Raw genomic sequence first — 56479 nt, forward strand, 5'->3', positions numbered from 1 at the left:
CTCTACCAACCCTCCGTGAAGCTCCTCCGCAAGCAGCGCGTGGGCGCCCGGATCTGCCGCCAGTATGATCGCCCGCAAACGCCCTTCGATCGGCTCCTGGCCTCAGGGGTCGGCGACCCGGCCGCCCTCCGCGCCTTGCAGGGTCTCCGCGCTCGCCTGGATCCCTTTGCCCTGGCGGCCGCCATCGACCGCAAACTCCAGCGGATCTATCGGCTCGCCAATCGTCGGCACACGACCCTGCCGCCCCCTGCCGCCCCCTGCCGTCAGCGCGCGCTTCACCCCACGCCCCCGTCACTGGAACAACGATTGGCTCTTCCCCACCCGCCCGCACCGTCGCAGCCGCGCTAGGGCCCCGGTAAGAATTTAAATGACGCGACGATCCCCCTCCCGGTTAGATTCTTAAATGAGTTGACACGGGCGAGGGACACCCTATACTGAGGCCGTCCATGCACCCGGTGCTCGTGCGACTCGGCCCGTTCCTCCTCCGCTGGTACGGCGCCATGATGGCCCTGGCGATGACCCTCGGCGTCGCGTTGACCGCCCGCTTCGGCGAGCGGTTTGGGATCGCGAGATCCCTGATCGTCGATTCGCTGGCGTTCCCCTTTCTGGCCACGCTCCTGGTCGGGGCGCGCGTCGGATACGTCGTGTCGCATCCGCAGGAGTTCCTGGGCGACCCTCTGGCGATCATTCGCCCCCCGTATGCCGGGTTGGCCTCCCACGGCGCGATTGCGTTCGGGCTCGCCTTCCTCGCGCTTTGGTGCCGTCGCCACCGGGTACCGATCTGGCGGCTCACCGATGCGATGGCGCCGGCGATCCTCGTGGCGATCATCCTCGTGCGGTGGGGGAATCTCATGAACGGGGAGCTGTACGGCGATCCCACGACGCTCCCCTGGGGGATCGTCTTTCCGGGGGTGTCGGGGGGGGCGCGCCACCCGCTCCAGCTCTACGAGATGGCGGGGACCGCGCTCATCCTCGCCTGGATCGTCCGGGCCGGGGGGCGACGTCCGTACGACGGCTGGTTGTTTTGGACGGCAATGATCGCGTCGTCGACCCTGCGGTTTCTCCTCGACCTGCTGCGCAGCGCGGACCGCACCGCGGCGTTTCTGACCTGGGGGCAGATGGCGGCCCTGGTCCTGATCATCTGGGGGATGTGGTTCCTCCGCTCGCACCACGCCGCCGACCGCGCCGGCTAGCCGTGCTGCCACTCGATGCCGAAACCTCCCCGCGGCAGCCGCCAATCGATGTTCCGGTAGGGGCAGCCGAGCACGCAGGATGTGCACTCGACGCAGTTGTCGTGGGACACCACGATCTTTTCGCTGTCCCAGACGTAGACGTTCGCCGGACAGAAGGTCGTGCAGGGTCTCTTCCACCGCGTCCCGCAGGCCTCCAGGCAGACCCGCTGGTCCGTGATGCTGATGTGCGACCGCTTGTCGTGTTTCCACCGCAGCATGTAGAGCTTCTCCTCGATTTTCATCCCATCGCCCTCCACCCTTCGTACGCATCGCGGATCAGGCGCCACCACGGCCGCCGGGCGAGCAGCCGGCGGAGGATGCGGCGCTGCTTCTCACGTTTGCCCATACCGTCCACGGTCAACATCTCGTGGATCGCCTCGCTCAGCAGCTCCGGGTAGATCGCCAGCAGCTCGGCGCGCCGCTCGACCAGGTCGGGCAGGCGCTCGTACTTCCGGAGATCCTGGAGGACGAAGGAGGCCTCCAGCAGCTCCCGGTACTGGGACAGCGTCCGGGCGGACCAGTCCCCGCTCCGCTTCGCCTGGATCGCGGTCTCCCCGGCCATGCGCCCGGCGGCCATCGCCAGGTTGCTCCCCTCGCGGTGGAGGTTATTCACCATCATCGCCGCGTCCCCCACGACCATCACGCCGTCGTCGAAGAGGCGCGGCATCGCCCGGAAGCCGCCTTCCGGGATCGCATGCGCCAGGTACTCGCGGACCGCGCCGCCCCGCAGGAGGGGGGCGACCATCGGATGCCCCTTGAACCCTTCCAGCAGATCCCAGGGGGTGATCCGGGTCTCCATGAACTGGGAGATGAGCGCGCCGATCCCGACGGACAACGACTCGCGGTTCGTGTAGATGAAGCCGTACCCCGCCATCCCGCGGGTCACCGCGCCGTAGACCTCAATCGTCGCGCCGATCCCCGGCTCGAGCGTGAACCGCTCCTCGATCGCTTCTGCCGGCAGCGCGATGATCTCCTTCACCACCAGCGCCATCTCGTTGGGCGCCAGCGGTCGGCTCAGCCCGGCCTTCTGCGCGAGGAACGAGTTCGCCCCGTCGGCGATCACCACGAGGGGGGCGCGCAGGTCCCCGTCCTCGCGGCCGGTGCGGACCCCCACGACCCGACCGCGCTCCCGGATCACATCCTCGACGGTGGTTCCGGGAATCAGCAGGACGCCCGCGGCCTCCGCCTGCTCCGCAAACCAGGCGTCAAAGGGGACCCGCAGGACGGTGAACGCGTTGGGAGGCTCGGTGGAATGGGGAAGGTGTTTGTGGCCCGCGGTCACCGCGCTGTCGGCGGTGGTGAGCCACAGCCGCTCATCGGTGACGACCCGCTCCATCGGCGCGCTCTTCCAAAACTCCGGCACGACGTCGGCCAGCATCCGCCCGTACATCACGCCGCCCATGACGTTCTTCACGCCCGGCCGCTCGCCGCGCTCGAAGAGCACGACGCTGAGGCCGGCGCGCGCCATCGTCAGCGCGGCCGACACGCCGCCGGGGCCCGCCCCTACCACGATCGCATCGAACTCCGGGTCGGAAGCCACGGCCCGAGATTCTACCTGACCGCCCGGGCCGCCTGCTCGACTGCCGCGGTGAACGCCGCGGGGAACACCCCCAGCCAGAGCACGCCCAAGGTGGCGAGCACCAGCGCCGCCCCCACGAACCCGTTGCGCACCACCTGCACCCCAGGCGGCCCTTCACCACTCCACGCGACGTAGGCGACGCGGAGGTAGTAGTACACGGAGACCACGCTCGTGAGGACGCCCACCAGCGCGAGGGCGGTCTGGTGCCCCTCTAGGGCGGCGCGGAACAGATACAGCTTGGCGATGAACCCCGCCGTCGGCGGCAGCCCCGCCAGCGACACCATGAACACGATCAAGGCGGCGGCGGCCCACGGCGCCCGGCCGGCCAGGCCGGCCAGATCCTCCACCCGGTCGGCCTCCTCCCCTCGCCGCTCGAGCAGCAGCAGCACGCCGAACGCTCCCAGGTTCATGCTCGCGTAGACCAGCAGATAGAAGAGCACGCTCGAGACCCCCGCCGCTCCCCCTGCGGCGACCCCGATCAGCAGATAGCCGGCATGCGCGATCCCCGAGTAGGCCAGGAGCCGCTTGAGGTTCGTCTGGAACAGCGCGGCCAGGTTCCCCACCACCAGCGTCACCATCGCCAGCGCCGCCAGGATCGGGGCCCACTGCGCGGTGAGCAGGGGGAGGCCCAAAGGAAACACCCGCAGCAACCCGGCGAACGCCCCGATCTTCGCCACGACCGACATGAACGCCGTGACCGGGAGCGGTGCCCCCTCATAGACGTCGGGCGCCCAGGCGTGGAAGGGGACCAACGCCGCCTCGAACGCCAGCCCGATGGTGACGAGCCCGATCCCAATGCGGAGCAGCGGGGAGGGCGACGCCAGGGCAATCCGGCGGAGGTCGATCGACCCGGCCGCGCCGTAGATCAGCGCGACGCCGTACACGAAGAAGGCGGTGGCGAAGGCGCCGAGGAGGAGATACTTCAACCCGGCTTCCTGCGACCGCTCGCTCCGCCTCGCCATCCCCGCCAGCACGTACAGGGGCAAGCTCAACAGCTCGAGGCCCAAGAACAAGGTGATCAGCGTCGCGCTGCCCGCCATCAACATCGCCCCGACCGTGCTCAGCAAGACAAGCGCGTAGTACTCGCCCGCGGGCAGCCGGACTCGGGTCAGGTAGGCCGGGGAGAGCAGAATGCCGACGCCCGCCGTGGCCAGAGCCGCGAGATCGGCGACCCGGGTCAGGGAATCGCGGATGTACGTGCCGGCAAACGCCGAGCCGTGCGTTCCGCTCCCCAGATCCCAGATCAGCGCCAGCGCGACCGCGACGAGCGCCCACCACGCCGTGCGCGTCGTGGGGACCTCGGGTTCGAGCGTCGCCCCGGTGCTCCACGCGTCCTGGAGCAGCACGAAGAACGCTGCCACCACACACACCAGCTCCGGCGCGATCAGCGCCAGGTCCCCGCCTCTCACCGCGCGCGGCTCCCACTGGCCGCCCCGCGGGCGAGGGGCGCGGCGACCTCCCCCGCCGGGAACCGCTCCAGGAGCGCCTGCACCGTCGCCTCGCTCCGCACCAGGAGCGGATGCGGGTCGAACCCGACCCATAGGATCGCCGCGATCAGCGGCACAAGGAGCGCGACCTCTCCGCGGCGGAGGTCCGGCGTCGACCCAAGGCCGTCCCGCAGCGGCCCGTGGAAGATCCGGCCGACGAAGGCGAGCAGGTACGCCGCCGCGATCACAACCCCGAACGTCGCGATCACCGCGTCGGCCGGCCGCGTCTGAAAGGTCCCCAGGAGAATCAGGAACTCACCGATGAACCCGTTCGTGCCCGGGAGCGCGAGCGACGACAGGACCACGATCATCGTCGCGCCGGCCAGCGCCGGGGTAACCGCCGCCAGGCCGCCGTACTCGGCGGCCTCGGTGCGGCCCGTCCGCCGGATGAGCATCCCGGCGATCAGGAACAGCGCCCCGGTGCTGATGCCGTGGTTGATCATCTGGATGAGGCTCCCCTGCATCGCCGTCTGGTTGAACGCAAAGATTCCCAGCAGGATGAACCCCATGTGGCTCATACTTCCGTAGGCGAGCAGACGGCGCAGATCGCCCTGCGCCCACGCGATCGCGCCGCCGTAGAGGATCCCAATGACGGCGAGCGTCGAGAGGAGGGGGCCGAACGCGCGCGCCGATGCGGGGAACAGCGGCAGGCAGAACCTCAAGAAGCCGTAGGCTCCGGCCTTCGCCATCACCGCCGCCAGCAGCACGGTCACCACCGGCGGGGCCGCCGCGTAGGCGTCGGGCAGCCACGTATGCAGCGGCCAGACCGGCATCTTGATCGCGAAGGCCACGGCGAACGCCAGGAACAGCAGGTCCGCCATCGCCCCGGGGAGCCCCAGCGGATGCGCGAGCAGCGCCGGCAGATCGAAGGTGGGCCGTCCGAGAAGGATCCCGCCCTGGAGGTACACCGCCACGAGCCCGAGCAGCATCAGCACGCTGCCCGCCATCGTGTAGAGGAAAAATTTGATCGCCGCCGGCGCCCGTCCGGGCCCGCCCCACAGCGCGATCAAGAAGTACATCGGAATCAGCATCCCCTCCCAGAACACGTAAAACAGGACGAGATCTTGGGCGAGAAACATCCCCAGCATCCCCCCCTCGAGGAGGAGGATCGTGATCGTCAACGCCTTCGTCCGCCCCTCCACCTGTGTCCCGGCGGCCACGAGCGCCAGAGGGAAGAGCAACGCGGTGAGCGCGACCAGGCTGACCGATAACCCGTCGACGCCAAGGTGATAGGTCAACCCGGCCACCGGGACCCACGGGACCTTCTCCTCGAACTGCAGCGAGGCCACGCCCGGCACGAACCGCCACCACACCAGGGCCGCGATGACAAACACGACCCCGGCGGTGGCGACCCCGATTCGTCGAATCGTGTGTTCGTCTCCCCGGTCCACCGCCGCGACCGCGGCGGCGCCGGCGAGTGGGAGGACGATCAGCCAGCTGAGCGGGCCCATCAACGCCACATCCAGTAGACGAGGATCAGGAGCGCGCCGACCAGCACAAACGCCGCGTAGTGCCGGAGGTATCCCGTCTGGCCGCTCCGGAGCGCCTCCCCGGATCGGCCGATCGTGCGGGCCACCCCGACGACCGCGCCATCGATGACGACCCGATCGCCGACCGAGAGCAGCCGGGCCAGCGAACGGGCGGGGCGGGTCACCGCCGCGGCGTAGAGGGCTTCAATATAAAACTGGTGGCTCAGAAGCTGCGCCAGGGGGAGGATGGTGCCGCGGAGCGCCCGGCGGACGTACGCCAGCCATCCCAGGGCGACGCCGAGGAACGCGACCGCCACGCTGGCGAACACGAGAACCCCCTCCGCCACCCCTGAGCCGCCGGCCCGGAGCGCGAACTCCCCGCCCACGCTCAGGACGGGATGGAGGAAACGCTCCAGCGTCCCGGGCCGGCCGAACGACCAGCCCAGCGCCCCCCCGATCGCCGCAAGCACGGTGAGCACCCACATCGGCCCGCGCATCGACGGGGGCGGGTCGTGGGCCGCGACGCGCGCGCCGTTCGTCGGCGTTCCGAGGAACGTCAGCGCGTACGCGCGGACGGTGTAGACCGCGGTGAGCCCCGCCGCCAACACCCCCACCCCCCACAGCCAGACCCGCGCGTGAAAGGCCTGCGAGAGGATCAGATCCTTGCTGAAGAATCCGCTGAGCGGGGGAATCCCGACGAGGGCCAGACCGCCAACGGCGAACGCCGCAGCCGTCTGGGGCAGCCGGCGGCCCAACCCGCCCATCCGGCGCATGTCGGTCTCCCCCCCCAGCGCATGCATCACGCTGCCCGCGGCAAGGAACAGCAGGGCCTTAAAGAAGGCATGCGAGGTCAGGTGGAAAATCCCGGCCCCGAACGCCCCCACCCCGACCGCGAGAAACATGTACCCGAGCTGGCTGATCGTGGAGTAGGCCAGCACCCGCTTCAGGTCCGGCTCCACGAGGGCCGAGGCCGCGGCGAACACCGCCGTCACCGCTCCCACCGCCGCGATCACATCCATGGCCAGCGGCGCGCGGAGAAACACGGCGTGCAGCCGCACGATCAGGTAGACTCCGGCCGTCACCATCGTCGCGGCGTGGATCAGCGCGCTCACCGGCGTGGGGCCTTCCATCGCGTCCGGAAGCCACACGTGCAGCGGGAGCTGCGCCGACTTGCCGGCCGCCCCCGCGAACAAGAGCAGCGCCAGGGCGGTGGCGGCCCCTCCCCCCAGCGCGAGCCGCCCGGCGGCCTCCCGCGTCATCACCACGAAGTCCGTCGTCCCAAAGATCCCGAACGCCAGAAAGATGCCCAGGAGAAACCCGACGTCGCCGAGGCGGGTCACGAGAAACGCCTTGACGCCGGCCGCCGCGGCCTGGGGGCGGGCATACCAGAAGGCGATCAAGAGGTAGCTGCAGAGTCCGACCCCCTCCCAGCCGATGAACATCACGACCAGATTCCCGGCAAGCACGAGGGTGAGCATCGAAGCCATGAACAGGTTCAGGTAGGCGAAATACCGCGCGAACCCCGGATCCTCGGCCATGTAGCCCACGGAGTAGACGTGGATCAACAGCCCCACGCCGCTGACGACGAGCCCCATCGTCACCGAGAGCTGGTCGACGATCAGGCGCAGCGGGACCTGGACCGGCCCGGTGGCGATCCACGAGTAGAGGTCGACGGCTCGCGGCAGGCTCCCGGGCGCCCCCCCGCCGAGCGGAAACCGCTGGATCCACCACAAGAGCCCGACGGACGCCACGAACGCCGCGGCGACCGTTCCGCAGGCGATGGCGGCGACGGCCGCGCGCCGCAGGCGCGCCCCCCACAGGCCGTTCACCGCCCATCCGGCCAGCGGCAGCGCGGGGATGAGGACCACGAGGAACGGGATCATCCCTGCCGCCGTCCGGTGCGGGCCCTACCCGCGGAGGAGGTGCACGTCATCGATGTCCACCGTCTCACGGGATCGGAAGATGTCGACGATCATCGCCAATCCGATCACGACCTCCACCGCCGCGACCACCAAGATGAAGAACACCACCACCTGGCCGTCCACCGAGCCGTGCAGGCGCGCAAACGTCACCAGGGCCAAGTTGGCCGCGTTGAGCATCAGCTCGATCGACATGAAGACCACCAGCGCGGACCGGCGGACGAGCACCCCCACCATCCCCAAGGTAAACAGGACGGCGCTGAGTGCCAGATGGTACGGGGCGGGGACGATCACCGGCCGCCCTCGCCGCTGCCGGAGGGGGGCGCTCCGGTCGCGGCCGCGGGAAGCCGCTTCCCCAGCGCAACCGCCCCGATCATCCCGATCAGCAGCACCACGGACGCCGCCTCGAACGGGAGGAGAAACCGCGAGAAGAGCGCCCGCCCCACGTCCTGAACCGTGCCGAACTCCTCCCCGGTCGCGGCGGGGGGCCGGCCGGCGCCGGCCACGACGAACAGAAGGACCAGGCCGACCGCCGTGCACAGGGGAATCCCCCAGGCGGTCGGCAGCACGGGGCGGAGCCGAGGCTCCTCTCCGCTGCGCGCGTGGAGGAGCATGATGATGAACACGAAGAGCACGACGATCGCCCCGGCATAGATAATCACCTGCAGCGCGGCGATGAACTGCGCGTCGAGGAGGAGGTACTCGACCGCCAGGCTGCCGAGGACCAGCAGCAGGGACAGCGCGCTGTGGACCGGGCGGCGCGACGCGATCACCCCGACCCCTCCGGCGAGGGCGAGACCGGCCACCACCGCGAAGAGGACCGCCATCTAGATCTCCCGGTTGGGATCCCGTCCCGATTCGCCGGGGACGCGCTCGGTCAGCCGCTCCTTCGTATAGATGAGCGAGTCGCGGGTGTAGCCGGAGAGCTCGTACTCGTGCCCGAGAACGATGGCACCGGTCGGGCACGCCTCCTCGCAGAACCCGCAGAAGATGCACCGCAGCATGTTGATCTGGAAGTCGGCGGCGTACCGCTCCCCCTTGGAGATGGGACGCAGCGGATCGTTCTCTTCCGCCCGCACGTAGATCGACTGACTGGGGCAGGTGATCACGCACAGTTCGCACCCCACGCACCGCTCCATCCCGTCGGCGAAGAGCGTGAGGTAGTGCCGGCCCTTGAACCGTCGCTGGACCGCGGGCTTCTCTTCCGGATAACGGATCGTGATCGGCCGGCGGAAGAGGTACCGGCCCACGATCCCCAGCCCTTTCACCGTCGCCCAGGTCCGGCGGAGGCGTTCCTCGAGCGCGCCCGGCCTCATCCCGCGCCCCCGCGCCAGACCAGCAGGACGGCGGTGATCGCGAGGTTGGCGAGGCCCACCGGGATCAGCACCTTCCACCCCAACGCCATCAGTTGATCGTAGCGCAGCCGGGGGAGCGTGGCCCGGATCCAGATGAAGAGGCAGACCACCGCGAAGACCTTGATCAGGAACCACAGCACGGAGGGGACCCACGGGCCCTGCCACCCGCCGAGGAAGAGGGTCGCGATCAGGGCCCCCATCGTGATCACCCCCACGTACTCGCCGAGATAGAACATCGCGAACGCGAACCCACCGTATTCGGTCTGGTAGCCGGCGGTCAGCTCCTGCTCCGCCTCGGGCAGGTCGAACGGAGCGCGGTTCGTCTCGGCGAGACCCGCCACGAGGAAGAGGAGAAATGCCACCGGCTGCGTCAGGATGTACCAGCCGCGCGTCTGCGCGCGGACGATGTCGACCAGGCTGAGGGAGTTCGCCATCATCACGACGGCCAGCACGGCGAGCCCCAGCGTCAGTTCGTAGGAGATCACCTGGGCGCTGCTGCGCAGCGCGCCGAGCAGTGAGTACTTGCTGTCCGAGGCCCAGCCTCCCAGAATGATCCCGTAGACGCCGACGCTGCTGGCGGCGAGCACCAGCAGTATACCGACGTTGACGTCGGCCACGTACAGCGCGATCTCCCGGCCGAACAGGTGGATCGGCGGCCCGATCGGGATCACGGCATACACGAAGAGGGCCGCCACCACCGTGATGATCGGCGCGAGCGTATACACGAGCCGGTCGGCCTGGGCCGGCACAAAGCTCTCCTTGAAGATCAGCTTGATCCCGTCGGCGAGCGGCTGCAGCAGGCCGAACGGTCCCACGCGGTTTGGGCCGATCCGCAGCTGGAAGCGCGCAAGCAACCGGCGCTCCAGCAGCGTGACGTACGCGAACGCCGTCAGCACCGCGCCCAGGATCACCGCGCTTCGGATCGCATCCACGAGGATCGCCGCGAGCATCTCCCCCGCCGCTCCGTTACCCGGCCGCGTCCGCCGCGACCAGCGCCTGCACGGTCACCCTCACCGGTCCTCGCTCGTCCTCCAGGCGGGTGACCGGCGCCGCATCGAATCCCCGGGGAATATAGACCCCGCCGGGGTGCACCCCCGCCCAAATCCGCGCGGGGAGCCGCAGCGTTCCCCTGAGGGAATGGACCTGGCACGGCGCGCCATCCACGAGACCGAGGCGTGAAGCGTCCTGGGGGTGAACCACCACGAACGGCTCGCCGGCCTGGTGGCGAATCCCGGGGCAGCGGAGCGCCATCGTGCCGCGATCGAAGAGGCGGCTTCCCGTGAGCAGCGCGAAGTCGCCGTCCCCCCCGGGCGGCAGCGGGCCGACCGATGCGGCCGCGGCCTCCACCGGCGGGCGCGGCGGCGCGAGTCGGGCGCCGTCCCTCCACCCGGGGACCAACGAGCCGATCTGCGCGAACACGTCCTCCCACCCCGCGGCGCCCACCTCGGTCCCGAGCCGGGAGGCGATCTGCGAGAAGATCCAGGCATCGGACCGGGCCGTGCCCGGGCCGAGCCTGGCCTGATCCTGCCGCAAGACGCGCCCCTCGATGTTGCAGACCGTCCCGGCCTTCTCGGCAAAGCTCAAGGCCGGCAGCACGACGTCGGCGGAGGCGGCGGTTCGGGTCAGGAACAGTTCGTGCACGACGAGAAACCCCAGCCGCCGGCGGGCCTCGGCCCAGGCGGTCGCGTCGGGGTAGTCCGTCGCCGGGTCAGCACCGGCCGCGCAGAGGACGGCCAGCGCACCGCCCCGGGCGGCCTCGAGCATGCCGCGGACCGTGAGGCCGAGGACGGTCGGGACGGCCCGCCCCCACGCCGCTTCCACCGCCGCCCGCGCCCCGGGGTCCCCCAGCGGCCGGTATCCGGGGAGCATGTCGGGGAGCAGTCCGAGCACCTGAGCCCCCCCGCTGTTCCCGCGGCCGCGCAACACTCCGAAGTCGGCACCCCCGTACGCGGCACGGAGCCCGTCCAGCGCGGTGAGCACCTGCGCGGTGTCCGGCCGCTCCAACGCGGCCCGCCCGACCAGGACCAATCGCCGGCCCGCGCCTTCGAGCGCGGCGGCGGCGGCGCGGATCTGGGCGGCCGGAACCTCCGCCCCCGCCGCGGCGGCCTCGGGCGGCACGCATCCCGCCAGCGCGCCGAGCAGGGCCACCTCGGCCCCCGCCCGATGCACGAGCACGTGGTGCGCCCACCGCCCGATCTCGAGATCCCACGGGGCGACGATGATCAGACGGGCGCCGCGGTCGATCGCCTTCTTGACGCGCAGCCAGATGATCGGATACTCCTCGGTCAGGTCGCACCCCGCGAGGACGATCGCGTCCGCCCGCTCGACATCCCCGATGGGGATATCGAGCCCCCACGGCGTCCTCGCCGCCGGCTGCGGATGCGCGGTCTCCGTGCGGAAGTCGATCGAGTTGGTCCCGACGATCCCCCGAAACAGCCTCAGCAGGAGGTAGTTGTCCTCGTTCGTCGTCCGCGCCCCGCCCATCACGCCGACGCGTTCCGGCGGCGCGGCCCGGAGGGCCTGCGCCACCCGGTCCAGCGCCTCGTCCCACGTCGCTTCGGCGAGCTCGCTCCCGCGGCGGACGAGGGGGACGGTCAGCCGCTCCGGGCTGTTCGCAAACTCGTACCCGAAGAACCCCTTGTCGCACAGCCAGATGTCGTTGATCTCGGGATGCTCGCGCGGCCGCGTCCGGATCAGCGCCCCGCCCCGGACGTCGAGCTGCGTCGTGCAGCCGCAGCCGCAGTGGGGACAGACGCTCCGGACGTGCTCGTTGTCCCACGGCCGGGCCCGGAACCGATAGGTCGCGCTGGTCAGCGCCCCCACCGGGCAGATCTCGATCGTGTTGCCGATGAACTTGCTGCGCACCGGCTCCGTAAACGGCGTGCCGATCTGGCTGTGGTACCCGCGCTCAAACCCCTTCAGCGCATCGTCCCCCGCCAGGATCTCGCCGAACCGGACGCATCGCCAGCAGAGGATGCACCGTTCGCGGTCGAGGACGAGGATCGGCCCCATCGGGATGTGCTTGCGGAACGTCCGCTTTGTCTCGATGAACCGGCTCTGCCCGGGCCCGAACTTGAGCGTGTTGTCCTGGAGCGGACACTCGCCGCCCTTATCGCAGATCGGGCAATCGAGCGGGTGGTTGACCAGGAGGAATTCGAGAATGCCCTGCTGGCCCAGCCGCACCCGCTCGGTTTGGGTGCGGACCACCATATCCTCGCCGGCTTCCTGCGTGCAGGAGGTGACGAGCTTGGCCATTTTCTCGATCTCCACGAAACACATCCGGCAGGCTCCGAGCGGGGGCATCCGATCGTGGTAGCAGAACACGGGGATTTCGACCCCGAGCTGACGGGCCGCCTGCCACACCGTCGTCCCTTTGGGGACGGCCACCGGCCGGCCGTCGATGGTGAGGTGGACCATCGGGATCCTCTCCTCGCTCATCGCTTCGGTTCCCCCGTTCCGATCCGCATCGGGCTTCCCCCCGCCGGGCCGCTCCCGCTCACGCCGGCACGCCGCCCGCGGCCCGGACGTCACACGTCCCGGTCTTGATGTGGTGTTCGAACTCCGGGCGGAAATACTTGAGCGATGCCCTCAGGCTCGGCGGCACGCTCTCGCCCAGCAGGCAGAAGCACGTCCCGGTCATGTTCCGAGCGATTCCGTCCAAGAGGTCGAGATCCTCCATCCGCCCCCGCCCCTCCAGGATCCGGTCGAAGATCTGGGTCAACCAGATCGTCCCCTCGCGGCACGGGGTGCACTTCCCGCACGACTCGTCACGGTAGAACTCCGCGTGCCGCCGCATCACCGTCGGGATGCAGGTCGAGTCATCCATGACGATGATCGCACTCGACCCGAGCATCGACCCGGCCTTGGCCAGCGACTCGAAGTCCGCCGGGGTATCGAGGAGGTCCGGAAGGATGATCGCCGACGACGACCCGCCGGGAAACACCGCCTTCAGCGTCCGGCCCGGCCGCAGCCCGCCGGCGTGGTCGAAGATGATCTCGCGCAGCGATGTGCCGAGCGGCAGCTCCTTCACCCCGGGGTCGACCACGTGGCCCGAGACCGAGTAGAGCACGGGCGGCCCGTACGCGCGGTAGCCCTCCGCACCCAGCGCGATGATGTGCGGGAGGTGGCAGAGCGTCTCCACGTTGTTCAGGACGGTGGGGTGGCTGTACAGCCCCTTCACCGCGGGATAGTACGGGGGTTTGGGGCGGGGAAACCCGCGGTGCCCCTCGAGGCTCTCCAGCAGGGCCGTCTCCTCGCCGCAGATATACGCGCCGGCACCGCGGTGGATCACCACCTCGAGGTCGAATCCGCTCCCCAGGATGTTCTTCCCGAAGTACCCGCGGGCGTAGGCGTCGGCGAGCGCCCGGGTGAGCCGTTCGTAGGCGGTGAAGAATTCTCCGCGCAGGTAGACGAACCCCCGGTGCACCTGGTTTGCCACGCAGGCGATCATGATCCCCTCCAGCAGTTGGTGGGGATCCTCCTCCAGCAGCGTGCGATCTTTGAAGGTTCCCGGTTCGCTCTCGTCGCCGTTCACGACGAGGTAGCGGGTCTCCCCCTCGCGCTTCGGCGTGAGCTTCCACTTGCGAGCGGTGGGGAAGCCGGCCCCCCCTCTGCCGCGAAGCCCGGCGCCCTCCACGATCTCGACGACCTTGTCGGGAGTGAGGTCGCGCAGGACGGTCGTCGCCGCCCGGTAGCCCCCGGTCTGCAGGTAGGCGTCGATCCGCTCGCGGCCGGGTTGACCGAAGTATCGGGTCAGGAGCGGGCGCGCCATCCTACTTCAGCCCGGCGAGGAGATCGTCGATCGTCCCGACGGTGACCCGCGCGTGCCGCTCCGCGTTCACCAGGAGCACGGGCGCCTCTTCGCACGCCGCCAGGCACTGCACCGCTTCCAGCGTCACCCGGCCGTCCGCCGTGGTCTGGCCGGGGCGAATCCCCAGGCGGGCGCACAGGTGGCTCACGACCCCCTCGCAGCCGTTCAGGTAGCAGGACAGGTTCGTGCAGATGCGGATGTGGTACCGTCCGGGAGGCTCGAGATGAAACATCTCGTAGAAGGTGGCGACCGACATCACCTCGGTCAGCGGAAGGCCGAGCGCCTCCCCGACGTCGGCCATCGCCCCCTCGGTGAGGTAGCCGATCTCCTCCTGCGCGGCGTACAGCGCCGGCATCACCGCCGACCGCGTCTGTGGGTAGAGCCGGGTGAGGCGGGCGATCTCCTCGAGGGCGGCCTGAGAAAGCGCCCGAGCCATCAGCGGTCCACGTCCCCGAGGACGATATCGATGCTGGCGATCGCCATCACCACATCGCCCAAGGGACGCCCCTCCACCATCGCGGGGAGCGTCTGCAGGTTGTAGAAGGACGGGGCCCGGACATGGACCCGGGCGGGCCGGTTGCTGCCGTCGCTGACGACGAAATATCCCTTCTCCCCGCGCGCCGATTCGGTGGCCACGTAGGCGTCGCCGGCCGGAGGGTGGATCCCCTCGCTCACCAGCTTGAACTGGTGGATCAGCGCCTCCATGCTCCCGATGAGTTCGCGCCGCGGGGGCAGCGCGATCTTGCGATCATCGGTGATCACCGGCCCCGCCGGGAGCCGCTCCAGGGCCGCGACCGCGATGCGGCGGCTCTGGCGCATCTCTTCCATCCGCACCTTGTACCGGGCATAGGCGTCGCCCTCGTTCCGGGTGGGGACGTCGAAGTCGAACTCGTCGTACCCGCCGTACGGCAGCAGCTTGCGGACGTCGTGCCGGATCCCGGACCCTCGAAGCACCGGCCCGGTCGCACCGAGCGCGATCGCCTCCCGGGACGACAGGACGGCGACGCCCTCGGTCCGCTCCCGCCAGATCAGGTTGTCGTCGAGCAGCGCCTCGTATTCATCGACCCGGCGGGGGATCTCCTCGAGAAACGCTCGCGCCGCCGGGAAGAACTCCTCCGGCAGGTCTTCCGCAACCCCGCCCGGCCGGAAGTACCCCGGCATCATCCGCTGCCCCGAGACCATCTCCGAGAGATCCAGGAACCGCTCCCGGTCCGCAAAGCAGTACAGAAACGCGCTGGTGACGTTCAGGTCGAGCGTGGCCGCTCCAAGGTAGACGAGGTGGCTGGCGATCCGATTGAGCTCGCACATCAGGATCCGGATGTACCGGGCACGGGGCGGCGGGGTGATCCCCAACAGGCGTTCCACCGATTGATAGAACGCCATCTCCTCCAGGTAGCTCGCCACGTACTCGATCCGGTCGACGAGCGTCACGTTCTGGAGGTAGGTGCGCGTCTCCATCTCTTTCTCGATCCCGGTGTGGAGGTACCCGAGAACCGGCGTACACGTCCGGACGACCTCCCCCTCAAGCTCCAAGATGAGCCGCAGCAACCCGTGGGTCCCGGGATGCTGGGGCCCCATGTTGATGGTGAGGGTCTCTCGGGTCAGCTCGCTCATTCGCTCCCCGGGGGCGGGTCGCCCCCCGATCCCGACGGGCTGTGCGGGCGGAAGAACGGGATGATCTCGCTGGGCACCTTGGGGGTGTGCCCTTTAAACTCCACCGCTTCCTCGGTCAACGGAAAATCGCGCCGCAGGGGATGGCCTTCCCAATCGTCCGGCATCAGGATCCGCCGGAGGTCTGGGTGCCCGTCAAACACCACCCCGAACATGTCGTAGACCTCGCGCTCCGGCCATCCCGCGCCCGGGTAGACGCCCACCGCGGTGGAGAGATGCGGCGGTTCCCCCTCCACCTGGACCTTGACCGTGAGCCGATCGGCGCCGCCCCCCTGCCCCAGGAGGTATACGATCTCAAACCGGGGCGACGCCGGCAACCGGTCCCAACAGGTCAGGTCGACGAGACAATCGAGGGCGAGATGCGTCCGGGCCGCCGTGAGGACCTCGAGCAGCACCCCCGGGGTCGCGAGTAGAACGGCGCGCCCCCCCTCATCGCGCGGAGTGGTGAGCCCCCACGGCACATGCGGACGAAGCCGGTCGAGGATCGACTGCTGATCCATGGGCGGGCCGGGGGCTCAGGGAGCCCGCCTGACGGACGATCCGTGAGCAACTTTCTCCTGGAGAAGCTGAAACCCGTGGATCAGCGCTTCGGGTCTGGGCGGGCACCCGGCCACGTACACGTCGACGGGGATGATCTTGTCCACGCCCTGCACGACGGCATAGTTATTGTAGAGCCCCCCCGTGCTGGCGCAGTCCCCCATGGCGATCACCCACTTCGGCTCGAGCATCTGATCGTAGATGTGGCGGACGACCGGGGCCATCTTCTGGCTCACCCGGCCGGCGACGATCATGAGGTCGGATTGGCGCGGGGAAGCCCGGAACAGCTCGGACCCGAACCGGGCAATGTCGAACCGCGATGCGGCGGTGCACATCATCTCGATCGCGCAGCAGGCCAGCCCGAACTGCACGGGCCACATTGAGCTCTTGCGCGCCCAGGCCACCATCCGATCCACGGTCGTCGTGAGCACGTTCCGCTCGACATCGTGCTCGGTGGTGATCACTCCCATTCCAGCGCCTTCCGCTTCAAGAGATAGACGTACCCGCATCCCAAGATGGCGAGGAAGGTGAACATCTCGAGGAGCCCCGACCTCCCCAGGGCACGCACGAGCACCGCCCACGGGTACACGAACACGATCTCGACATCGAAGAGGATGAACAGCATCGCGATGAGGTAGTAGCGGATCGGCACCCGCCCCTGCGCGCTGCCGATCGGCCAGACCCCGGATTCGTAGGGGAGCGACTTCTCCAGCGAGGGGAACCGGCCGCCCGCCAACCGGTGCAGTCCAAGCAGCGTCACCGCCAGCAGCGTCGCGAGGATGAGATGGACGAGTACAGGGACATACGCGGACATCATTACGATTATGATTGCAGACTTGGGAGACCCTGTCAACGACACCGGTGCGGCGCCACCGGCGGGCGCGCGACTCTGGAAGGCCCCGCGCACGCGAGGTATGATGGCGTGTGGAAAGGAGGCGACAACGATGGCAACTTGCTTGAAGTGCGGGAAAGAGTTCAGGTTGGGGAGCGCGGGCTGGATGGCCAGACTGGAAGGACCCGCGGCGGGGATTCTTCCCGAGTCGCGCCTCAAAAAGATCCTCATCTGCCCGGACGATTTCGGCAAACTGGGACCGGTACAAAAGGGATCTTGGCACGAGCACATCGATCCCCCGAAGGGTGGGCCGACGCGCGAGAAGCGCATCGGTCGTCTGGGCGACGCGCAGGTGCCCGACGAGGAGTAACGACCTTTACCCGCACGCTCTGTCGGTCATCGATGCGGTCCCGGGGGGGAGTCGAGGCGCATCGCCGTGCCGTCGGCATGCCCGTCGACCTGCGGATCGCAGGCCGGTGCGCCCGCGGGGGATCCGAAGCATGCCCGGAAGAGGACCTTGTGTGCACCCAGACAGCTCCATCCGGAGGTGAGGGGTATGGCGTTTATCGAGACGATTCCGCCGGAAGAAGCCACCGGCGCGCTTGCGCAAGTCTACGAGGGCGATCTCAAGAGCACAGGCGCGGTGGCCAACCACACCCGGGCGCTCAGCCTCCGGCCGGACGTCACGACGGCATGGCGCGCCCTCAGCATGGCCGTCCGCGCCCACATCGATCCCCGCCGGTATGAACTGATCACCACCGTCGTTGCCGCCCGTTTGCGGTGCAGTTACTGAACGCTCGCTCACGGAGCGGTGCTCCGTGGACAGTTCTTCCAGCAGGGAGAGGTGGAAGCCATCGTTCGGGATTACCGGCACGCCGGGCTGGCCGCCGCGGACGTCGCCATGCTCGCGTTCGCGGAAAAGGTCACGCTGCACGCTTACAGGGTGACGCAAGCGGATGTGGATGAACTGCGGGGCCACGGCTTCGCCGACGCCGAGATCCTCGACATTATCCTGGCGGCTGCGGCCCGGAACTTCTACAGCCGGGTGGTCGATGCGGTGGGCGCCGTGCCCGATCCGGAATACCTCGACCTCGAGGCGGGCCTGCGGCTGGCGCTGGCGGTCGGGCGCCCATTTGGGGAGCCGGCCGTATAGCACAGCGCCGCTCGGCCGCCGGGGGCCGAGACGTGGAAGCGGGGACCTTCGATGGTTGGGGGGGGAGGCGGCTCTACGCCGCCTGCCGGAGCCGGGTCACCACTTTGCCCAGGACATCGAGCGCGTAGGTCACGTCCGCGTCGGTCGTCCCGCGGCCCAGGGTGATCCGGACGGCCCCGGCGACCAGGCGCGGGGGCAGGCCGAGCGCCTGAATCACGTGGGACGGCTCGATGCTGCCGGACGTGCAGGCCGAGCCCGAACTGACCGCCACTCCTTGCAGATCGAGCCCCATCACCAGCGACTGGCTGTCGGCGCCATCGAACGATAGGTTGATGTTGTTGGGGAGGCGCCGGACCGGATCACCGTTCAGATGCGCCCCGGGTAGTGCCATCGCTTCGCCAATGAACCGATCGCGGAGGGCGGTGAGGCGCGCACGCTCCGAGTCCATTTCCTGCGCGGCGACCCGAAGAGCCGTCCCAAACCCGACGATCCCGGGGACGTTTTCGGTCCCGCCCCGCCGCCCGCGCTCATGGCTTCCCCCGTGCTGCGTGGGGAGGAGCGGAGTGCCGCCGCGGACGTAGAGCCCCCCTACTCCCTTCGGCCCGTACCGCTTGTGGGCGGACATCGAGAGGAGATCGACGTGAAGGGCGCCGACATCGATCGGGGCGGCGCCCACCAACTGGGTCGCGTCCGAGTGATACGGGATGCCCCGGTCGCGGCAGATCGCGCCGATCTCCGCCACCGGCTGGAAGGTCCCGATCTCGTTGTTGGCCGCCATCACCGAGACGAGCACGGTGTCCGGGCGGAGACTCCGGCGCACCTCTTCGGGATCGACAATGCCCCGCCCGTCCACGGGGACATAGGTGATCGCATACCCCCGGTGCTCGAGAAAGCGGCAGGCCTCCAGGACCGCGTGGTGCTCGATCGCGGTCGTCACAATGTGCCGGCCGCGGCCCTCCGTGGCGAGCGCCACGCCGAGGACGGCCAGGTTGTCGGACTCGGTGGCGCCGCTCGTCAGGACGATCTCGCTCGCGCGCCCGCCGATGGTCTCCGCCACCTGCGCCCGCGCGTGATCCACCGCGCCCCTCGCCTCTTGCCCGAACGCGTGCATGCTGCTGGCGTTGCCCGCCCGTTCGACGAAGAACGGCAGCATCGCCTGGAGGACGCGCGGGTCGACCGGAGTGGTCGCCGCGTGGTCCAGGTAGACCTTCACCGCACCCGCCTCACCGCATCCGTCGAGCGGGCGAACTTCGGGCGTCGGCGGCGCCGCCCAGCGGCCGGCGCCGGGAGTGGGGCTTCGGCCGGGCGATCACCCAGTCGCGGTCGATCGAAGCGGCAGCGCTCTGTTCGAGGAACTGCTTAACCTCGGGGAGCGGCAGACGCTTGGCTTTGAGCAAGTACGTCGCCCGCTGGAGGTGCTCGACATCCTGCCAGGAATACAGCGGGCCCGCGCGGGGCGCGCGCGCGCGCCGCGACCGGGTTGCGGGCGGGATGCCGTGCGTCCGGAGGCGCCGAAGCGTCCTCGGGGTCAACCCGGTTAACCCCGCGACGATTTGAGGGGAGAGAAACGGAAACGTAAGATCCTGCATGCCGGGGACCTCCAGGGAAGAGTGCGGACGCATCAAATTATAGCATCCGGGAGCGCCCCGAGGGAACCTCGCGCCCCCCGTCTCTCGGTGGGTGGCTGACGTCGCTTCTCACCGGGTCGGGCGGCGCTGAAGGGGAGTCGGCCGTGGATGTAGAGGAGGGTCAGGTCGAGGGGTTGGGCTCGCCGGACCTTCGAGACCACGCCCTCGGCGCCCCTCCCGCGTCTCGAACCACGGCCGGTCGCGACGGGCCGGGATTGGAGTGGGCCGTACCGACGTGACTGGCACGCGAGTCCTGGTGACCGGCGCAACCGGCATGATCGGGGCCGCCATCGTCCGCGCCCTGCGGGCCCGGGGGCGATCCGTTCGCGTCCTTGCCCGGGCTCCCGATCGAGCCCGCGCCCTCTTCGGGTCCACGGTGGAGATCGCTGCGGGGGACCTCGGCGAACCCGAGAGCCTCGAGCGGGCATGCGACGGCATCGGGGAGATCCATCACGCTGCGGCCCTGCTCGGCCTGCAGTCTCCGGACGACAAAATCCTGGAGACGAACGTAGGGGGCACCCGGCGGCTGCTGGCGGCGGCCCGAAGCCGCGGGGTGAGGCGAATCGCATTCACGAGCTCGGTCGCCGTCTACGGGGACCGTTCCGGGTACGACATCCCCGAAGACGCGCCTCCGTACCCCGGAGGCGCCTACGGGATCTCGAAGGTCCGAGCGGAAGAGCTGCTGCGGGAGGCGGAGCCGTCGGTCGACTGCGTGATGGTGCGCCCGTGCATCGTGTACGGGGCGGGCGATCGGTACTTCCTCCCGCAGCTCAGGCGCATCGCGGCGCTGCCCCTCCTCCCCCTCCCCGATGGCGGGCGTCACGTGCTGGACCTCGTCCACGCGGAAGACGTCGCAGCCGCGCACCTCATCGTCATGGAGCGCGGCCGGCCCGGCGACGCCTACAACGTGACCGACGGTGCCTCCTACCCGGTGAGGCAGGTGATTCGCTGGATCGCCGGCGCCCTGGGGCGATCGCCGCACCTGCTGCCCCTCCCGCGATGGGTGGCCTCAGCGCTGGTCCGCCCGGCCCGGATCGCCGGGCGGCTCGGGAGGATCCCGGCGCTCGCCGGCCTCTCGCGGCATGACGTCGGGGTCTTCTACACGGACCGCCACTTCGACATCAGCAAGATCCGCTCGCTCGGGTACGCACCGCATCATCAGGCCGGCGAGGGAGTGCGGGCGGTCCTCCTCGGTTCCCCGTAATCGCATTGCGCCGCCGGTTCGTCATCGGGCGCGCGGCGCCGGTCCGCCCCGCCGCACTCGATCACGGCTTCGACGCGACGAGGGTCAGCCAGTGATGGCGGAAGCGCCACTCCCCGCCGACGAGGGCGGGCTGCATGCCGGCCCGATCGCCCTCCGCGGACCGGCGCAGCATCTCCTTGAGCCGTGGGACGACCTCGTCCGGGGTTGCGGCCAGCCGGCACCACTCGCCGAGTTCGCGAACCTGCACGCCGGACGCCCGTCCGGTGATCGTCAGGCCGCACGCGGTCACGAGCGCTTCGAGGCCGGCCGGGCTGCGCACCTCGACGTGCGACGGATCGCGGAGGCGTTCGATCTCGTTCTGCCGGGCCCGCGCCGCGTCGTCCGCGGAACCGACCAGGTCGCCCACCGCGATCCTCCCCGCCCCCCGGCAGACCCGCACCATTTCGTCAAGAACTCGCCGGGGATCCGCAAAGTGGTGGATGGCCATCGTGGTCGAGACGATCGTGAACGCCCGATCGCGAAACGGCAACCGCTCGCCCTCTCCGCGGACGACCTGCAGGGCCGCGGGGGGGCGCGCGCCGGGCTCCCGCCGGACGATCCCGAGCATCTTCATCGTCAGGTCGAGTCCCACGGCCATCCGGACGTGCGGGACGAAGGCCCGCAGCAGCCGGCCCGGCCCGCAGGCCACGTCCAGGAGGAGGTCGGCGGAAGTCGGCGCCGTCAGGCGAAGCAGGGTGTCGATCTCCGACAACCTCCCGATCACCCCGCTGGCGGCAAACACCTCGGCGGTACGGCTGAACCGCTCCTCGTTCAGGCGCCGGATCCGCGGATCCATCACAGCGGCACCATCGTCCTGACACGGCCGGCGAAAGTGGCCACCTCCGTGTACCCGGCCTCCCTCGCCGCGGCCGCGGCCCGGTCGAAATCCCTGCCCACGTCCTCGGGCAGGTGGGCATCTGAGTTGATCAGCGTGGGGACCCCCGCCCGACGGCAGGCGCGCAGGAACGCCGGCGCCGGGTAGATCTCCCCCACCGGTTTGCGCCACCCCGCGGTGTTGATCTCGGCACAGACCCCGGCGCGGGCAAACGCCAGCGCGGCGGCCTCATAGAGTTCCGAGATGTCCACCTTCGGCCGGTAGCCGAACACCTTGATCACGTCCGCGTGCCCAATGACGTCGAAGCAACCGGTCTCGGCCGCCCGCGCGATGATGCGAAAGTACTGCCGATAGGCGTCGTGGACGTCCCGGCGCTCCCACTCGCCGACCAGGTCCGGATTGTCGAACCCCCACCACTCGCCGCCCCGATCCTGCGGGGGCAGCCAGTGCACGGAGCCGATCGTGTAATCCCACGGGTAGGCGCGGATCGCGCGCTCGAGCGCGGCCTCGAACCCCGGAATGTAGTCCCACTCCAGCGCCACCCGGACCGGCAGCCCGGCGCCGCGCGCCTGCTCGATCAGCCGGAGGTACGTGTCCAGGGACTCGGTGTTGCGCTCGTCCACCCAGGAAAGGGAGGCGGGGTAAATGGCGCGGCACTCGCGGAACCGGTGCGGGTGCTCGCTGAAGCCGATCTCGCGGAGCCCCCGCTCCTGTGCGATCGTTACGAACCGCTCCAGCCACTCCAGGGTCCACGGCCCCCGCTCCAGGTGCATGTGGTAATCGGTGCTCATCGTCTCACCCTTCGCCCGATCCGCGCTATCGCAGCACCGTCCCGCCGTCGACGACGAGCGTATGCCCGGTGATCGACGCGGCGTCGTCCGAGACGAGAAACACCACGGCGTTGGCGATCGCCTCGGGCGCCCCGACGCGCTTGAGCAACGACACCGCGCCCAGCCGTACGCGGACGTCGGCGTTCCACCCCGGCCGGGATTCGACGATCCCCGGGGCGACGGCGTTCACCCGGATGTGGGGCGCGAGCTCCAGGGCCAGGCGCCGAGTGAGCATGATCACTCCCGCCTTGCTCGCCGCGTAGGGCGCGGAGGTCTCGTAGCCCGGTCGCGGCGAGAGCCCGCCGCCGCTGGCCAGGTTGACGATGACGCCGGACTGCTGGGCCTGCATGATCCGCGCCGCCGCTTGGGTGCAGAGAAACGTCCCTTTGAGGTTGACGCCGACCACCCGGTCCCAGTCCGCCTCGGTCACCTCGAGCAGGGGGGCGCGGCTAAACACCCCGGCGTTGTTCACGAGAATGTCCACCCGGCCGAACGCCCCGTGGACCTCGCCGATCATGCGGCGCACCTCCGCGGCGTCGGAGACATCGGCCCGAACCCGCAGGGTGCGTGCGCCGAGCCGCGTGGCGTCTTCCGCCGCCGCGGCCGCCCCCTCGGCACTCTCGTGGTAGTGCAGCGCGAGCGCGGCGCCCTCTTGGGCCAGCGCCTTCGCGATCGCCCGGCCGAGCCCCCGGCCGGCGCCGGTGACGAGGGCAACCTTCCCGGTGAAACGGCGCACGGCCCGGTCCAGCCCTAGCCGGAGACGCGGGCGATCCGGAGGCGCCGGGCGAACGTCGCCCCGTCCGGATGGGTGTTCGTGAGCAGTTCCTGGGCGACGGGTTCGACGTCATAGGACACGCGGACGATTTCAGCGCGCCACCGCCCCCCGCTCAGCTCACAGATCGCAAACGACGGCTGGGGGATCCCGTCGAAGGGGAATCCGACGCTGCCCGTGTTGACGACCAGCCCGCCCGCGACCTCCCGAGCGTAGGGCCGGTGGATGTGCCCGTAGACCAGCGTCCGGGTACGCGCCTGCTCGAACAGGCGCGCGATCTCGTGGGGGGAGGCATCGGGCTCCAGAACATCGCTCAGGCTGGTGGGGGTGGCGTGGACGACCACCAGCGGCGGTTCTCCCGGAGGCTCGACGCGGTGGGAGCTCGGAAGCGCCCGCAGGAACGCCTCGTGACGCGGGAGGAGCCGCTGCCGCGCCCAAGCCACCACGCTGCCCCCACCCTCCTCGATCCCCGCGATCCACACGTCGGTGTTGCCCAGGACGGTCGGGTACCGGCCCTGCATGAGGCGATCCATCGCCTCGCGCGGCCGGGGTCCGCCGAAGGCCAGATCTCCCCCGTTGATCACCTGATCGAACGGGCCCCGGGCCGCCAGCTCGGCCAGCACCGCCTCGAGGGCCCGGAGGTTACCGTGAACGTCCGAGAAGATCGCTACGCGCATCGCCGGCTCCTCGCCGAGCGCGGGGGACCTACCCCCGGCCCGCGCTGTGGGGGATCGAGACGTCGAACACCACCTGGAGAAACTGGGTGATCACCCGGGCGGTGGCCCCCCAGACCAGGTCCGATCCGATCGAATAGAAATAGATCAGCCGGGGGTCGCCCCCTCGATCCCACGTCTCCGTCCGGACGTTCCGGGGATCGAGCAGCACGCGAATGGGCACCTCGAGCACCGCCTGCACCTCGCCCGGGCTCAGCCGAAACGGGTAAGGGTACGGGATGCTGCCGACGAACGGGGCGAGGACGAACCCGGAGACCACGGTCTCCTCCTCCGTCAGGGACCCCAGGATGGTGATGTCCTCAACCCGCACCCCGATTTCCTCGCTGGTCTCCCGGACCGCGGCCGCCTGTGGCGACTCGTCCGGTTCGATCACCCCCCCCGGTAGCGAGATCTGCCCCTTGTGGCGCTCGACCGTATCGGTCCGCTTCGTGAGCAGCAGCGCCGCCTCCCCCCCGCTGTGCACGATGGGGAGCAGCACGGCCGCGCGTCTCAGCCCGGGGGCCAGCGGCCTGGGCGCCCCACCCCGCGCGGCAAGAGCATCGCGGATACGCGTTCGAAGTGCCTCAGGGTCCGTCAGCAGTCCTTGGATTGCCGCCACCCGCCTCTCTCCAAAACGTTGTAATCATATCACAGAAGGCGCACCGCGCCGGACCCGCCGCCGGCATGGGAGGGAGGGTGCCGCGGGCAGCGAATCTGTGATGTCCGAGGTATCGTGGATGTCCAAGGAATCCCCGAACGGCCCGAGAATCGAACCCTTCGCCGCGAGAGATGTTCGACGGGGGATCGGCGATGCCTAACCGCCTCACCGACCCCAGCACGATGCGCGGCCGGGCGGTCGACTCCGTGACGCGCCCCGACGGGCGCGAGATCACGATCTACGCCGTCCGGCCGGTGGTGATGTTGCTGGCGGCGACGCCCGACTCCGATCGGCTCGCCGCCATGGCGGCGCGGCAATGCTACACCGCGGGGAGCGTCCTCGATCTCCCGCAGCCCCTCTCCGCCAAGCAGACCACCCATCTGGTCAATCGAGTCGTATCGGCCGGGCACACCAGCTGCATCGAGCACAACCAATTCGTTTTCGGCATCCGGGGGATCTCGCGGAGCTGCTCCCACCAATTGGTGCGCCATCGGGTGGGGTGGTCCTTCGAACAGCAGAGCCAGCGGTACGTCGACTTCTCCACGCAGGAGGCGGTGGAGGTCGTCATCCCGCCGACGATCCTTCGGATTCCCGAGATGCTGAAGTCGTTTCTCGAGCCGATCAAGGCGGCCGTGCAGGCGTACTTCACGCTGCGGGACGAGCGGGTGCACCAGGAGGACGCCCGCTATCTGTTCAACAACGCGTTCGAGACGAAACTCATCGTCTCGGCGAACGGCCGCGCGCTCCTGCATTTCTTTGAGCTCCGGACGTGCAACCTCGCCCAGTGGGAGATCCGCTGGCTGGCGCACCTGATGCGCGCCGAGCTCCAGGATGTCGCGCCGGAGATCTTCAAGTTCGCCGGACCCACCTGCATGACGCAGAGGATTTGTTGGGAGGGGCCACGTGGGGCCAAGTGCCCCCGGCTGACCTCGACCGGCGCCGAACTGCGGGACCGGACCCCCGCGGCGGTGGGGGAGAGGACAACGCCCGTCTTGTAAGGTATTAAGGGGGGTAGAGTATAATGGACCCGAAGCCCGCGAGAGGAGGCACCGAAGAATGACCTATACCATCACCGAGCCGTGTATCAACGTCAAAGATCGATCGTGTGTGGAAGTCTGCCCGGTCGATTGCATCCATCCGAAGACGGACGAGGATAACGGCGAGGTCATGCTGTACATCCACCCGGACGAGTGCATCGACTGCGGTGCGTGCGAGTCGGTCTGCCCGGTCACGGCGATCTTCGCCGAGGCGGACGTCCCCGACAAGTGGAAGGGGTTCACCGAAATGAATGCGGACTACTTCAAAATGAGCAAGGAAGAGTTCGAGGCCAAGCACGGCCGCGCCCCTTAGGGATCGCGCCGGTTGAATCCTGGAACCCCCGGCGCCGACTAGCCGCCGGGGGTTCCCGCTTTCGCCTTTCCCAACACCGTCTGCGCGACGTCCACCGCCCGCTCGATGTCGGATTGCGTGACGTCGAGGTGGGTGACCGCGCGGATCCGCGTGCGCCCCGTCGCGCCCACCCGCACCCCGCCGGCAAGGAGTCGGGTCGCCGCCTCCTGCGCGGTGATCCCGAGCCCGGCCACATCGAAGAACACGATATTGGTCTCGACGTGCGCGACGTCGATGCCGATCCCCGGAATCTCCGCCAGCCCGCGGGCCAGGATCTTTGCGTTGGTGTGGTCCACGGCGAGCCGTTCGACGTGGTGGTCGAGCGCGTACACCCCGGCCGCGGCGATGATGCCGGCCTGCCGCATGGCGCCGCCGAAGAGGTGCTTGAACCGCCGCGCCTCCTTGATGAAGGCGCGATCCCCAGCCACCAGCGCACCGACGGGACAACCCAACCCTTTCGTCAGACAGAGCATCACCGAGTCGTAACCGCGGGTGTGTTCGGAGGCCGGGACGCCCGAGGCGGCGGCGGCGTTCAAGAGCCGCGCCCCGTCCATGTGCGTATGCAATCCGTGGCGGTGCGCGGTCTCGGCGACGGCCCGCAGCCGGTCGACCGGCCACACCGTCCCCCCGCCGTAGTTGCAGGTTTGCTCGACGCAGACCAGCCGGGTGCGCGCGTAGTGGGGGTTGTCGGCCTTGATCTGCTGCTCGACCTGGTCGGCGGTGAAGACCCCCCGCGCCCCGGCCACCGTGTGCAGCATCACCCCGGAGAGGAGCGCGGGCCCTCCCGCCTCGCTGGTGACGATGTGGGCGTGCTCTTCGAGGATCACCGCATCCCCAGGCTGGGTGTGCACCTTGACGGCGATCTCGTTGGCCATCGTCGCCGAAGGCAGGTAGAGTGCGCCCTCTTTGCCGAGGAGCGCGGCCGCGCGCTCCTGGAGCGCGTTGACGCTGGGATCTTCCTGGCGCTGTTCGTCCCCAACCGGGGCCTGGGCCATGAACGCCCGCATTCCGGCGGAGGGCCGTGTCGCGGTATCGCTGATCAGATCGATGATCGTGCTCACCATGTCCCCCTTTGCGGAATTGTGCCGTCTCACCCAACGGGTCGGGGTTGAGGGACGGTCAGGCTACGCCGGCGCGGACGTCATCGGCACCGCGGGCCACAGCATCGCCAGCAGCGCGGCCACGGCCTCGAGGAACTCCTGGTCCGCGGGCCCGAACGCGTCCAGCGTCCTGCCGTCGATGTCGATCTCCCCGATCACCCGCCCACCGGCGCGGATCGGCACAACGATCTCGGACCGCGTGGAGGCGAAGCAGGCGAGGTACCGGGCGTCCGCGCGCACGTCCGGCACGATCTCCGTCCGGCCGGAGGCGGCGGCGGCCCCGCATACCCCGGTGCCGATCGGAATGCGGGTATGCTCGGTCGCCTCCGGCCCCTTCCAGGGCCCCAGGACCAAATCCCGCCCTTCCACCCAGTAGATGCCCACCCAATCGTAATGCGAGAACCGGTCGCTTAGGTATTCGACCACCCGGGCGGGGGCCTCTCGAGGCGTCTCCGCGATGATCTTCCCGATTTCGCACACAGCGTCGTAGTCCACGGCCTGAAGGACCACGGGCATCCCTCGCACGGCAAATTGCGGTCGCTTTGATGTTTCTGCATGGGTGGCCGCCCCCCCCTCTTCTGCGAACATATGTTCGTTCGATTCTATCGCGACCCGCCCCACCACCGGCCCGAGCAGCGGGTCCCGGGGCGGCACGGGCTCTGATAAAATAATGGGCGAGGGCGACCCGATGACAACCACCCGTCAGGAAATCCTCTCGCTGATCAAACACAAGGGGCCGATGACGGTCCACGAACTCAGCCTCAACCTGCGGATCACCCCGATGGGGGTGCGCCAGCACCTCGCGATCCTGGAGCGCGACGGGTTCGTCCGGTCGAACGGGATCCGCCGGGGCCAGGGCCGTCCCAGCCGCCTCTACGCGATCAGCCCCCAGGGCGACAATCTGTTTCCGCGGACCTACGAGCAGCTCGCCCAGATGCTGCTCGACGACCTGCGCACGGTCAAAGGGGAAACGACGATCGACGAAGTGTTCGAGCACCGGCGAAAGCGGCTCGTCGAGCAGTATCGTGCCAGGATGGCGGGGCGGGAGTTTCGGGACAAGGTCGCGCTCCTGGCCAAGGCGCGGGACGAGGACGGGTATCTGGCCGAACACGCACAGCTCGACCGCGATCGATTCATCCTCATCGAGCACAACTGCCCGATCCGGGCGGTGGCGGAGGCCCACCAGCAAACCTGCCGCTGCGAGATGGCGCTGTTTCAAGAAGTCCTCGGCGCCGACGTGGTCCGCACCGACCACATCCTCGGCGGCGCCCCGCACTGCCGGTACGTCATCACCCGCCCCCCCGACGCCGGCTCGAAACCGTAGCCGCGCGGGGCCACCGCGCAGGATTTCCCGCATCCGGCAGCGGATCATTTTCCCATCCCCACCACCACTGAGGAGGGCAACCAATGGCGACGCTCACCTACTATGGGCATTCCACCTGGGGGCTCGAGACGCGGGGGGTCGCCATCCTGATCGACCCCTTCTTTACGGGCAACCCCCTGACCACGGTCAAGCCCGCGGACCTGCCGGCCAACTTCATCATCCTCACCCACGCCCACGGGGACCACTATGGGGATACGGTGGAGATCGCCAAGCGCACGGGCGCCACGCTGATCTCGAACTTCGAGATCGTCAACTACTGCCAGAAGCAGGGGGTGGCGAACGCGCACCCGCTCCACCTGGGAGGTGGCCACACCTTCCCGTTCGGCCGGGTGAAACTCACCGTCGCGCACCACGGGTCGTCGTTCCCGGACGGGAGCTATGGGGGCAATCCGGCCGGGGTCGTGCTCGAACTCGAGGGAAAGCGCCTCTATAACGCGGGGGACACCGCGCTCTTCTCCGACATGTCGCTGATCGCGCAAGGGGGCCTCGACTTGGCAATCCTGCCGATCGGAGACAATTTCACGATGGGGCCGGAGGATGGGGCGGCCGCGGCGAAGCTGCTGCGCGCCCGCACGGTCATCCCGGAGCACTACAACACCTGGCCGGTGATCGAGCAGGACCCGGAAGCCTTCAAGCGGCGGGTCGAGGACGCGACCGATTCCAAGGTCGTGGTGCTGAAGTCCGGGGAAACGTTCAAGATCGCGTAGGCCCCGGCGTGCCGACCGATGTGACCACCCTCGACGAGATCCAAAGCGCCGGTCGGGTCATCGCCGGCCGCCTCCATCGCACGCCGCTCGTTCGCTCCACCGCCCTGGGGCGGCAGACCGACACCCGGCTGTTCCTGAAGGCGGAGGTGTTCCAGAAGACCGGGTCGTTCAAACCGAGGGGCGTCCTCAACAAACTCGCCACCCTTACCCCCGGCGAGAAACGGCAGGGACTGATCACCATCTCCGCCGGCAACCACGGCCAGGCGGTGGCCTACGCCGCCGCGCTGGAAGGCCTCACCTGCGTCGTCGTCATGCCGGCCTACGCCAGCCCGGCGAAGGTTGCGGCCTGCCGCGGGTACGGGGCGGAGGTGATCGTCGGCGGGGACGTCCATCAGGCGTTCGCCAAGGTCGGTGAGCTGCAGAAAGCGCGCGGGCTGACCCTGGTGCATCCGTACGACGATCGGCACGTGATCGCCGGGCAGGGCACGATGGGGTTGGAGATCCTCGAGGACCTGCCGGAGGCGGAGGTCGTGGTCGTCCCGATCGGCGGCGGGGGGCTCATCTCGGGAATCGCCGCGGCGGTCAAGCTGACCCGCCCGACCATCCGGGTCATCGGCGTGGAGCCGCAGGGCGCGCCGACCCTCCGCCGGGCCCTGGACCACGGCGCTCCGGTCCGACTGGACTCCGTCGACACGATCGCCGACGGGTTGACCGGTCCAATCGCCGGCGAGCTTACGCTTGAGGCGGTTCAGCGGTTCGTCGACGACGTGCTCCTGGTATCGGACGAGGAGATCGCCGCGGCGATGTGGCTGATCCTTGAGCGCACCAAGCTCCTCGCCGAGCCGGCCGGCGCCGCCGCCACTGCCGCGCTCCTCTCCGGCCGGCTGTCCCTCCCCTCCCGGGCTACGGTCGTCGCGGTGCTCAGCGGCGGGAACGTGGACCGCGCCCGATTGAAAGCGCTGCTCTAAGGGGCCTCCCCCGCGGCCGCCGGGACGGGGCGGCGATCACCGAAACGGCAGGACGAGGAACACCAGAAGATCCCATACAACGTGGGAGACCACCAGCGGCGCGATGCGGCCGATGCGAAGGTAGAGGAACCCCCAAAATCCGCCGGCGACCAGCGCCGCCACGATCAGCATTGGGTTTGCGGCGGCGAGGTGAACCCCCCCGTAGATGGCCGTCGCCGCCGCCCACCCCAGCCGGGGCCCAAACCGCGCCACCAGTCCCCACTGCACCACGCCCCGCCAGAAGAGCTCCTCTCCCGGTCCGATCACGAGGAGCAGCAGGACCGCGATCACCCAGGCGGGCGCCTGCGATCGCAGCAGGTAGACGCTGGTGATCTCCTGAGGGGCGAGCGGCAGAACGCGGCCCACAACGGCGCGCCCAAGCGCAAAGATCCCGTAGAGCACCGCCGCCGACGCCGCCCCCGTGGCGAGATCACTGATCCGGATCCCCTCTTCGATGGGAAACGCGCCCCGGATGCGGAGCGCGAGGAGCCCGAGTCCGCCCACCCCGGCGGCCATCAGCGCCCAGAAGTTGCCCGGCCGCCACGCGAAGATCACGATCCAGACGAGCGCAGCCGCCGGGATCGCCCACGCGATCGCCCCGGACGTGTCAGGGCGACGAGCCGTGGCCACGAAGGTGCCTCCGCGTCCGCGCACCGGCAGAGACCGCCGGGTGCGCGGGGTGTCGATCCAGCGACCCGAGAGATGATACAATGGTGTCATGAAGGGCGGGCACGGGAGCGCCACGCAGGATTTTGTGCACTACGCCTTCTACAAGTGCCGGCCGGAGTGGCGGCTGCTGCCGGATGGCCAGAAAGAAGCCGGCGCCGCGGAGTTCCTCGGCGCCGTCGACCGCTTCAGGGACACGATGATGATGGAGACCTACTCCACGCTCGGGCTCAGGACCGATGCCGACTTTCTCATCTGGAAGGTGTGTGAGGAACTCCCGCCGCTGCTCGACATGGCCGACGCCCTCAACCGGACCGGCCTCGGCCGATTCCTCGACCTGCGGCACTCGCTCCTCGCCCTGACCAGGCGATCGGTGTATACGCGGGAGGAACCCCTCGAGGGGTCCTTCAAGGTGGACCCGGGCGAGGGCACCTACTTGTTCGTCTACCCTTTCGTGAAGACCCGCGAGTGGTTCGCGCTGCCCCTCGACACCCGCCGGCGAATGATGGGGGAACACATTCGGATCGGTCACGAGTACCCGGACGTACAGCTGCACACCGCGTACTCCTTCGGCCTTGATGATCAAGAGTTCGTTGTCTCGTTCCTCACGGACCATCCGAAGCGCTTTCAGGAGCTGGTGATGAAGCTGCGGGAGACCGAGGCCAGCCGGTACACGCTGCGGGACACTCCGATCTTCACGTGCGTCAAACGCCCGCTCCCGGAGATCATCCGGTCGCTCGGATAACCGGGGCGCGGCGGAGGGCCGCGGACGGGTCAGCGCTCGTACCAGAGCGTCTGGGGACGGAGGTTCCTGGAGATCCCGAGCTGAGCGGCCATCATCGTCGTCCACGCCAGAAACCCATCGACCATCGTCAGCGCTTCGTCTTCGACCTCGTCGGGATCGAGATCGGACTGCTGGGCGTGCCCCAACAGGTCGCCGATCCCGTTGCAGAAGGTGCCGATGTCTTCGAGGAGTTCCGAGGCGACCCGCCGGGCCGACGTGCCGATCACCGGGGACTGCGCCCGAGAGGAGCGGGAGCGGAGGCGCGCACTTTGTGCGGCGGACCACTCCACAAGATCCTCCAACGCGTAGACCGCCTCGCCGGGACCGCGCTCCATCACCAGCGTGACGAACCCCTGACACCCCCGCCAGACCTGGCGGATAAGGCCGGCCAAGAACCGTTTCTCGTACGTCGTCAATCCTTTGGTCTGCTTCACGTCGATCGCTCCACAGGCACTCCTCGCCTCGTGCCGGTCTGGTTCGACGGGGACGGAACGCCCTCCTCTGGAATGTGAGCGCGATGCGACCGAAATCGACGCTGGCAGACCTGCTCCGCGGCGTGGGCGAGGCCCCCGCCGGTCCGTTCGCCCCCGCAGCGTTTCAGCTGGCCGCCCTGGCCGCGCTGGCGCGCGGAGATGTTCTGGTCTCCGCGCCCACGGGCAGCGGCAAGACCTGGATCGCTGAGCAGGAGATCGCTCGGTTCCTCGCGCGGGGGCGAGAGGCCGCCGACGGCGCGGTGCGCCCGGCCGGACGGATCTGGTACACGGCGCCGCTCAAGGCGCTCTCCAATCAGAAGTTTCGCCGACTCCAGGGGTTGTACGGGGCGGAGGCCGTCGGACTGCTCACGGGCGAACGTCGGGTCAACCCGCGCGCCCCGGTCCTCGTGGCGACCACCGAAATCCTCCGCAATGCCTGCTACGACCCCGCCGGAACCGCCCCGCCCCCCGAGGTGATCGTGCTCGATGAAGCGCATTACCTGGCCGATCTCGAGCGCGGCACGGCCTGGGAAGAGATCCTCCTCCTCGCCCCGCCACAGACGCGCCTGCTCCTCCTCTCCGCGACGATTCCGAATGCGCAGCAGCTCGCGGCATGGCTTGGGGAGGTTCGCGGGCACGTCCCGGAGGTGGTGACACTCGATGCCCGTCCGGTGCCGCTCCAGTTCCTCCTCGCCGACGGCGCCGGCCACCTGCTCCCCCCCGATTCGCACGCCGTGACCTCGCGCGGCCGCCACGGCCGATGGCTGCGGACGGCCGCGGAGGCACTCGATCACCGCCACCTCACCCCGGCGATCCTCTTCTTTCCCAGCCGCCGCGAATGCGACGAGGCGGCGCGTCTGCTGGGCGGTCAGCCGGCGCCGGACGAAGCGCGGCGCGTCCAGCGCCTGCAGCCCTGGCTCGATCAGGTGCCTCAGCTGGCCCAGCACCCGCTGCTTCCCGCACTCCGGCGCGGCGGGGTGGCCCCCCATCATGCTGGCCACCTCACGGGGTGGCGGATGTGCGTTGAAGACCTGCTCGAAGCCGGGCTGATCCGCTTCGTCTGCGCCACCACGACCCTGGCCGCCGGCATGGACGTACCGGCCCGGACGGTGCTGCTGTCCACCCTGTACCGAAACGGGCCGGCGGGGCCGGAATCGCTCACCCCAACGGAGTTCCATCAGATGACCGGACGGGCGGGACGGCGGGGGCGCGACGCTCTGGGTGTCGCGGTGATCGCGGTGGAAACCCCGTCCGAGGCGGACGACGGCCTCGCGCTGGCCGCCGCCGCCCCGGATCCCGTCGCCTCTGCGTTCACCCCTTCCGACGCCCAAGTGCTGAACCTGCTGATGCGAACCACGATGCGGGAGGCCGAAGCGCTGCTGCGGCGGTCGTTTGCCGCCTACGAGCGGCGGCCGCGGATCGAGGAACTGCGTCGGCGCCTCGCGGCGCTCCCCCCCGACCCGCTGACGGACCGACCCTGCGCGGACCGGCTCGCCACGCGCGGACGGTTCGAACACCTGCTGCGGCGGCTGCGCCGGGCGCGCCGCAAGCGATCCGAAGCCGCCCCGGAGGTCGCGGAATTGGCGCGCGCGGTCGTGGCGATGCCCTGCACCGGCTGCCCGGTCGTGGAGCGGTGTCTCGCCACCCGGCGAGATCTGCACACCGTCGAGCGCAGGAGGCGCCGGCTTCAGGACGAGATAGCAGACCTCGAAGATCAGGAAGTTCGACTGTTCCAGCTGCGCGCCGGCGTCCTGCGCGACCTCGGCTACCTCGACGCCGAACGACGCCTCACGGCGCAGGGGCGGGTGGCCGCGCGGATTCGCCACCCGCGGATGCTCGTGCTCGCCGAAGCGGTCCGCATGCGGATCCTCCCGGCCGACCCGGCGGCGCTGGCGGCGGTCACCGGCGCGCTGGGCACCGAGCGTATCGGGCGGCCGCCGCTGAGACGCGGGATGCGCTTCGGGGATCGCCGCGAGCCGCGCCACCGCGGAATGTACGCGCCGCGCGCCGCCGACCTTCGCGGCCCCGACTCCTCCTCGGGAGGTATCCCCCAGCAGGCCCGCCGCGCGATCATCGGCCTGCGGGGGATCATCGCGGCCCTCAATCAACGGCGGCGGGCCGTCGGCCTTCCCGAGGATGCGGTGGAACGAGAGTTTGCGCCGATCGGCGACGGCCCGGCCCCGGCGTTCCAGCGTGCCGCCGCCGTCGGGGCGTGGGCCGCGGGCCGCCCGTGGGAGGAGGTCATCTCCCGGCACGGTCCGTCGGAGGGCGACCTCCAGCGCCTGATCTGGCAGGCCGCGGAGATCCTCGCCCAACTCGAGGACCTCCCCCCCGGCCCGCTCCAGGACGCGGCGCGGGCGGCGCGGCAGAACATGCTGAGACCCCCGATCCTCTGAGCCACCCGGCGGGCAGGGAGCGCCCGGCGGACGAGGAAGTTCCCAGGCAGGCCCGGAAGGCCCACGCTCCCATGGCCATCCCAACCGGCCCGCTCACGGGCCTCACCGTCCTGGATCTCTCCACGATCGTCTCGGGGGGAACCGCCACCTCCATGCTTGCCGACTTGGGGGCGCAGGTCGTCAAGATCGAGCACCCCAAGGGAGGCGATCCCCTGCGGTCGTGGGGGCCGTTTCTCTCCGGTCAGTCCGTCTGGTGGAAGGTCGTCTCCAGGAACAAGAAGTCGATCACGCTGAACCTCGGCGAACCCCGCGGTCAGCAGGTGCTCGCCGATCTCGTGGCCCGCGCCGACGTGCTGGTTGAGAATTTCCGGCCGGGAACGCTGGAACGGTGGGGGCTGGCCCCGGACGTCCTCCTCGGACGGAATCCCCGGTTGGTGGTACTGCGCATCTCGGGGTTCGGGCAGACCGGGCCGTACCGGCACCGTCCCGGGTTCGGCACGGTCGCAGAGGCGATGAGCGGTCTGGTGGCCATCACCGGGTTTGCGGACTCTCCGCCGCTGGTGCCGGCGATTCCCCTGGCCGACGAGGTCGCGGGCCTTACCGGAGCATTCGCGGTGGTGTCGGCGATCCACCACCGCGCCGAATCGGGCCGCGGACAAGTCATCGACGTCAGCCTCTACGAACCCCTCTTCCGGCTGCTCATCCCGCACGTCACCCAGTACGCGGGCCTGGGGGTTCTGGCGGGGCGGGTCGGGAACGAGTTCCCCGACGCCGCGCCGCGCAATCTCTACCGGGCCGGGGACGGAACCTGGATTGCCTTGTCCGCTACCAGCCAGCGAGTCTTCCAGCGGCTGGCAGCCGCGATCGGGCGCGCGGATTTGGTGGACGACCCCAAGTTCCGGGACAACGCGGCGAGGGTCGCACACCGCGTGGAGCTCGACACCATCATCGGCGCCTGGATGGCCGCCCGGACCCAGGAGGCGATCCTCCAGCACCTCGAGGAGTGTGGGGCGGTCGCCGGTCCCGTCTACGACGTGCCGCGGATCCTCGAGGATCCCCACTACGCCGCGCGCGAAGACGTGATCAGGGTCAGCGACCCCGACCTCGGCGATCTGCAGATGGTGGGAATCGTTCCCAAGTTCTCCGAAACCCCCGGGGCGGTGACCCACCCCGGCCCGACGCTGGGGCAGCACAACCGGGAAATCTACGGCGGCTGGCTCGGGCTCGACGACGCCGCGCTTGCCCGCCTCTCCGAGGAAGGAGTGGTGTAGCATGGCCTCCGTCCACGCACCGGCGTCGCACGCGACCAGGGCGCTCGCGGAGTGGGTGGCATCGCCCCACTCGCTCCCCGAACTCACGACAACGATGGCCAAGCGATGCGTCCTCGACTGGCTGGGGGCGGGCTACGCCGGATGCGACACCCCGGCGGGAAGGATCGCCACCCGGCTCGCCGCCGCCCTCGGTGGGCCGGAAGAATCCACGTTGCTCGGCGGTCGCCGCGCGGGCTGCACCGCCGCGGCGATGGCCAACGGCATCACCTCCCACGCCGTCGAGATGGACGACCTGCACCGGCCGTCGGTGATGCACCTCGGCACCGTCACGATCCCGGCGGCGCTCGCGCTGGGGGAGCGCGAACACTGCACCGGCCGGCGGCTCCTCGAGGCGATCGCGTGCGGGTACGAAGTAGGGGCTCGGGTCGCCGAGGCCTGCGGGGTTGCCCACTACCGATTCTGGCACGTCACCGGCACCGCGGGCACCTTTGCCGCCGCCGGTGCGGGGGCGGTCATCCTGGGCCTCTCCCCGCAGCAAACCCGCGATGCCCTGGGGAGCGCCGGGACGATGGCGGCGGGATTGTGGGAGTTTCTTGCGGACGGCACGATGAGCAAGACGCTGCACGCGGGCCGGGCGGCCGAGACCGGAGTCCTCTCCGCGCTGCTCGCGCGCGACGGGTTCACCGGCTCCGGTACCATCCTCGAGGGGGAAAAGGGCATCCTCCGCGCGATGGCCGGGGGCGGGACACCGGCCCGGCTCACGGACGGTCTCGGCGAGGGGTACCGCATCGACGAGAACTCGTTTAAGCTCCACGCGGCCTGCGGGCACATCCACCCGGCGATCGACGCCGCGCTGGAGTTGCGGCGGCGGGGCCTGCGGACGGACGAGATCGCCCGCGTCCACGTCCGGACCTTCCGCGTGGCGATCGAGGTGACGGGCATCCCGAATCCCCAAAACCCCTACCAGGCGAAGTTCAGCCTCCCCTTCTGCGTGGCGCTCGCGTTGGCGCGGGGACGTGTCGGGCTCGGAGAGTTTACGACCGACACCCTCGCCGATCCGGCGCTGCGGGCGCTGGCCGACCGCGTGACGTACGCCGAGGACGGGGGGCGTACGGCCGCGTATCCCGACCGATGGGGGGCGATCGTGGAAGTCCAGGGTAAGCGCGGGGACCGGCACGAGGTGCGGGTCGACACACCGAGGGGAAGCCCGGACAATCCCGCGACCGACGAAGAGTTGCTGGACAAATTCACCGCCCTCTCCGCGTCGAGACTGTCCGCGGAGCGGCGCGCCCGGGTGGCCGAAGCCATCGGCGCCATTGATCAAGCCTCGGACGTCACCGCGATCTCGTGGGGGAGCGATGCGGACGATCGACGCTGAGGCGATCACCCAGTCGGTCCGGAACCTCTGCATCACGGTCAACCACCAGATGGGGGCGGACATGCTGGCCGCCTTGGAGCGCGCGCGGGCGATCGAGGAATCGGAGATCGGCCGTTCGGTTCTCGATCGTCTGCTCGAAAACGCCCGTGTCGCCCGGGAGCAGTGGTTCCCGATCTGTCAGGACACCGGAACCGCCGTGGTGTTCGCCGACGTCGGCCAGGACCTCCACATCACCGGCGGGCCGGTGGAAGAAGCGATCAACGAAGGCGTGCGTCGGGGGTATCGGGACGGGTACCTGCGTGCGTCGATCGTGCGCGGACCCCTCGATCGCGTCAACACCCAAGACAACACGCCGGCGATCGTCTACTACCGGGTCGTCGGGGGAGACCGGCTGACCCTGTCGATGCTCGCGAAGGGCGCCGGGTGCGACAACATGAGCCGGCTGGCGATGCTGACCCCTTCGGAGGGTTACGAGGGCGCGGCTGAGTTCGTCACCCGCTGCGTCTCCGAGGCCGGCCCGAACCCCAGCCCGCCGCTCATCGTTGGGGTGGGGATGGGCGGGACGTTCGAGCGAGCGGCGCTCCTGAGCAAGCGCGCGCTCCTCCGGCCGGTGGGCGACCCCAACCCCGATCGGCGCCTGGCGGAACTGGAAGCGGATCTCCTGCGCCGCATCAACGATCTCGGCATCGGCCCGGCCGGGTTCGGGGGGCGTATCACCGCCCTCGCCGTTCACGTCGACAGCCACCCCACTCACATCGCCAGCCTGCCCGTCGCGGTCAACCTCGACTGCCACTCCCACCGGGCGGGGCACGTCGTCCTATGACGCGGGCGCGCATCCCCCTCCGCGCGCCGTTCGCCCCGGATGAGGGGGAGCGTCTCCGCGCCGGCGATCAGGTGCTGATCTCCGGGGTCATCTACACCGCTCGGGATGCCGCCCACGAGCGTTTGATCCGCCTGCTCGGGGCCGGGGAGCCGCTGCCGGTCGACCTCCGAGGACAGGTGATCTATTACTGCGGCCCGACCCCGGCCCGCCCGGGTCGGCCGATCGGGGCCGCCGGTCCCACCACCGCATCGCGGATGGATAGCTACACCCCCGCCCTGCTCGCCTACGGAATCCGTGGAATGATCGGTAAGGGACGCCGATCCCCGGAGGTACGGGCGGCGATCCGACGATGTCGGGCCGTCTACTTTGGGGCCGTGGAGGGGACGGCGGCGCTCTTGGGAGAACGGATCCGCACCGCCGAGGTGATCGCGTTTCCCGACCTGGGGGCGGAGGCGATCTTCCGGCTCCAGGTCGATGACTTCCCCGTGGTCGTCGTCAATGACGTCGCCGGGGGTGACCTCTACGAAGAGGGACGGGCGACGTACCAGAAGGGCGGGGGCGATCACTAGTTCGATATCCATCGGGCGGAGCAGGGAATCTACGTTCGCATGGGAATAGTCCTGATAAGCTGGCGCCGCGAAGCGACGAAGCGGGCCTCAACGGGAAGCATCCCAGCGCAGCGATATGGGTCGGATACACGGTCGTGGGATGCTCGAGTCCACATAAGGAGGCACCACTCTAACCAGTTACATGAGTGCCGGATTCCGGGCGATCAAGAGTCGCTGCGGCATCTCACGCCGCAAAATCCTCCCAAAAATATCGGCGATGCGCCGATCGAGGAGGATAGTGTCTCTGGCACCCGGCAGCTTGCAGTGAATATCCGGGGCAGCACATCGGGGCAGGGTGCGGCCAATGGCAACCCGGTTGGCGTTACCCGCATTTGGTATGGCAGGCGACAACGGCGGATAGGCCCGAACAACCCCAGCCCGGAATCCGGCTAAGCTCTTCGGCGTGCATGCGTATCCGCCTCAGTGATATCCCGACCACAGTACGAGGCCATGTCTTCGGACTGATTCTGGTTTACGTCCCCCTCGCGGTCTGGGCGTTCCCGCAGAGCCGCCCGGTCGTGGTGACCGGAATCGCCACGATTTTTGCGCTGACGTACCTCGTCAAGCCGATCCCGAACCCCTCGGGCGGGAGCACCTTTCCAAACAACAGCGTCAAGATCGTCGCCGCCCTGGTCTGGATGCCGCAAGAGGTCCTGATCGGAGTAGCCTTAGGCTCCTGTCTCGGCCTCCTCCTGTTTCGCAAGTACACCTGGTGGCTCGCCGTCATGAACGGCGCAACGTGGGGGCTGGCCGCCGGAGCCGCGACCCTGGCGGCCCACCTGGTGATCCCAACTGCACCCACCATTGCCGACCTGGCCGTCGCCGCCCTCATTGCGGTCGTCACGAACCGCGTCGTGAACGAAAGCACGTTCTCGGTCTACCAGTCCCGACGGTTCGGCCATCCGTATCTTCCCACTTGGCTCCACAATATCTTCGATCAATGGCCCAGCCAGATCTTCGCCGCCCCCATGGGGATCGTCCTGGCGACCCTGGCCGTGCGCACGGGGTCGCCTTTGTGGGCGCTCGCCCTGACCGGGGTGTCGGCGATCGCGCTCCCGATCCCACGCCAAGAGCTCGCCTACTACCACAGGGCCCGAGAAATGCTGGGCGAAATCGTGGAGGCCGTGGTGCGGGCCATGGAAGGCATCGATCCGCGCACGCGCGCCCACGGAGACCGCGTCGGCACCTTGGCCGCGGATGTCGGACGGCGGTTGGGGATGCCGGAAGAGTTTCTTCGAGCCGTCCAACTCGCGGCGCGGCTGCACGATGTCGGCATCCTGGCCGGCCCCGCGGGGTCGCCGACACCCGAAGACCGGGCGCCGATCGGCGGTCGGATTCTCGCACGGTTCCCGGATCCGATGGTCGCTCAAATCGTCCGCGGCCACCACGAACGGTGGGACGGCCAGGGGGTGCCCGACCACACACGCGGGAATGCGATCCCTTTGGGCGCCCGCATCGTCGCGGCGGCGGAGATCTACGACTGCGCCGTGGAGGGGCTTCCCCCTTACGAGAACCCGCTGTCGCCGCAGGAGGCGGCGAGCCATCTGCTGTCATTGGCGGGCACGGTCCTCGACCCAAAGATCGTCATCACCCTGCTCCGCGCCGCGGCGGAGCAGAGAACAGAACTCGATGCGGCCGGATGACATCCCCTCCCCCGCACGGAAGGCCGTCGCTGCGGATCGTGTTCGTCACGATCCTCCTCGCCGTAGAGGTTCTCGCAGCCCTCCTCATCGCGATCAAGAACTGGACGAGCGCAGGCGGCACGGCCGTCCTCATCACGGCGCTCACCATTATCGTGCTCGACTTCTTTCCCATCCACCTGGATCCCGCCGGCGAGCTCCGGCTGACAAGCGTCATCACCATCCCCACACTGGTGCTGTTCGGTTGGCCGACGGCCCTGCTCGGAGCGGCGATCGGCTCGATCGCCAGTATCTTCCACCAACCGCGGGGAGACACGCTAATCCGGTGCACCGAGCGGCTGGCGTGCCTCGTCGCCGCTGCGGCCGTCGTCGCGGCGTTTGGGATATCACGGCCGGGCGACGACGTCGGTGCGGTGGTCTACGCCGCCTTGGGGTACACGTTGATCCGCACCCTCGTCATTTCCACGCGCATGCACACGCAGGAGGCGATCGCCTGGTCGAGGGCGTTCCGGTTCCTGATGAACGCGACCTTCTTTCATTTGGGGGTGTTCACCGCCGTCGCGGTCATCACGGTGTGGCTCGTCAACAGCGACCCGTCGGCGGCCAGCCGCCTGCTCGGCCCGATGCTCGCCGCGGGTGTGACGCTGCAACTCTACCTCCCGCGCATCCTCCGCGGCCAGGAGCAGCGCCGGGTGCTCGCCGCCGTCTCGGTCCTGGCCGCCGCCGTCGACGCGAAAGATCCCTACACCGCCGGCCACTCGGCGGACGTCGCCGAGTTGAGCCGCCGCGTCGCCCGCATCTTGAATCTCGACGAACCGGAAGTCCATCGCGCGTACCTCGCCGGACTGCTGCACGACGTCGGCAAGATGGTCGTCCCCTCCGGCGTCTTGCTGAAACCGGGCAAGCTCACCCCTGAGGAATGGGAAGTCATGCGCTCGCACGTCGAGGCCGGTGTGCACATCGTCGAAACGATCGGAGGGCTGGCGGGGGTCGCCCCTATCGTGGCGGCCAGCCACGAGCAGCTTGACGGTCGCGGGTATCCCGCGGGGCTGCAGGGCGACGCGGTCCCTCTCGGCTCACGCATCAACCTGGTGGTCGACGCCTATAACGCGCTGACCACAAATCGACCCTATCGAGCCGCCCGCTCTCCGGAAGCGGCGATTCAGGAACTCCAGAAGCACGCCGGGACGCAGTTCGATCCTCGGGTGATCGCCGCCCTCTGCACCGCCCTGGGGTCCCCGCAGCCCACGGGAGCACCCGGCCCGACAACAAGTCGCGGCACGGGCTGGCTCCGGCCCCTGACGCTCCTCCGCCGTCCCGCCTACGGCCTGCTCTGGGTCGGGCAGTTGGTGAGTTTTCTCGGAGATGAGATCTTCACCATTGCGCTCACGGCCTGGGTGCTGGCGCTGACCCACTCTGCGACCCTCGTGGCGCTGACGTTCATCATGGCCACGATCGGCCAGGGGCTGCTCGGATTCTTCGCCGGGGCGCTGGCGGACCGGATGGACCGCCGCGGGTTGATGATCGTCGCGGACCTGTCCCGGGCCGCGTTCGTCGCGGTCCTCCCCCTGATCATCCTCCACTCGCTTCCCGCCGGATTCGGCCTCCTGATCCTGATCAACGTCGGGACGGTGTTCTTCAGGGCGGCGGTCTACGCGCTGATGCCGTCGGTCGTGCCCACCGACGACCTGCCGACGGGGAACGCGTTGTTCGTCTCGACCGAACGGATCGCGGAGATCGTCGGCGGGCCGTTGGGGGGGGTCCTCGTTGTCGCCCTGGGCTACCAAACGGCGTTCTATATCGACGCCGGGACGTTTCTGTTCAGCGGAGTGTGCGTGGGCCTGATGCCGGTCGCGTGGCGCATCGGGCTGGGCGGCGGGCAGCCAAAGAGGATCTTCACCGAGATCGGCGACGGCCTCCGCTACATCTGGCAGACCCCGCTGCACCGCCTCTTGGCGTTGCTGATCTTCCCCGGGTACCTGACCCTGGCCTTCGCGGCGCTCCGCGCGCCGATGATCATCCAAACGGCGGGGCTGCCGGTCCTCGCCTACGGCATCATCACCGGCGCGGTCGGCGTGGGGAAACTCGTCACCGTCATCGCCCTCACCTTCTCGGGAAAACGGTGGGCCAACGTGCCGTTCACCGTCATCATGTTCTTGCTCACGTCACTGGCGATCGCCTGGTTCGGCTCGGGCTTGGGGTACGAGACCCTGCTTGCGGCGGCGTTCCTGTTCGGCGTCGGCAACATCGCGACCAAGATCGCCAACGAGACGATCTCGATGGGCAATACGCCCTCCGCCATCCTCGGGCGGTTGATGGCCAGCCGCCAGGTCTTCATTGCCGCGACGACGCTGGTCGGGACGTTGGCCTTCGGCCGGCTGGCCGATCTCGCCGGCCCGCCGGACGCCATCGTCCTGCTGGGGGCCGTCTCAGGGGTCGGGACCTTCGCGGTATGGATCCTGGGGGGCCAGCGGGCGGCCCACGACCGTCCGGAGCGGCACGTTCCCGATAGCGCGGCCGAATAGCGGCGGACCTGGACGGGCGATCCCGCGCCGGTTCGGCCCCCACCTACCGGGGGCTCCAGCTACGACACCCGGACCGCGGTGTTCCTCAGGACACCGATCTCTTCGGCTCCGATCTCAATCACATCCCCCTCCTCGCACGCGAACTCATCAGGGGGGACGATCCCCGTCCCCGTGAGGAGCACGGTCATGGGGGGAATGTCATTGGCGCGACGCAGATAGGTGACAAGTTCCGCGATGGGCCGCCGGATCCGGGCGGTGCTGATCTCACCCCGAAACGCGGTCCGGCCCCGCCGCTCGATGCGGCACCACAGGGTCAGCCGCCCGGCCGCCGACGCGTCGGCGAGAAAAATCGTCGGGCCGATGCTGCAGCAGGCGCGGTAGATCTTCGTCTGGGGAAGGTACAACGGGTTCTCCCCCTCGATGTCCCGGGCGCTCATGTCGTTGCCGAGTGTGTACCCCAGTACCTCCCCGCCGCCGCCGAGCACGACTGCGAGTTCCGGCTCCGGGACGGTCCAGCGCGAGTCGGCGCGGATCCCGACCGGGGCGTTCGGCCCGACGCAGCGGGACGCCGTAGCTTTGAAGAAGACCTCGGGCCGTACGGCGTCGTAGATTTTGTCGTAGATCCCCACGGTCGTGGTTTCCGCGAGGCGCGCCTCCCGGCTGCGCTCGTAGGTTACCCCCGCCGCCCAGACCTCGGGTGGGGTTACCGGAAGGAGCAGATGCGGAGCGTCGGGATCGGGAGAGCGATCGAGGTCGCGGTAGGAGTACGACGGTGCCGGCCCCCGCAGATTCCCCACGAAATCGCGGAGGCTCCCGCCGGACGGGGTGCGGCGGGCCAGGTCGACCAGTGCATCGAAGGACTCCAACGCGGGCGCATCTGGAGGGACCAGCTCTCTGATCGTCTCGCCTTCGCACACGCCGAGCCTGGCCCCCTGCCCGGGGATCCAGTACCGGACGATCCGCATGCGCGCTGCTCCTCGGGCGACGGTGTGGGGACGCGGGGCCTAGCGCAACCCCTCAAGCATGGGGGTGAGATCGATTCCCTCCAGCTCTTTCGCCCACATCGGCAGGCGCTTCGCCGGCACCCGCTGCCGGGGGTGACGGTAGATCACCCCTAGGGGCAATTTTCCTCGGCGCTCGAAGTCGCGCAGAAGATCCCAAGCGGCATCCTCGCGGCTCGCATCATGGCTCGCCGGCACCGACTCGCAGTGCGCGCGGAACCAGTCGTAGGTGTTGAACTTGTTATACGTGACGCACGGAGAGAAATCGTTCACCACGGCGAATCCCTTGTGGCGTACCGCCTCGACAAACATCTCGGTGGCATGTTTGGGGTCCCCGGAAAACGACTGGGCGACAAACGACACGCCGCACGTCAGTGCCAGCTTGACCGGATCGATGAACGGGGGGTGCTCCTCTACCGACGTCAGGTACGGCTGGCCGAGCCCGGCGGAAGGAGAGTCCTGCCCTTTGGTCAAGCCGTAGACTCCATTGTCCATGATGACGAGGGTGATGTCTGGATCCCGGCGGCAGGTGTGGACGAAATTCTCCACCCCGATCGCCAGCGTGTCGCCATCACCGGCCAGCGCGAGCACGGTCAGTTCGGGATTTGCCATCTTGGCGCCGAGCGCATAGGCGAGCGCGCCGCCGTGCGTGCCGTAGAACGAGTTCCCGTTCAGGTAGTTTCGGATCTGGCCCGAGCAGCCGATGCCGCCGACGAGGAAGAGTTCCGACGGGGTGAGTTCGAGCGCGGTCAGCGCGGCTTTGATGGAGTTGAGCACCGCATAGTCGCCGCATCCGGGGCACCATTGGATCCGATGCCGTGGGGTGGCGTTCTGCTCCCAGATCGACTTCGTCGCCTCAGCCATCGGTACCCGCCTCGACCATAATGGGCTCTTTGCCTCCCAACCGCACCGCCTTGGCCCCGTTGTGCGCCACCTCGTGAACCGCCCTGACCACCTCGGACGGGTAGAACGGGCGGCCGTTGTACTTGAGCACCCGCCGGACGGGGATGACGCAGTGGGCCTGGATCAACTCGGCCAACTGGCCGGTGTAGTTGTGCTCGCAAACGATCACGCGCTCTGCGGCTTCCAGGATGGGCTTCGCGAGGTGGGTGGGGAACGGCCAGAGGTGGGTGAAGTGCACGACCACGGCCGGCGTCCCCTCGGCCTCGAGGCGCTGCTGCGCCTCCAGCAGCGCGGGCTTGGTCGACCCCCACCCCACGATGGCGAGGCCCCCGGCGGCCGAGCCGTAGACTTGTGGCGGACGCGCGTCGTGTTGAAGGTAGCTGACCATCTTCCGCATCCGCTTGTCCATCATCGCCACGCGTTTTGCGGGTTCGGTGGTGACGAATCCAAACTCGTCGTGCTCGGTGCTGTTGATCTTGCTCACGCCGCCCCGCGTGCCGGGGATCAACCGAGGAGAGACCCCCGACTCGGTGATCCGATAGCGGAAGTATCGCTCCTCTCGCACCTGCGCCTCCGCGGCGACCTGTCGTTTGATGGCCGTCCGCCCCGAGTGGAAGACCGACTCCGGCACCGTCACGCGCCCCTCGCTCAGGTTGAGGTCCGTCATGAAGTACACGGGGCACTGGTAGACCTCAGCGAGCCGCACCGCCTCATGGATCAGCGTGTAGCACTCCTCGATCGTCGACGGCGCCAGCACAATCCGCGGGATCTCGCCGTGGCCGCCGGTCGTCACCAGGTAGAGATCGCCCTGCTCGGCCTTGGTGGGCATCCCGGTGGAGGGGCCGGCCCGCATCGCATCGACGATCACCAAGGGGGTCTCGGTCACGCCCGAGACCCCGAACTCCTCTACCTTCAGCGACAGGCCGGGGCCGCTCGTCCCGATCATGCTCACCGCTCCCACGGCGCTCGCGCCGAGCGCCGCGCGAATCGACTCGCGCTCGTTGGCGCCCTGGAGCGCGCGCCCCCCGTACTGAGGAAGGTACCGTTCCATGAATTCGAGGATCGACGACGCGGGAGTGATCGGATACCCCGCGTAGAACCGGACGCCGGCCTCGATCGCGCCGATGACCAAGGCTTCGTTTCCGGCGATGTAGACCGCCGGGCTGGGGTGTTGAAGCGGCTCCAGGCGGTAGCCAACGTTCGGCCACCGGCGCTCCGACAGAATGGCTTCAACCGCCGCGCGCCCGCGGCGGGCCGCCTCCATGTTGAGATTGACCAGATCGGGGCCCTTCCGGCCGAACCGCTCTTCCAGAAGACGGCGCAACCACCGCTCATCTTGATCGAACTCCAGGAGGCGGAAGAGCGCCCCGGTCATCACGACGTTCTTCACAACCTCTTTCTTCAGGTCACGCAACGCGATTTGGCGAGCGGGGATCGGGAAAACGTGAACCCCCCGGGCCTCCAACCGATCCGCCGGCACGGCCCCGGTGGAGCTGTCGTAGAGGAGCACCCCCCCGTCAACCAGGTGTCGGCCGTGCCGCAGCAGCGTGTCCCGGTTGGGCTGCTCGGGGACGTCGATGTCGACGTCATACTCCAGCCCGACGAGAATGTCGATGGCCTCGTCTCCCCAAGAGAGGGACGGGCCATCGGAGATCATCAGAGGGTCATACTGGTGCGCCCCGTAAATCGTCGAGGCGAACCCCCGTTCCAACGCCATCACGTGTAGCCCGGTCCGGCTGAGGATCCGGCCAAGGAGATCGGTGATCGTCGATACGCCGTCCCGCAGCTGCATACCACCAATGAGCAGCTTCATCCGGTTCACTTTCATAGTCGACTGCTGCCTCCTGGAGCCGCAGGGGGGGGAGCGTGGCGGGGCGCACTAACCCTATTCACGCCCGAGCGTCGCGGCTCAAGCCTTCCGACAGAGTATATTAGCACTTCTTCCCCGGTTTCTCTACCTTAAGACCCGAAGCGCGCCTCAGCCACCCTCCCCCTGCGCAGGCCATGGGTCGGTCCGACGGGACGTCGATGCGCAGCCTCGTCGCCGCCGACATGCTGATCCCCCGAACCACGCACTGCCCCAGGCCAGACGGAACGGACAGCGACGTGTACCGGATCCGGGCTGTAAGCCGTCCACCAGGAACGTTGCGATCGAGCCAACCAAGGCCAGCGTAACTCTATCCGCAAACCGCCGAGCACCGTCCAGTCAGGATATAGCCTCCCGCCTACCGCTGCGGCGGGTTTTCATTCTCCACCTTTAGATGTTCTCCTGGGGCCGGGACGATTGACCCGTCCCCTTTTAGAAAAGCGAAGCAACCCCGAGGCTATAGGTTTCCCCCGTTCGCTCCTCATGCGATCTGGGGCCCCTCCCGCACATCCGTTGCTCGTTGAACGCATCCGGGGGACTCCGCGACCAGAGATGTGGCATTCGCTTACTCGGATCGACCTCAGGCGAAAGCGCACACCGACAGCCGCCAGGGGGACCGACACCTTCAACCGCACCCACGCAACCTCCAAGGACATATGGGGGCGGTTCAACGGCCTCACGAAAGCCACCCCGGCCATCAGCCACACGTTTTTGATAACGAACATACATGCGCTTATCATCGCCGCAGGAGGAGCCACGTGGGCCATCGCGAAGGGGAGCCACACTCGGGGGGGGGGTTGCCTGGGCGCGCTTATTGGTCGCGTTTTGGCCAGTGCGGCCCGCCTCACAAAAGGGAGGGATCCCGCATGGCGGTAGAAGGGAAACCGGCTCTTGCCGTAGCTGATCCTGCTCCGCTCGGGCTCGGTGGTTTCGCCCTTACCACGTTCGTTCTCAGCGCTCACAACGCTGGCTGGGCCCCCGATATCATCTGGATCGGTCTCGCTCTCTTCTATGGGGGGGCCGCTCAGTTCTTGGCGGGGATGTGGGAGTTCAAGAACAAGAACACTTTCGGCGCCACCGCGTTTTCGACGTACGGCGCGTTTTGGTTCAGCCTCGCCACGTTCGTCCTGCTCCAGATCTTCGGCAAGGGCGTCTCGCAAGCCGATTTGCTGCCGGCGCTGGGATGGTTCGTGCTCGCCTTCGCCATCTTCAATACCTACATGATGTTCTGGAGTACCCGGACCAACACCGCAGTGTTCCTCGTGTTTCTGACCCTGGAGATCACCGAGATCCTGCTCTTCATCGGATTCTTTTCAGGGTCGGCGATGTTCATCCACTGGGGCGGATATATCGGCGTCATCACCGCCCTCGTTGCGTGGTATACGTCGGCGGCGGGGGTCATCAATAGCATGTCACCAAAGCCGGTGCTACCGGTCGGCGGTCCGATGTGGTGACCGCCGCGGATCATCGCGCGGGTGGCGTCGGCTGGGCCCGAGGCCACCGGTCGTCTTCGAGGAAGTAGGACGGCGCGCCATTGCGCCTAATCTATGGGAAGGTCGTACATAAGGAGGTTCGATGCTAATGGCTGATGTTCCTGAGAACCCTGCCGTGATCGAGGTCAGCGAAGCGGAGATCGCCGTCCACTGGAAGGAAGAAGAACTCTACTATCCGCCCGCCAAGTTCATCGCCCAGGCCAACCTCGCCGATCCATCGGTTACCGAGAGATTCAGTCTCGACCGGTACCCGGAATGTTTTCGGGAGTACGCCGACCTGCTGACCTGGGATAAGTACTGGCACACTACGCTCGACACGAGCGATGCGCCGTTCTGGAAGTGGTTTGTCGGCGGCAAGCTCAACGTCTGCTACAACTGCGTTGACCGGCACCTCGGCCAGTACAAGAACAAAGCGGCGTTCATCTGGGTCCCGGAGGCGGTGGATGAACCGCACGTGGTCATCACCTACCAGGAACTGTACTCCCGGGTCAACGAGGTGGCCGCCCTGTTGCGCGACTTCGCGGGCCTAAAGGCCGGTGACCGCGTCACGCTCCACCTCCCGATGACCCCGGAACTCCCCGTCACGATGCTGGCGTGCGCCCGGTTAGGCGTCATTCACTCCGTGGTCTTCGGCGGGTACAGCGGAGAGGCGTGCGGGATCAGGATCGCGGACTCCGGGAGCCGCGTCCTTATCACCATGGACGGTTACTATCGGAACGGCAAGGTGATTGACCATAAGGTGAACGCGGACATCGCCTTCAAAACGGCCGAGAAGGAAGGCCAGAAGGTCGACAAGATCCTGATCTGGAGTCGGTTCCGCGATAAGTCCGCCTCCAGCACCCCTATGGTCAAGGGCCGGGACTACCTGATGAACGAAGTCCTGAAGGACTATGCCGGCCGGAGGGTGGAGCCCGTGTCGATGGACGCGGAAGCCCCCCTCTTTCTCATGTACACGAGCGGGACGACCGGACGGCCGAAGGGCTGCCAGCATCGGACCGGAGGGTACCTGGCATACGTGGCCGGGACCTCGAAGTACATCCAGGACATCCACCCGACGGATGTCTACTGGTGCTTCGCCGATATCGGGTGGATCACAGGACATTCCTATATCGTCTACGGCCCCCTCGCGCTGGCCGCGACCAGCGTCATGTACGAAGGTGTTCCCACCTATCCTGACGCGGGGCGCCCGTGGCGCATCGCCGAGCGCCTCGACGTCAATATCTTCCACACCTCACCGACGACGGTCCGAATGCTCCGCAAGGTCGGCGCGGACGAGCCCAAGAAATACAAGTATCACTTCAAGTGTATGACGACCGTCGGGGAGCCGATCGAGCCGGAGGCGTGGCGGTGGTACTACGACGTCGTCGGCAGGCGGGAGGCCGTCATCACGGACACATGGTGGCAGACAGAGAACGGCGGATTTCTCTGCAGCACGAAGCCGGCCTTGGATCCCATGAAACCCGGAAGCGCCGGCCCCGGCATGCCCGGGATCTTCCCCGTCATCTACGATGAGGAGGGGAAGGAAGTCCCTCGGGGTTCGCAAAAAGCCGGAAACATCTGCATCCGCGCCCCCTGGCCCGGGATTATGCAGACGATCTGGGGCGACCGCGACCGCTATATCAAGACGTACTTCGCGAAGTACTGCAAGAACCCGAAGAGCAAGGACTGGCGGGACTGGCCATACTTTGCCGGCGACGGCGCGCTGTATGCGGCCGATGGGTACTTTCGGATCCTCGGCCGGGTCGACGATGTGATCAATGTGGCGGGCCACCGCCTCGGCACCAAGGAGTTGGAGTCGGCGTGCCTCACCGTCCCCGAGGTTGCGGAAGCCGCGGTGGTTCCCGTGGTGGATGAGCTGAAGGGGCGGGTGCCGGAGGTGTACGTTTCGCTCAGACCGGGTGTATCCTCCAGCAAGCAACTCCAGGAAAAGATCGTTCGCGCGATCGAAACGACGATCGGCAAAATCGCCCGGCCGAAAGAAGTGCGCATCGTCCCCGACATGCCGAAGACCCGCTCGGGCAAGATCATGCGCCGAGTTCTCGCAGCGATCTCGAACACGATGGACACCGGAGACATAACGACGTTGGCGAACCCCGATGTCGTCGAACAGATCCGCGAGGCGGTCCAGGGCAAAGGGCGGGTCGCGACCAAGGCGGGACCCGAGGACATCAAGCGCTTCGGGGATGTCTCGTGATCACCCCCGCGCCGGTCGAAGGAGGAGGGGAGATTCCCCTCTAGCGGGGTGTGGGTAACCGGGGCGCACCGGTACCCCTGCCGATGCGAGAGGCCCTGGTGCCCTCAGTGTTGCGCGACCGATCGGTGCCGGAACGCGATCGATGGGTAGCCCCCGGAGCAAACTCCGGGGGCTACCCGGTAAGGGATGGCGAACCAACGTAGCATAGGATCACGCCCGCGGAAACGGACGTGGACTCCGTCACGGGTCGCGGACTACGGTCCGTCCTAACGCGGGGAAGACGTCCGGCAGCCGTTGCGTTTGGTGCGGGCGGGGTAGAGCGAGATAGTTTGACGCCAACCTGGCAGGACCATGGTACAACCCGTACCCGCACCTCGTGCCTTTTCCCCAGTGCTCCAGACGGGGCGCCGTCGTTTGGATGCATCTAAAAGTCTGTGATGGAGGGAACGAACAGGGCCCACCGTAGGGGGTAAGGTGACCAGACCAAACCCAGGAGGTGAGCCCTGTGAAGGAGATGACTCTCCCCTTCCGTCTGAGCATAGTCCTGACACAGACCGATGTCCACTGGGTGGAAGCGCAGTTGCTGGAGCAGCGGACGAAGCTCTTTCTGGAGGCGCTACACCAGGTGCTCGCGCACATCGAGGGGGAGGTCGTGCCGCGGGCGACGGCCTGTGAGCGCTGCGGCGGGCGGCTGGTGCGCAATGGGCAGGTCCCCCTGGTGCTGGAGACGCTGTTGGGGCGCGTGGACTATGCGCGGAGCGACTGCGGTGCCGGGGGTGCGGCGCGGACGTGTACCCGTTGGATGCGGCGCTGGGGCTGCTGCCGGGGAGTGGGAGTACGCTGGGAGTGCGGGAGCGGGCGCTGTGGGCGGCGGTGGAAGTGAGCTATGCGAAGGCCGGGGCGTTTCTGACGAAGTTCGCCGGGCTGGAGGTCAGTCACGGCAGTATCCACCGGTGGGCCGAGGCGGAGGGGCGGCTGGTGGAGGTGGAGGAGCGCGGGGCCCAGGAGGCGACGTTTGGGGGGCACCCGAGCGGGCGTGGGGAGCGACCGCCGGGGCCGGCGCGGCTGTACGTGCAGATCGACGGGACGCTGGTGCACGCGCGGCGGGCGGGGGAGATGGAGTGCAAGGTGGGAATCGTGTATAGCCAGCGGGCGGCGGTGTCGCGGGGACGGATCGCGCTGCTAGATAAGCGGACGTACGCGTCGTTTGACGATGCGGCCACGTTTGGGGAGCGGTTCTGGGTGCGGTGTGCGGCGGCAGGGGCGGCGGGAGCCGAGCAGATCGTGTTTGTGAGTGATGGGGCGCCGTGGATACACACCTTACAGCGGGGGTACTTTCCTGGGGCGCTGGTGGTGCTGGACCCGTGGCATCTGGCGCGGCAGATCCAGATGGCGTGGGGGGCGGACAGCGGGGGGCTGGTGGCGCGCAGTCTGGCCGACGCGTGGCGGGGAGACGTCCAGCGTCTGATGCGGCGGCTGCGGGCCTGCTTGGCGCAGGAGCGGGATCGGGAACGGCGGGCGAAGGGGCGAGATCTGCTGGGGTATGTCGAGATGAACCGCGAAGGGATTGCCAACTTGGCCCGATTCGAGGCGACCGGGTCCGGCGCGATGGAGAAGACGGTCGACGTCCTGGTGGCTCACCGCTACAAGAAGCGCGGCATGAGCTGGAGTCGGGGGGGATCGGGCGCTCTGATGCGGCTCCGGCTGCTCAAGGCGAATGGCGAATGGGATCGCTACTGGACCCGCCGCCGTGGGGCCTTTGCGCGCCGCGCGGCCTGATCACAGACTTTGGGATGCAACCCCGTCGTTCCGGACGGTTGACCGTGACGGACGTCACCTCTGACAGTTCCGCCATAGGCGGGTCCGATGCCGCAGTCGGGAAGAAATCGGTCCGCGGCACGCGGTGCCGCGGACCCGACCAACCTGTACCACGAACGGACTACTTCACTGCGGCCTTAAGCTCCTTCGCAGCCGTGAACCTGGGAACCGTGCGTGCGGGGACGCGTACCGGCTCACCCGTCTGCGGGTTGCGGGCAATGCGCGCCTTGCGCTTGGAGACCTTGAACGAACCGAACCCGGGGAACCGAACGCGATCGCCCTTCTTAAGGGCAGCGGTGAGGAGGTCGGTCACCTCGTCGACAACCCGCCCCCCTTCTGCCTTGCTCACCTTGAGCTTCTCGGCCAGCTTCGCCGCAAATTGTGCCTTCGTCATACGTCCCTCCTGCTCCGTCATCGATTAGTGCTCGGGAGTAGGGTGTTCGGGGGACAGAAGCCGTTTCCTTCTGCGAGCCGTGTCATATTTGGTCCCGGCGAGAACCCCCACCGCCGGGGCGGCGGGTAGCGCACGCCCGGTCGTATGTTCACGACGGCCGGGCGCCCATGTTCCAGCCGACATGCCGTCCCTCCCCTGGGGCGGCGAAATCCGCCGCGAACTCCGGCGTCAGGATTCATACCCGGTCGTCCTCTTGCGCCTGGAAGGCCGGCGTTCTCCGGGGCCCGGAAACCAAGCCGTGACGGGAAATCGGGTGGAGGAAGCCGAATCCTCTCCGGGGTGCATCAGTCGACCGGGCCAACACCCCAGACTGGGCGTTGAGGGAGGGGAAAGTCACATGCGAACCGTGCTCGCGCTCTTCATGGCCATCGCCGTCTCAACCGTCGCCGTCCCGGCTCAGGCAGGGGAAATCCAGGTCCCAGCCGGCACCTCGGTGTTGCTCAAGTTCCTCGACCCGGTGGACTCCGCCACGATCACCGAAGGCGCCACGGTGAAGTTCGAGGTGGCCGCGAACGTCATCGTCCAGCGGGCGGAAATCTTCCGCCAGGGCACCCCGGCGCAAGGGGTGGTGACCGACGTCTCACAACCGGGGATCTTCGGGAAGAACGCGCGGGTCCACGTCGCCTACTTGGAGGTGACGGCGACCGATGGGCGCCCGGTGCGCCTCTCGCCGCTTGATATCTCCGCCGACATGATCCGGCAGGCCAAGGACGCCGGCGCGGCGGGAGGAGCGAGCCTGGCCGGGATCATCATCCTCGGACCGGTCGGGCTGGCGGCGGGGGCCTTCATTCGCGGCGGCCACGTCAGCGTTCCGGCAGGAGCCGTCGGGACCACCAAGGTGGTGGAACCGTTCAAGCTCGAGACTCCTTAAAACCCCACGACGGCCCCCTGCGCCGACGTGGACACCAGCGCGGCGTACTTGGCAAGCGCTCCCGTTCGGTAGCGAGGTTGTGGCGCACGCCACGCCTTCAGCCGGGTCTGGAGCTCCTCGGGCGCGATCTGCAGATCGAGCCGCCGGTTAGGAACATCGATGTCGATCATGTCGCCATCGCGGACGACGGCGATCGGGCCGCCGTTCGCCGCCTCGGGGGCGACGTGGCCAATGACCAGGCCGTGCGAGGCGCCGGAGAACCGCCCGTCCGTGATCAGGGCGATCTCCTCGCCGAGACCCTGGCCGTAGATGGCGCCGGTGACGGAAAGCATCTCCCGCATTCCCGGCCCCCCCTTCGGTCCCTCGTTGCGGATGACGACGACATCTCCCTTCGACAACGTGCCGCGGACGACGGCGGCCATGGCGTCCTCTTCGCGTTCAAACACCCGGGCCGGCCCGCGAAGCGCGAGGCGTCTCACGCCGGCGGTCTTGATCACCGCTCCGTCAGGCGCCAGCGATCCGCTGAGCACGGCCAGGGTCCCGCTCGACGAGATCGGGGTGCGAAACGGCCGGACGACATCCTGTTTCTCGGCCCGCCGGACGTCCTTGAGGTTCTCGGCCATGGTGCGTCCGGTGACCGTCAGAACCCCGCCATGGAGACACCCCCCCTCCAGCAGTTCCCGAAGGATCACGGGCACTCCACCGACCTTGTCCAGGTCCGCCATCGTGTACCGACCGCCCGGGCGCAGGTCGGCGATGTGCGGGGTCCGGCGGCTAATCCGGTCGAAGTCCGCCAGTTCGAGCGGGACGCCCGCCTCGCGGGCGATCGCCAGCAAGTGTAACACTCCGTTGGTCGACCCGCCCATGGCCACGAGGGTGGTGATAGCGTTCTCGAAGGCCTCCCGCGTCAGGATGTCCCGCGGCCTCACGCCGTCAACGAGGAGCCGCATGACGGCCTCGCCCACCTGGTGGCAGAGCTGCGGCCGGCGCGGGTCGACCGCGGGGATGGAGGCGCTCCCGGGCAGCGACATCCCCAGCGCCTCCACGCACGAGGACATTGTGTTGGCCGTGAAGAGCCCGCCGCACGAGCCTGCGCCGGGGCAGGCGACGCACTCGAGACGGTAGAGATCCGCGTCGCTCATCTTCCCCTCGGCATGGGCGCCGACCGCCTCGTAGACATCCCCGATCGTCACATCCCGACCATCAAAATGACCGGGCATGATGGTTCCGCCGTAGAGGAAGATCGCCGGCACGTTGAGGCGCGCGATCGCCAGCATCATCCCTGGGAGACTCTTGTCGCACCCGGCGATCGCCACCAGCCCGTCAAACGCCTCCGCCACGACCATCAGCTCAACGGAATCGGCGATGATCTCGCGGCTGACAAGCGATGCTTTCATCCCTTCGTGGCCCATGGCAATCGCATCGCTGACCGCGATGGTCGTAAACTGGATGGGAGTGCCGCTCGCCGACCGAACCCCTTGTTTGACATCCTTGGCGTCGACATCGAGGTGGAGGTTACAGGGGGTCACTTCGTTCCACGACGACGCGACGCCCACCAGCGGCTTCTTCAGATCGCCGTCCTTGAGCCCGGTTGCCCGGAGCATCGCCCGATGCGGCGCGCGCTCGGGGCCTTCCGTGACCTGCTTCGAGCGGGATCGCGGGTCGGTTGCCGTCCTGGCCATCAGTTGGGAGCCTCCTGCCGAAGCCTGTAAACGCCGCAACGGTCGGCACACACAGGGAATGCTCGCCCCTTCTGCAGATGCACGTGCGAGTCCTGCCCGCGGCCCCAGGACTGGGCGGGTCCGTCGACGAACACCTGCGCCCGATGATCAGGCTGAGCTGTCCGCACTGCCACACGTCCTTCCTTCGCCTGACTGCGGCCGATGACGATGAAGAAGTGGTATGCCCTCACTGCCTGCGGCCGTTCGTCCCTGAGGAAGAGGAATGGGTTGATCCGGAAGACGAGTGACTGGACTTCGGCGTGATCCGCACAAACTTTCGGAAGCTGCGGGCCTCCCGCGGCGGATCGAGCTGGCGTCCGTACATCGTCCAGGAGACTTCTCCCACGTAGAGATCCCCGTGCGAATCGACGGCGATGGCGTGGGGCGCCAGAAACTGTCCCGCTCCCTCCCCCGGCAACCCATCGCCCAATCGGGCGAGCAGCTGGTCGCGGAGCGTGTAGATGCCCACCCGGGCTCCGAGGTTCGCCACCCCGGTGCTGACCGGAAGGCTCGGGCCAAGCTCCCCCACATACACCCGCTCGCCATCCGGATCCCGCTGATCGATAAACAACCCGCAGGGGCGGTACAGATTGTTCCACTGGGTTTCAAACTTACCCTGCGGGTCGAAGACCTGAATCCGGTGGTTCTCCCGATCGGCGACGTAAACGAACCCCTCGCGATCGACGCAAAGGTTGTGGGGGAGGTTGAACTGCCCGGGATCGGTGCCGGGCTCGCCCCACGAGAACAACAACGTGCCGTCGGGCGCATACTTGTGGACGCGAGAGTTCCCGTAGCCGTCGGAGATGTACAGCGAACCGTCCTGTGCCAGGGCCACATGGGTGCACCGGTTAAACGGCCGACCGCTCCGGATCGGCGCCGGCTTGCCGGGGGCCCCAATCGTCAGAAGAACCTTTCCGTCCAGCGTGCACTTCCTCACGGTGTGGTCCCCGTCGTCGGTCAGGTAGATCGTGTCGTCTGCACCCATCGTCACGGCGTGCGGCCGGGCGAAGACGCCCTCCCCCCACGACGCGAGGAACGCCCCGTCCCGGTCAAAAATCGTCACCGGGTGCTCGCCCCGACTGAACACATGCACGCGATCCTGGCGATCGACCCCCACGCCGGAGACCTCCTTAAAGGTCCACCCCGCGGGAAGCTTTGCCCAGTCCTCCACGACCTCAAAGACGTACTCGCCGTTCCCTACCCTCGCCACAGAGCCACCTCGCGCACCGAGATCAATTCACCGGGATCGATTTCCAGCGCATCGCGGAGGTCCCCTGCTCCTC

Annotated in this window: 57 protein-coding genes; 24 read left to right on the forward strand and 33 right to left on the reverse strand. The window is 68.5% G+C overall.

Annotated elements, in window-relative coordinates; translation table 11 throughout:
- Together VKV57_00520 and VKV57_00525 are read left to right on the forward strand one after the other, a co-directional pair.
- A partial coding sequence (locus VKV57_00520; GenBank protein HLW58387.1) for a hypothetical protein occupies positions 1-348 on the forward strand: 348 nt, incomplete at its 5' end.
- Positions 349-446: 98 nt separating this feature from the next.
- Complete coding sequence (locus VKV57_00525; GenBank protein HLW58388.1) at positions 447-1193, forward strand: prolipoprotein diacylglyceryl transferase; 747 nt, start codon at positions 447-449, stop codon at positions 1191-1193.
- Here VKV57_00525 and VKV57_00530 read toward each other — a convergent pair.
- Genes VKV57_00530 through VKV57_00605 form a run of 16 tightly spaced genes read right to left on the reverse strand, consistent with a single transcriptional unit; the run spans position 1190 to position 16876 of the window.
- Entirely contained in the window at positions 1190-1474 is a 285-nt protein-coding gene (locus VKV57_00530; protein HLW58389.1) for a 4Fe-4S dicluster domain-containing protein, read from the reverse strand. The genes VKV57_00525 and VKV57_00530 overlap by 4 nt on opposite strands.
- On the reverse strand, positions 1471-2772 hold the full coding sequence (locus VKV57_00535; protein HLW58390.1) for an FAD-dependent oxidoreductase: 1302 nt from the start codon (positions 2770-2772) through the stop codon (positions 1471-1473). The genes VKV57_00530 and VKV57_00535 overlap by 4 nt, the downstream gene beginning before the upstream one ends.
- 11 nt (positions 2773-2783) lie before the next feature.
- Positions 2784-4220 (reverse strand): NADH-quinone oxidoreductase subunit N, encoded by a 1437-nt coding sequence (locus VKV57_00540; GenBank protein ID HLW58391.1) that lies wholly within the window; start codon positions 4218-4220, stop codon positions 2784-2786.
- Positions 4217-5749: an NADH-quinone oxidoreductase subunit M gene (locus VKV57_00545; protein ID HLW58392.1), complete on the reverse strand. Its 1533-nt coding sequence runs from the start codon at positions 5747-5749 to the stop codon at positions 4217-4219. Before VKV57_00545 ends, VKV57_00540 begins: the two co-directional genes overlap by 4 nt.
- Complete coding sequence (gene nuoL, locus VKV57_00550) at positions 5749-7650, reverse strand: NADH-quinone oxidoreductase subunit L (GenBank protein HLW58393.1); 1902 nt, start codon at positions 7648-7650, stop codon at positions 5749-5751. The genes VKV57_00545 and nuoL overlap by 1 nt, the downstream gene beginning before the upstream one ends.
- Positions 7651-7674: 24 nt before the next feature.
- Positions 7675-7977: an NADH-quinone oxidoreductase subunit NuoK gene (gene nuoK, locus VKV57_00555; GenBank protein HLW58394.1), complete on the reverse strand. Its 303-nt coding sequence runs from the start codon at positions 7975-7977 to the stop codon at positions 7675-7677.
- The gene (locus tag VKV57_00560; GenBank protein HLW58395.1) at positions 7977-8513 is read right to left on the reverse strand and encodes an NADH-quinone oxidoreductase subunit J; all 537 of its coding nucleotides are present in this window, start codon (positions 8511-8513) and stop codon (positions 7977-7979) included. The genes nuoK and VKV57_00560 overlap by 1 nt, the downstream gene beginning before the upstream one ends.
- A complete protein-coding gene (gene nuoI, locus VKV57_00565; GenBank protein ID HLW58396.1) occupies positions 8514-9002 on the reverse strand; it encodes an NADH-quinone oxidoreductase subunit NuoI in 489 nt (162 codons plus the stop codon).
- Positions 8999-9991, reverse strand: coding sequence for an NADH-quinone oxidoreductase subunit NuoH (gene nuoH, locus VKV57_00570; GenBank protein HLW58397.1), 993 nt, complete (start codon positions 9989-9991; stop codon positions 8999-9001). The genes nuoI and nuoH overlap by 4 nt, the downstream gene beginning before the upstream one ends.
- Before the next feature lie 16 nt (positions 9992-10007).
- Entirely contained in the window at positions 10008-12479 is a 2472-nt protein-coding gene (gene nuoG / locus VKV57_00575; protein ID HLW58398.1) for an NADH-quinone oxidoreductase subunit NuoG, read from the reverse strand.
- A gap of 58 nt (positions 12480-12537) precedes the next feature.
- The gene (nuoF, locus tag VKV57_00580) at positions 12538-13812 is read right to left on the reverse strand and encodes an NADH-quinone oxidoreductase subunit NuoF (protein ID HLW58399.1); all 1275 of its coding nucleotides are present in this window, start codon (positions 13810-13812) and stop codon (positions 12538-12540) included.
- A gap of 1 nt (position 13813) precedes the next feature.
- The gene (gene nuoE / locus VKV57_00585) at positions 13814-14287 is read right to left on the reverse strand and encodes an NADH-quinone oxidoreductase subunit NuoE (protein HLW58400.1); all 474 of its coding nucleotides are present in this window, start codon (positions 14285-14287) and stop codon (positions 13814-13816) included.
- Positions 14287-15465 (reverse strand): NADH dehydrogenase (quinone) subunit D, encoded by a 1179-nt coding sequence (gene nuoD / locus VKV57_00590; protein HLW58401.1) that lies wholly within the window; start codon positions 15463-15465, stop codon positions 14287-14289. The genes nuoE and nuoD overlap by 1 nt, the downstream gene beginning before the upstream one ends.
- Positions 15462-16022: an NADH-quinone oxidoreductase subunit C gene (locus tag VKV57_00595; GenBank protein HLW58402.1), complete on the reverse strand. Its 561-nt coding sequence runs from the start codon at positions 16020-16022 to the stop codon at positions 15462-15464. The genes nuoD and VKV57_00595 overlap by 4 nt, the downstream gene beginning before the upstream one ends.
- Positions 16023-16037: 15 nt before the next feature.
- Positions 16038-16529: an NADH-quinone oxidoreductase subunit B family protein gene (locus tag VKV57_00600; GenBank protein ID HLW58403.1), complete on the reverse strand. Its 492-nt coding sequence runs from the start codon at positions 16527-16529 to the stop codon at positions 16038-16040.
- Positions 16520-16876: an NADH-quinone oxidoreductase subunit A gene (locus tag VKV57_00605; GenBank protein ID HLW58404.1), complete on the reverse strand. Its 357-nt coding sequence runs from the start codon at positions 16874-16876 to the stop codon at positions 16520-16522. The genes VKV57_00600 and VKV57_00605 overlap by 10 nt, the downstream gene beginning before the upstream one ends.
- Positions 16877-17057: 181 nt before the next feature.
- Between VKV57_00605 and VKV57_00610 the strand changes: the two genes are divergently transcribed.
- The 3 genes from VKV57_00610 (at position 17058) to VKV57_00620 (ending at position 18044) form a co-directional block, all read left to right on the forward strand.
- Positions 17058-17261: a hypothetical protein gene (locus VKV57_00610; GenBank protein ID HLW58405.1), complete on the forward strand. Its 204-nt coding sequence runs from the start codon at positions 17058-17060 to the stop codon at positions 17259-17261.
- Positions 17262-17447: 186 nt separating this feature from the next.
- A complete protein-coding gene (locus VKV57_00615; protein HLW58406.1) occupies positions 17448-17684 on the forward strand; it encodes a hypothetical protein in 237 nt (78 codons plus the stop codon).
- A gap of 18 nt (positions 17685-17702) precedes the next feature.
- Complete coding sequence (locus tag VKV57_00620; GenBank protein ID HLW58407.1) at positions 17703-18044, forward strand: hypothetical protein; 342 nt, start codon at positions 17703-17705, stop codon at positions 18042-18044.
- A gap of 73 nt (positions 18045-18117) precedes the next feature.
- On the opposite strand, the gene VKV57_00625 is transcribed toward VKV57_00620, so the two are convergent.
- The gene (locus tag VKV57_00625; GenBank protein HLW58408.1) at positions 18118-19257 is read right to left on the reverse strand and encodes a cysteine desulfurase family protein; all 1140 of its coding nucleotides are present in this window, start codon (positions 19255-19257) and stop codon (positions 18118-18120) included.
- A 10-nt stretch (positions 19258-19267) separates the two neighbouring features.
- Positions 19268-19633: a MerR family transcriptional regulator gene (locus tag VKV57_00630; GenBank protein HLW58409.1), complete on the reverse strand. Its 366-nt coding sequence runs from the start codon at positions 19631-19633 to the stop codon at positions 19268-19270.
- A 274-nt stretch (positions 19634-19907) separates the two neighbouring features.
- Here VKV57_00630 and VKV57_00635 point away from each other — a divergent pair, with 274 nt between their 5' ends.
- Complete coding sequence (locus VKV57_00635; protein HLW58410.1) at positions 19908-20876, forward strand: NAD-dependent epimerase/dehydratase family protein; 969 nt, start codon at positions 19908-19910, stop codon at positions 20874-20876.
- Between the two features lie 61 nt (positions 20877-20937).
- Here VKV57_00635 and VKV57_00640 read toward each other — a convergent pair whose 3' ends face one another.
- Genes VKV57_00640 through VKV57_00660 form a run of 5 tightly spaced genes read right to left on the reverse strand, consistent with a single transcriptional unit; the run spans position 20938 to position 24684 of the window.
- Entirely contained in the window at positions 20938-21711 is a 774-nt protein-coding gene (locus tag VKV57_00640) for a class I SAM-dependent methyltransferase (GenBank protein ID HLW58411.1), read from the reverse strand.
- Entirely contained in the window at positions 21711-22541 is an 831-nt protein-coding gene (locus VKV57_00645) for a histidinol-phosphatase HisJ family protein (protein ID HLW58412.1), read from the reverse strand. Before VKV57_00645 ends, VKV57_00640 begins: the two co-directional genes overlap by 1 nt.
- A gap of 25 nt (positions 22542-22566) precedes the next feature.
- Positions 22567-23316: a glucose 1-dehydrogenase gene (locus VKV57_00650; protein HLW58413.1), complete on the reverse strand. Its 750-nt coding sequence runs from the start codon at positions 23314-23316 to the stop codon at positions 22567-22569.
- Between the two features lie 14 nt (positions 23317-23330).
- Entirely contained in the window at positions 23331-24029 is a 699-nt protein-coding gene (locus tag VKV57_00655; GenBank protein HLW58414.1) for a metallophosphoesterase family protein, read from the reverse strand.
- Positions 24030-24057: 28 nt separating this feature from the next.
- Positions 24058-24684: a CoA pyrophosphatase gene (locus VKV57_00660; GenBank protein ID HLW58415.1), complete on the reverse strand. Its 627-nt coding sequence runs from the start codon at positions 24682-24684 to the stop codon at positions 24058-24060.
- 191 nt (positions 24685-24875) lie between these two features.
- On the opposite strand from VKV57_00660, the gene thyX reads away from it, so the two are divergent.
- Together thyX and VKV57_00670 are read left to right on the forward strand one after the other, a co-directional pair.
- Positions 24876-25721: an FAD-dependent thymidylate synthase gene (gene thyX, locus VKV57_00665; GenBank protein HLW58416.1), complete on the forward strand. Its 846-nt coding sequence runs from the start codon at positions 24876-24878 to the stop codon at positions 25719-25721.
- Between the two features lie 58 nt (positions 25722-25779).
- Positions 25780-26073, forward strand: a complete 294-nt coding sequence (locus VKV57_00670) for a ferredoxin family protein (protein ID HLW58417.1) — start codon at positions 25780-25782, stop codon at positions 26071-26073.
- Positions 26074-26111: 38 nt separating this feature from the next.
- Here the strand turns inward: VKV57_00670 and VKV57_00675 are convergent, their stop codons facing one another.
- Positions 26112-27173, reverse strand: a complete 1062-nt coding sequence (locus VKV57_00675; GenBank protein HLW58418.1) for a GntG family PLP-dependent aldolase — start codon at positions 27171-27173, stop codon at positions 26112-26114.
- A gap of 63 nt (positions 27174-27236) precedes the next feature.
- Complete coding sequence (locus VKV57_00680) at positions 27237-27728, reverse strand: GAF domain-containing protein (protein ID HLW58419.1); 492 nt, start codon at positions 27726-27728, stop codon at positions 27237-27239.
- Positions 27729-27900: 172 nt separating this feature from the next.
- On the opposite strand from VKV57_00680, the gene VKV57_00685 reads away from it, so the two are divergent.
- From VKV57_00685 to VKV57_00695, 3 genes are all read left to right on the forward strand, one after another.
- A complete protein-coding gene (locus VKV57_00685; GenBank protein HLW58420.1) occupies positions 27901-28536 on the forward strand; it encodes a metalloregulator ArsR/SmtB family transcription factor in 636 nt (211 codons plus the stop codon).
- Positions 28537-28619: 83 nt separating this feature from the next.
- A complete protein-coding gene (locus tag VKV57_00690) occupies positions 28620-29303 on the forward strand; it encodes a metal-dependent hydrolase (protein HLW58421.1) in 684 nt (227 codons plus the stop codon).
- Between the two features lie 8 nt (positions 29304-29311).
- The gene (locus tag VKV57_00695; GenBank protein HLW58422.1) at positions 29312-30271 is read left to right on the forward strand and encodes a threonine/serine dehydratase; all 960 of its coding nucleotides are present in this window, start codon (positions 29312-29314) and stop codon (positions 30269-30271) included.
- 36 nt (positions 30272-30307) lie between these two features.
- Here VKV57_00695 and VKV57_00700 read toward each other — a convergent pair whose 3' ends face one another.
- Positions 30308-30940 carry a CPBP family intramembrane glutamic endopeptidase gene (locus VKV57_00700; protein ID HLW58423.1) on the reverse strand — a complete coding sequence of 211 codons (633 nt, stop codon included), beginning with the start codon at positions 30938-30940 and terminating at the stop codon, positions 30308-30310.
- Between the two features lie 88 nt (positions 30941-31028).
- On the opposite strand from VKV57_00700, the gene VKV57_00705 reads away from it, so the two are divergent.
- Entirely contained in the window at positions 31029-31721 is a 693-nt protein-coding gene (locus VKV57_00705) for a chlorite dismutase family protein (GenBank protein ID HLW58424.1), read from the forward strand.
- A gap of 29 nt (positions 31722-31750) precedes the next feature.
- On the opposite strand, the gene VKV57_00710 is transcribed toward VKV57_00705, so the two are convergent.
- Positions 31751-32194, reverse strand: coding sequence for a hypothetical protein (locus VKV57_00710; GenBank protein ID HLW58425.1), 444 nt, complete (start codon positions 32192-32194; stop codon positions 31751-31753).
- A gap of 83 nt (positions 32195-32277) precedes the next feature.
- Between VKV57_00710 and VKV57_00715 the strand changes: the two genes are divergently transcribed.
- The 7 genes from VKV57_00715 (at position 32278) to VKV57_00745 (ending at position 42874) form a co-directional block, all read left to right on the forward strand.
- A complete protein-coding gene (locus tag VKV57_00715; GenBank protein ID HLW58426.1) occupies positions 32278-34629 on the forward strand; it encodes a DEAD/DEAH box helicase in 2352 nt (783 codons plus the stop codon).
- Between the two features lie 71 nt (positions 34630-34700).
- Positions 34701-35900, forward strand: coding sequence for a CoA transferase (locus VKV57_00720; protein HLW58427.1), 1200 nt, complete (start codon positions 34701-34703; stop codon positions 35898-35900).
- Between the two features lies 1 nt (position 35901).
- Entirely contained in the window at positions 35902-37278 is a 1377-nt protein-coding gene (locus VKV57_00725; GenBank protein ID HLW58428.1) for an MmgE/PrpD family protein, read from the forward strand.
- Complete coding sequence (locus tag VKV57_00730; GenBank protein ID HLW58429.1) at positions 37259-38101, forward strand: fumarate hydratase; 843 nt, start codon at positions 37259-37261, stop codon at positions 38099-38101. Before VKV57_00725 ends, VKV57_00730 begins: the two co-directional genes overlap by 20 nt.
- Positions 38098-38670: a Fe-S-containing hydro-lyase gene (locus tag VKV57_00735; GenBank protein ID HLW58430.1), complete on the forward strand. Its 573-nt coding sequence runs from the start codon at positions 38098-38100 to the stop codon at positions 38668-38670. Before VKV57_00730 ends, VKV57_00735 begins: the two co-directional genes overlap by 4 nt.
- A 446-nt stretch (positions 38671-39116) precedes the next feature.
- A complete protein-coding gene (locus VKV57_00740) occupies positions 39117-40352 on the forward strand; it encodes an HD domain-containing phosphohydrolase (GenBank protein ID HLW58431.1) in 1236 nt (411 codons plus the stop codon).
- Positions 40349-42874 carry an MFS transporter gene (locus VKV57_00745; protein ID HLW58432.1) on the forward strand — a complete coding sequence of 842 codons (2526 nt, stop codon included), beginning with the start codon at positions 40349-40351 and terminating at the stop codon, positions 42872-42874. The genes VKV57_00740 and VKV57_00745 overlap by 4 nt, the downstream gene beginning before the upstream one ends.
- Before the next feature lie 59 nt (positions 42875-42933).
- Here VKV57_00745 and VKV57_00750 read toward each other — a convergent pair whose 3' ends face one another.
- The 3 genes from VKV57_00750 to VKV57_00760 are packed head-to-tail and all read right to left on the reverse strand — an operon-like array spanning position 42934 to position 46591.
- On the reverse strand, positions 42934-43839 hold the full coding sequence (locus VKV57_00750) for a fumarylacetoacetate hydrolase family protein (protein HLW58433.1): 906 nt from the start codon (positions 43837-43839) through the stop codon (positions 42934-42936).
- A 39-nt stretch (positions 43840-43878) separates the two neighbouring features.
- Positions 43879-44739 (reverse strand): thiamine pyrophosphate-dependent enzyme, encoded by an 861-nt coding sequence (locus VKV57_00755; protein ID HLW58434.1) that lies wholly within the window; start codon positions 44737-44739, stop codon positions 43879-43881.
- A complete protein-coding gene (locus VKV57_00760) occupies positions 44732-46591 on the reverse strand; it encodes a 2-oxoacid:acceptor oxidoreductase subunit alpha (protein HLW58435.1) in 1860 nt (619 codons plus the stop codon). The genes VKV57_00755 and VKV57_00760 overlap by 8 nt, the downstream gene beginning before the upstream one ends.
- Positions 46592-47511: 920 nt before the next feature.
- Between VKV57_00760 and VKV57_00765 the strand changes: the two genes are divergently transcribed.
- From VKV57_00765 to VKV57_00780, 4 genes are all read left to right on the forward strand, one after another.
- Positions 47512-48099, forward strand: coding sequence for an acetate uptake transporter (locus VKV57_00765; GenBank protein ID HLW58436.1), 588 nt, complete (start codon positions 47512-47514; stop codon positions 48097-48099).
- A 127-nt stretch (positions 48100-48226) separates the two neighbouring features.
- Positions 48227-50332, forward strand: a complete 2106-nt coding sequence (gene acs / locus VKV57_00770; GenBank protein HLW58437.1) for an acetate--CoA ligase — start codon at positions 48227-48229, stop codon at positions 50330-50332.
- Between the two features lie 514 nt (positions 50333-50846).
- Entirely contained in the window at positions 50847-51215 is a 369-nt protein-coding gene (locus VKV57_00775; GenBank protein ID HLW58438.1) for a hypothetical protein, read from the forward strand.
- On the forward strand, positions 51122-52111 hold the full coding sequence (locus tag VKV57_00780) for a UPF0236 family protein (GenBank protein ID HLW58439.1): 990 nt from the start codon (positions 51122-51124) through the stop codon (positions 52109-52111). Before VKV57_00775 ends, VKV57_00780 begins: the two co-directional genes overlap by 94 nt.
- A 160-nt stretch (positions 52112-52271) precedes the next feature.
- Here the strand turns inward: VKV57_00780 and VKV57_00785 are convergent, their stop codons facing one another.
- On the reverse strand, positions 52272-52544 hold the full coding sequence (locus tag VKV57_00785; protein HLW58440.1) for an HU family DNA-binding protein: 273 nt from the start codon (positions 52542-52544) through the stop codon (positions 52272-52274).
- A gap of 397 nt (positions 52545-52941) precedes the next feature.
- Here VKV57_00785 and VKV57_00790 point away from each other — a divergent pair, with 397 nt between their 5' ends.
- A complete protein-coding gene (locus VKV57_00790; GenBank protein ID HLW58441.1) occupies positions 52942-53475 on the forward strand; it encodes a hypothetical protein in 534 nt (177 codons plus the stop codon).
- On the opposite strand, the gene ilvD is transcribed toward VKV57_00790, so the two are convergent.
- A complete protein-coding gene (ilvD, locus tag VKV57_00795; GenBank protein HLW58442.1) occupies positions 53472-55157 on the reverse strand; it encodes a dihydroxy-acid dehydratase in 1686 nt (561 codons plus the stop codon). The genes VKV57_00790 and ilvD overlap by 4 nt on opposite strands.
- A gap of 226 nt (positions 55158-55383) precedes the next feature.
- The gene (locus VKV57_00800; GenBank protein HLW58443.1) at positions 55384-56406 is read right to left on the reverse strand and encodes a peptidyl-alpha-hydroxyglycine alpha-amidating lyase family protein; all 1023 of its coding nucleotides are present in this window, start codon (positions 56404-56406) and stop codon (positions 55384-55386) included.
- Between the last annotated feature and the right edge of the window lie 73 nt (positions 56407-56479).

This window comes from bacterium (genome assembly GCA_035307765.1).
Taxonomy (GTDB): Bacteria; Sysuimicrobiota; Sysuimicrobiia; order Sysuimicrobiales; family Segetimicrobiaceae; genus Segetimicrobium.

Bases quoted from the DNA above. Each gene is read 5' to 3' on its own strand.
- VKV57_00530 (HLW58389.1), bottom strand. From the start codon at position 1,474: ATGAAAATCGAGGAGAAGCTCTACATGCTGCGGTGGAAACACGACAAG.
- VKV57_00735 (HLW58430.1), top strand. From the start codon at position 38,098: ATGACGCGGGCGCGCATCCCCCTCCGCGCGCCGTTCGCCCCGGATGAG.
- VKV57_00680 (HLW58419.1), bottom strand. From the start codon at position 27,728: ATGCCCGTGGTCCTTCAGGCCGTGGACTACGACGCTGTGTGCGAAATC.
- acs (HLW58437.1), top strand. From the start codon at position 48,227: ATGGCTGATGTTCCTGAGAACCCTGCCGTGATCGAGGTCAGCGAAGCG.
- VKV57_00685 (HLW58420.1), top strand. From the start codon at position 27,901: ATGACAACCACCCGTCAGGAAATCCTCTCGCTGATCAAACACAAGGGG.
- nuoE (HLW58400.1), bottom strand. From the start codon at position 14,287: ATGGCTCGGGCGCTTTCTCAGGCCGCCCTCGAGGAGATCGCCCGCCTC.
- thyX (HLW58416.1), top strand. From the start codon at position 24,876: ATGCCTAACCGCCTCACCGACCCCAGCACGATGCGCGGCCGGGCGGTC.
- VKV57_00725 (HLW58428.1), top strand. From the start codon at position 35,902: ATGGCCTCCGTCCACGCACCGGCGTCGCACGCGACCAGGGCGCTCGCG.
- VKV57_00595 (HLW58402.1), bottom strand. From the start codon at position 16,022: ATGGATCAGCAGTCGATCCTCGACCGGCTTCGTCCGCATGTGCCGTGG.
- VKV57_00730 (HLW58429.1), top strand. From the start codon at position 37,259: ATGCGGACGATCGACGCTGAGGCGATCACCCAGTCGGTCCGGAACCTC.
- VKV57_00750 (HLW58433.1), bottom strand. From the start codon at position 43,839: ATGCGGATCGTCCGGTACTGGATCCCCGGGCAGGGGGCCAGGCTCGGC.
- VKV57_00600 (HLW58403.1), bottom strand. From the start codon at position 16,529: ATGGGAGTGATCACCACCGAGCACGATGTCGAGCGGAACGTGCTCACG.
- VKV57_00775 (HLW58438.1), top strand. From the start codon at position 50,847: ATGACTCTCCCCTTCCGTCTGAGCATAGTCCTGACACAGACCGATGTC.
- VKV57_00720 (HLW58427.1), top strand. From the start codon at position 34,701: ATGGCCATCCCAACCGGCCCGCTCACGGGCCTCACCGTCCTGGATCTC.
- VKV57_00670 (HLW58417.1), top strand. From the start codon at position 25,780: ATGACCTATACCATCACCGAGCCGTGTATCAACGTCAAAGATCGATCG.
- VKV57_00760 (HLW58435.1), bottom strand. From the start codon at position 46,591: ATGAAGCTGCTCATTGGTGGTATGCAGCTGCGGGACGGCGTATCGACG.
- VKV57_00545 (HLW58392.1), bottom strand. From the start codon at position 5,749: ATGGGCCCGCTCAGCTGGCTGATCGTCCTCCCACTCGCCGGCGCCGCC.
- VKV57_00690 (HLW58421.1), top strand. From the start codon at position 28,620: ATGGCGACGCTCACCTACTATGGGCATTCCACCTGGGGGCTCGAGACG.
- nuoH (HLW58397.1), bottom strand. From the start codon at position 9,991: ATGCTCGCGGCGATCCTCGTGGATGCGATCCGAAGCGCGGTGATCCTG.
- nuoF (HLW58399.1), bottom strand. From the start codon at position 13,812: ATGGCGCGCCCGCTCCTGACCCGATACTTCGGTCAACCCGGCCGCGAG.
- VKV57_00740 (HLW58431.1), top strand. From the start codon at position 39,117: ATGCGTATCCGCCTCAGTGATATCCCGACCACAGTACGAGGCCATGTC.
- VKV57_00525 (HLW58388.1), top strand. From the start codon at position 447: ATGCACCCGGTGCTCGTGCGACTCGGCCCGTTCCTCCTCCGCTGGTAC.
- VKV57_00765 (HLW58436.1), top strand. From the start codon at position 47,512: ATGGCGGTAGAAGGGAAACCGGCTCTTGCCGTAGCTGATCCTGCTCCG.
- VKV57_00745 (HLW58432.1), top strand. From the start codon at position 40,349: ATGACATCCCCTCCCCCGCACGGAAGGCCGTCGCTGCGGATCGTGTTC.
- VKV57_00605 (HLW58404.1), bottom strand. From the start codon at position 16,876: ATGATGTCCGCGTATGTCCCTGTACTCGTCCATCTCATCCTCGCGACG.
- ilvD (HLW58442.1), bottom strand. From the start codon at position 55,157: ATGGCCAGGACGGCAACCGACCCGCGATCCCGCTCGAAGCAGGTCACG.
- VKV57_00715 (HLW58426.1), top strand. From the start codon at position 32,278: ATGCGACCGAAATCGACGCTGGCAGACCTGCTCCGCGGCGTGGGCGAG.
- VKV57_00655 (HLW58414.1), bottom strand. From the start codon at position 24,029: ATGCGCGTAGCGATCTTCTCGGACGTTCACGGTAACCTCCGGGCCCTC.
- VKV57_00640 (HLW58411.1), bottom strand. From the start codon at position 21,711: ATGGATCCGCGGATCCGGCGCCTGAACGAGGAGCGGTTCAGCCGTACC.
- nuoL (HLW58393.1), bottom strand. From the start codon at position 7,650: ATGATCCCGTTCCTCGTGGTCCTCATCCCCGCGCTGCCGCTGGCCGGA.
- VKV57_00755 (HLW58434.1), bottom strand. From the start codon at position 44,739: ATGGCTGAGGCGACGAAGTCGATCTGGGAGCAGAACGCCACCCCACGG.
- VKV57_00705 (HLW58424.1), top strand. From the start codon at position 31,029: ATGAAGGGCGGGCACGGGAGCGCCACGCAGGATTTTGTGCACTACGCC.
- VKV57_00790 (HLW58441.1), top strand. From the start codon at position 52,942: ATGCGAACCGTGCTCGCGCTCTTCATGGCCATCGCCGTCTCAACCGTC.
- VKV57_00630 (HLW58409.1), bottom strand. From the start codon at position 19,633: ATGCAGGATCTTACGTTTCCGTTTCTCTCCCCTCAAATCGTCGCGGGG.
- VKV57_00785 (HLW58440.1), bottom strand. From the start codon at position 52,544: ATGACGAAGGCACAATTTGCGGCGAAGCTGGCCGAGAAGCTCAAGGTG.
- VKV57_00610 (HLW58405.1), top strand. From the start codon at position 17,058: ATGGCCAGACTGGAAGGACCCGCGGCGGGGATTCTTCCCGAGTCGCGC.
- VKV57_00645 (HLW58412.1), bottom strand. From the start codon at position 22,541: ATGAGCACCGATTACCACATGCACCTGGAGCGGGGGCCGTGGACCCTG.
- nuoI (HLW58396.1), bottom strand. From the start codon at position 9,002: ATGAGGCCGGGCGCGCTCGAGGAACGCCTCCGCCGGACCTGGGCGACG.
- nuoD (HLW58401.1), bottom strand. From the start codon at position 15,465: ATGAGCGAGCTGACCCGAGAGACCCTCACCATCAACATGGGGCCCCAG.
- nuoG (HLW58398.1), bottom strand. From the start codon at position 12,479: ATGAGCGAGGAGAGGATCCCGATGGTCCACCTCACCATCGACGGCCGG.
- VKV57_00560 (HLW58395.1), bottom strand. From the start codon at position 8,513: ATGGCGGTCCTCTTCGCGGTGGTGGCCGGTCTCGCCCTCGCCGGAGGG.
- VKV57_00615 (HLW58406.1), top strand. From the start codon at position 17,448: ATGGCGTTTATCGAGACGATTCCGCCGGAAGAAGCCACCGGCGCGCTT.